This window comes from Sinorhizobium sp. 22678, from assembly GCF_052044265.1.
In the GTDB taxonomy this organism is placed as follows: Bacteria; Pseudomonadota; Alphaproteobacteria; order Rhizobiales; family Rhizobiaceae; genus Sinorhizobium; species Sinorhizobium meliloti_A.
Map to the genome: position 1 here is coordinate 361,787 of NZ_JBQEMS010000003.1, position 57,671 is coordinate 419,457.

The 57,671-nt window shown below is 63.2% G+C and carries 48 protein-coding genes (1 of these 48 cut by a window edge); 23 read left to right on the forward strand and 25 right to left on the reverse strand.

Features of this window, described 5'->3' with window-relative positions:
- The first annotated feature begins 12 nt into the window (after window positions 1–12).
- The 3 genes from lhgD (at window position 13) to ACTJKL_RS07245 (ending at window position 5,337) form a co-directional block, all read left to right on the forward strand.
- Window positions 13–1,260, forward strand: a complete 1,248-nt coding sequence (gene lhgD, locus ACTJKL_RS07235) for an L-2-hydroxyglutarate dehydrogenase (protein WP_440852555.1) — start codon at window positions 13–15, stop codon at window positions 1,258–1,260.
- An 86-nt stretch (window positions 1,261–1,346) separates the two neighbouring features.
- Window positions 1,347–3,230, forward strand: coding sequence for a sigma-54-dependent Fis family transcriptional regulator (locus ACTJKL_RS07240; protein WP_440852556.1), 1,884 nt, complete (start codon window positions 1,347–1,349; stop codon window positions 3,228–3,230).
- Between the two features lie 304 nt (window positions 3,231–3,534).
- A complete protein-coding gene (locus tag ACTJKL_RS07245) occupies window positions 3,535–5,337 on the forward strand; it encodes an NAD(P)/FAD-dependent oxidoreductase (RefSeq protein WP_440852557.1) in 1,803 nt (600 codons plus the stop codon).
- A 95-nt stretch (window positions 5,338–5,432) separates the two neighbouring features.
- Here the strand turns inward: ACTJKL_RS07245 and ACTJKL_RS07250 are convergent, their stop codons facing one another.
- Both ACTJKL_RS07250 and ACTJKL_RS07255 read right to left on the reverse strand, forming a co-directional pair.
- Entirely contained in the window at window positions 5,433–6,191 is a 759-nt protein-coding gene (locus tag ACTJKL_RS07250; protein ID WP_338284190.1) for a sulfite exporter TauE/SafE family protein, read from the reverse strand.
- Window positions 6,192–6,291: 100 nt separating this feature from the next.
- The gene (locus ACTJKL_RS07255) at window positions 6,292–6,996 is read right to left on the reverse strand and encodes a GntR family transcriptional regulator (protein WP_275599597.1); all 705 of its coding nucleotides are present in this window, start codon (window positions 6,994–6,996) and stop codon (window positions 6,292–6,294) included.
- Between the two features lie 103 nt (window positions 6,997–7,099).
- Here ACTJKL_RS07255 and ACTJKL_RS07260 point away from each other — a divergent pair, with 103 nt between their 5' ends.
- From ACTJKL_RS07260 to ACTJKL_RS07295, 8 genes are all read left to right on the forward strand, one after another.
- Window positions 7,100–7,831, forward strand: coding sequence for a FadR/GntR family transcriptional regulator (locus ACTJKL_RS07260; protein WP_018095931.1), 732 nt, complete (start codon window positions 7,100–7,102; stop codon window positions 7,829–7,831).
- 52 nt (window positions 7,832–7,883) lie between these two features.
- A complete protein-coding gene (locus ACTJKL_RS07265) occupies window positions 7,884–8,855 on the forward strand; it encodes a dihydrodipicolinate synthase family protein (RefSeq protein WP_440852558.1) in 972 nt (323 codons plus the stop codon).
- 123 nt (window positions 8,856–8,978) lie between these two features.
- Window positions 8,979–10,487, forward strand: a complete 1,509-nt coding sequence (locus ACTJKL_RS07270) for an ABC transporter substrate-binding protein (protein ID WP_440852559.1) — start codon at window positions 8,979–8,981, stop codon at window positions 10,485–10,487.
- Window positions 10,488–10,559: 72 nt separating this feature from the next.
- On the forward strand, window positions 10,560–11,483 hold the full coding sequence (locus tag ACTJKL_RS07275) for an ABC transporter permease (RefSeq protein WP_003532182.1): 924 nt from the start codon (window positions 10,560–10,562) through the stop codon (window positions 11,481–11,483).
- 11 nt (window positions 11,484–11,494) lie between these two features.
- Complete coding sequence (locus ACTJKL_RS07280; protein ID WP_026168691.1) at window positions 11,495–12,427, forward strand: ABC transporter permease; 933 nt, start codon at window positions 11,495–11,497, stop codon at window positions 12,425–12,427.
- Window positions 12,424–14,064: an ABC transporter ATP-binding protein gene (locus tag ACTJKL_RS07285; RefSeq protein ID WP_440852560.1), complete on the forward strand. Its 1,641-nt coding sequence runs from the start codon at window positions 12,424–12,426 to the stop codon at window positions 14,062–14,064. Before ACTJKL_RS07280 ends, ACTJKL_RS07285 begins: the two co-directional genes overlap by 4 nt.
- Window positions 14,061–14,948 (forward strand): DMT family transporter, encoded by an 888-nt coding sequence (locus tag ACTJKL_RS07290; protein ID WP_100670892.1) that lies wholly within the window; start codon window positions 14,061–14,063, stop codon window positions 14,946–14,948. The genes ACTJKL_RS07285 and ACTJKL_RS07290 overlap by 4 nt, the downstream gene beginning before the upstream one ends.
- 197 nt (window positions 14,949–15,145) lie before the next feature.
- On the forward strand, window positions 15,146–16,366 hold the full coding sequence (locus tag ACTJKL_RS07295; RefSeq protein ID WP_440852561.1) for an integrase core domain-containing protein: 1,221 nt from the start codon (window positions 15,146–15,148) through the stop codon (window positions 16,364–16,366).
- Between the two features lie 8 nt (window positions 16,367–16,374).
- Here the strand turns inward: ACTJKL_RS07295 and ACTJKL_RS07300 are convergent, their stop codons facing one another.
- From ACTJKL_RS07300 to ACTJKL_RS07350, 11 genes are all read right to left on the reverse strand, one after another.
- Entirely contained in the window at window positions 16,375–17,307 is a 933-nt protein-coding gene (locus ACTJKL_RS07300) for a 2-hydroxyacid dehydrogenase (protein ID WP_440852562.1), read from the reverse strand.
- A 2-nt stretch (window positions 17,308–17,309) separates the two neighbouring features.
- Window positions 17,310–18,035, reverse strand: a complete 726-nt coding sequence (locus ACTJKL_RS07305; protein WP_440852563.1) for a ribonuclease activity regulator RraA — start codon at window positions 18,033–18,035, stop codon at window positions 17,310–17,312.
- A 25-nt stretch (window positions 18,036–18,060) separates the two neighbouring features.
- Complete coding sequence (gene araD / locus ACTJKL_RS07310) at window positions 18,061–19,782, reverse strand: L-arabinonate dehydratase (protein ID WP_440852564.1); 1,722 nt, start codon at window positions 19,780–19,782, stop codon at window positions 18,061–18,063.
- 134 nt (window positions 19,783–19,916) lie between these two features.
- Window positions 19,917–22,121 (reverse strand): amylo-alpha-1,6-glucosidase, encoded by a 2,205-nt coding sequence (locus tag ACTJKL_RS07315; protein ID WP_275599604.1) that lies wholly within the window; start codon window positions 22,119–22,121, stop codon window positions 19,917–19,919.
- Between the two features lie 128 nt (window positions 22,122–22,249).
- On the reverse strand, window positions 22,250–23,350 hold the full coding sequence (locus ACTJKL_RS07320; RefSeq protein ID WP_338284182.1) for a glycosyltransferase family 4 protein: 1,101 nt from the start codon (window positions 23,348–23,350) through the stop codon (window positions 22,250–22,252).
- A 299-nt stretch (window positions 23,351–23,649) separates the two neighbouring features.
- Window positions 23,650–24,546: a LysR family transcriptional regulator gene (locus ACTJKL_RS07325; protein WP_013850166.1), complete on the reverse strand. Its 897-nt coding sequence runs from the start codon at window positions 24,544–24,546 to the stop codon at window positions 23,650–23,652.
- 121 nt (window positions 24,547–24,667) lie between these two features.
- The gene (locus ACTJKL_RS07330) at window positions 24,668–26,194 is read right to left on the reverse strand and encodes an ABC transporter ATP-binding protein (RefSeq protein ID WP_440852565.1); all 1,527 of its coding nucleotides are present in this window, start codon (window positions 26,192–26,194) and stop codon (window positions 24,668–24,670) included.
- A 9-nt stretch (window positions 26,195–26,203) separates the two neighbouring features.
- The gene (locus ACTJKL_RS07335; protein WP_440852566.1) at window positions 26,204–27,136 is read right to left on the reverse strand and encodes an ABC transporter permease; all 933 of its coding nucleotides are present in this window, start codon (window positions 27,134–27,136) and stop codon (window positions 26,204–26,206) included.
- 8 nt (window positions 27,137–27,144) lie between these two features.
- A complete protein-coding gene (locus ACTJKL_RS07340) occupies window positions 27,145–28,242 on the reverse strand; it encodes an ABC transporter permease (RefSeq protein ID WP_440852567.1) in 1,098 nt (365 codons plus the stop codon).
- Between the two features lie 149 nt (window positions 28,243–28,391).
- Window positions 28,392–29,375: a BMP family protein gene (locus ACTJKL_RS07345; protein WP_440852568.1), complete on the reverse strand. Its 984-nt coding sequence runs from the start codon at window positions 29,373–29,375 to the stop codon at window positions 28,392–28,394.
- Window positions 29,376–29,427: 52 nt separating this feature from the next.
- On the reverse strand, window positions 29,428–30,726 hold the full coding sequence (locus tag ACTJKL_RS07350; protein ID WP_440852569.1) for an amidohydrolase family protein: 1,299 nt from the start codon (window positions 30,724–30,726) through the stop codon (window positions 29,428–29,430).
- A gap of 459 nt (window positions 30,727–31,185) precedes the next feature.
- Between ACTJKL_RS07350 and ACTJKL_RS07355 the strand changes: the two genes are divergently transcribed.
- Genes ACTJKL_RS07355 through ACTJKL_RS07375 form a run of 5 tightly spaced genes read left to right on the forward strand, consistent with a single transcriptional unit; the run spans window position 31,186 to window position 36,724 of the window.
- Window positions 31,186–31,965, forward strand: a complete 780-nt coding sequence (locus ACTJKL_RS07355) for a GntR family transcriptional regulator (RefSeq protein WP_440852570.1) — start codon at window positions 31,186–31,188, stop codon at window positions 31,963–31,965.
- Between the two features lie 49 nt (window positions 31,966–32,014).
- Entirely contained in the window at window positions 32,015–32,878 is an 864-nt protein-coding gene (locus ACTJKL_RS07360; protein WP_324764357.1) for an FAD binding domain-containing protein, read from the forward strand.
- Window positions 32,875–33,360 (forward strand): (2Fe-2S)-binding protein, encoded by a 486-nt coding sequence (locus tag ACTJKL_RS07365; RefSeq protein WP_100670864.1) that lies wholly within the window; start codon window positions 32,875–32,877, stop codon window positions 33,358–33,360. The genes ACTJKL_RS07360 and ACTJKL_RS07365 overlap by 4 nt, the downstream gene beginning before the upstream one ends.
- Window positions 33,357–35,675, forward strand: a complete 2,319-nt coding sequence (locus tag ACTJKL_RS07370) for a xanthine dehydrogenase family protein molybdopterin-binding subunit (protein ID WP_440852571.1) — start codon at window positions 33,357–33,359, stop codon at window positions 35,673–35,675. The genes ACTJKL_RS07365 and ACTJKL_RS07370 overlap by 4 nt, the downstream gene beginning before the upstream one ends.
- Entirely contained in the window at window positions 35,675–36,724 is a 1,050-nt protein-coding gene (locus tag ACTJKL_RS07375) for a CobW family GTP-binding protein (RefSeq protein ID WP_440852572.1), read from the forward strand. The genes ACTJKL_RS07370 and ACTJKL_RS07375 overlap by 1 nt, the downstream gene beginning before the upstream one ends.
- A gap of 210 nt (window positions 36,725–36,934) precedes the next feature.
- On the opposite strand, the gene ACTJKL_RS07380 is transcribed toward ACTJKL_RS07375, so the two are convergent.
- The 5 genes from ACTJKL_RS07380 to ACTJKL_RS07400 form a co-directional block, all read right to left on the reverse strand.
- Complete coding sequence (locus tag ACTJKL_RS07380; protein ID WP_440852573.1) at window positions 36,935–38,326, reverse strand: nucleobase:cation symporter-2 family protein; 1,392 nt, start codon at window positions 38,324–38,326, stop codon at window positions 36,935–36,937.
- 78 nt (window positions 38,327–38,404) lie between these two features.
- Complete coding sequence (locus ACTJKL_RS07385; protein WP_440852574.1) at window positions 38,405–39,037, reverse strand: UbiX family flavin prenyltransferase; 633 nt, start codon at window positions 39,035–39,037, stop codon at window positions 38,405–38,407.
- Window positions 39,038–39,067: 30 nt separating this feature from the next.
- Window positions 39,068–40,441, reverse strand: coding sequence for a UbiD family decarboxylase (locus tag ACTJKL_RS07390; protein WP_440852575.1), 1,374 nt, complete (start codon window positions 40,439–40,441; stop codon window positions 39,068–39,070).
- A 140-nt stretch (window positions 40,442–40,581) separates the two neighbouring features.
- Window positions 40,582–41,523, reverse strand: a complete 942-nt coding sequence (locus ACTJKL_RS07395) for an amidohydrolase family protein (protein WP_440852576.1) — start codon at window positions 41,521–41,523, stop codon at window positions 40,582–40,584.
- A gap of 39 nt (window positions 41,524–41,562) precedes the next feature.
- The gene (locus ACTJKL_RS07400; protein WP_018095905.1) at window positions 41,563–42,489 is read right to left on the reverse strand and encodes an amidohydrolase family protein; all 927 of its coding nucleotides are present in this window, start codon (window positions 42,487–42,489) and stop codon (window positions 41,563–41,565) included.
- A 311-nt stretch (window positions 42,490–42,800) separates the two neighbouring features.
- Between ACTJKL_RS07400 and ACTJKL_RS07405 the strand changes: the two genes are divergently transcribed.
- Window positions 42,801–43,295 carry a DUF2243 domain-containing protein gene (locus ACTJKL_RS07405; protein ID WP_440852577.1) on the forward strand — a complete coding sequence of 165 codons (495 nt, stop codon included), beginning with the start codon at window positions 42,801–42,803 and terminating at the stop codon, window positions 43,293–43,295.
- 15 nt (window positions 43,296–43,310) lie between these two features.
- Here ACTJKL_RS07405 and ACTJKL_RS07410 read toward each other — a convergent pair whose 3' ends face one another.
- The 5 genes from ACTJKL_RS07410 to ACTJKL_RS07430 form a co-directional block, all read right to left on the reverse strand.
- The gene (locus tag ACTJKL_RS07410; RefSeq protein ID WP_440852578.1) at window positions 43,311–44,192 is read right to left on the reverse strand and encodes a dihydrodipicolinate synthase family protein; all 882 of its coding nucleotides are present in this window, start codon (window positions 44,190–44,192) and stop codon (window positions 43,311–43,313) included.
- The gene (locus tag ACTJKL_RS07415) at window positions 44,192–45,838 is read right to left on the reverse strand and encodes an ABC transporter ATP-binding protein (RefSeq protein ID WP_440852579.1); all 1,647 of its coding nucleotides are present in this window, start codon (window positions 45,836–45,838) and stop codon (window positions 44,192–44,194) included. The genes ACTJKL_RS07410 and ACTJKL_RS07415 overlap by 1 nt, the downstream gene beginning before the upstream one ends.
- Window positions 45,831–46,754: an ABC transporter permease gene (locus tag ACTJKL_RS07420; protein WP_440852580.1), complete on the reverse strand. Its 924-nt coding sequence runs from the start codon at window positions 46,752–46,754 to the stop codon at window positions 45,831–45,833. Before ACTJKL_RS07420 ends, ACTJKL_RS07415 begins: the two co-directional genes overlap by 8 nt.
- A 14-nt stretch (window positions 46,755–46,768) precedes the next feature.
- On the reverse strand, window positions 46,769–47,683 hold the full coding sequence (locus ACTJKL_RS07425; RefSeq protein ID WP_003532054.1) for an ABC transporter permease: 915 nt from the start codon (window positions 47,681–47,683) through the stop codon (window positions 46,769–46,771).
- Window positions 47,684–47,766: 83 nt separating this feature from the next.
- Entirely contained in the window at window positions 47,767–49,266 is a 1,500-nt protein-coding gene (locus ACTJKL_RS07430) for an ABC transporter substrate-binding protein (RefSeq protein WP_440852581.1), read from the reverse strand.
- A gap of 316 nt (window positions 49,267–49,582) precedes the next feature.
- On the opposite strand from ACTJKL_RS07430, the gene ACTJKL_RS07435 reads away from it, so the two are divergent.
- From ACTJKL_RS07435 to ACTJKL_RS07445, 3 genes are read left to right on the forward strand one after another with little or no spacing between them, the layout of a single operon-like run.
- On the forward strand, window positions 49,583–50,770 hold the full coding sequence (locus ACTJKL_RS07435; RefSeq protein ID WP_440852582.1) for a sialidase family protein: 1,188 nt from the start codon (window positions 49,583–49,585) through the stop codon (window positions 50,768–50,770).
- Complete coding sequence (gene pdxA, locus ACTJKL_RS07440) at window positions 50,770–51,735, forward strand: 4-hydroxythreonine-4-phosphate dehydrogenase PdxA (protein ID WP_275599622.1); 966 nt, start codon at window positions 50,770–50,772, stop codon at window positions 51,733–51,735. Before ACTJKL_RS07435 ends, pdxA begins: the two co-directional genes overlap by 1 nt.
- Window positions 51,732–52,838: an iron-containing alcohol dehydrogenase family protein gene (locus tag ACTJKL_RS07445; protein ID WP_440852583.1), complete on the forward strand. Its 1,107-nt coding sequence runs from the start codon at window positions 51,732–51,734 to the stop codon at window positions 52,836–52,838. Before pdxA ends, ACTJKL_RS07445 begins: the two co-directional genes overlap by 4 nt.
- 59 nt (window positions 52,839–52,897) lie before the next feature.
- Here the strand turns inward: ACTJKL_RS07445 and ACTJKL_RS07450 are convergent, their stop codons facing one another.
- A complete protein-coding gene (locus ACTJKL_RS07450; protein ID WP_003532059.1) occupies window positions 52,898–53,599 on the reverse strand; it encodes a FadR/GntR family transcriptional regulator in 702 nt (233 codons plus the stop codon).
- A gap of 3 nt (window positions 53,600–53,602) precedes the next feature.
- Window positions 53,603–54,634, reverse strand: coding sequence for a four-carbon acid sugar kinase family protein (locus ACTJKL_RS07455; protein WP_440852584.1), 1,032 nt, complete (start codon window positions 54,632–54,634; stop codon window positions 53,603–53,605).
- Between the two features lie 397 nt (window positions 54,635–55,031).
- Between ACTJKL_RS07455 and ACTJKL_RS07460 the strand changes: the two genes are divergently transcribed.
- The 3 genes from ACTJKL_RS07460 to ACTJKL_RS07470 all read left to right on the forward strand — a co-directional run.
- Window positions 55,032–55,871 carry an inositol monophosphatase family protein gene (locus tag ACTJKL_RS07460; RefSeq protein ID WP_275599629.1) on the forward strand — a complete coding sequence of 280 codons (840 nt, stop codon included), beginning with the start codon at window positions 55,032–55,034 and terminating at the stop codon, window positions 55,869–55,871.
- Between the two features lie 67 nt (window positions 55,872–55,938).
- The gene (locus ACTJKL_RS07465; RefSeq protein ID WP_100670826.1) at window positions 55,939–56,556 is read left to right on the forward strand and encodes a dual specificity protein phosphatase family protein; all 618 of its coding nucleotides are present in this window, start codon (window positions 55,939–55,941) and stop codon (window positions 56,554–56,556) included.
- Window positions 56,550–57,671: the 5' portion of a metallophosphoesterase family protein gene (locus tag ACTJKL_RS07470; protein WP_440852585.1), read on the forward strand. The gene runs 600 nt beyond the window's last position; 1,122 of the gene's 1,722 nt are visible here — the first part of the coding sequence; it begins with the start codon at window positions 56,550–56,552; its stop codon lies off the right edge, out of view. Before ACTJKL_RS07465 ends, ACTJKL_RS07470 begins: the two co-directional genes overlap by 7 nt.

Below are 57,671 nucleotides of genomic sequence, written 5' to 3' on the forward strand. Positions count from 1 at the left end.
AAGGTTGCGAGTTTGTACGACTATTGCATCATCGGGGGCGGCATCGTCGGCCTCGCTACGGCCATGGCGCTGCAGGAACGGGTGCCGGGCGCCAGCATCGTGCTTCTGGAAAAGGAGCGGGAGCTTGCGCGCCACCAGACGGGCCACAACAGCGGCGTGATCCACGCCGGAATTTACTATGCACCGGGATCCCTGAAAGCGAAGCTGTGCCGCGAGGGAGCGGAGGCGACCAAGGAATTCTGCACCGGGAACGGCATCCCCTTCGAGACCTGCGGCAAATTGCTGGTGGCGACCACCGAGGCCGAGGTCGAGCGCATGGAGAGCCTGGAGAAAAAAGCGCAGCAGAATGGGATCGAATACTCTCGCCTGTCGACGTCGCAACTTCGATCGGAGGAGCCTAACATCGCCGGCCTCGGCGCGCTTCTCGTCCATACGACGGGGATTGTCGATTATTCGGCAGTTTGCCGGGCAATGGCCGAGCGCATCGGAGCCCGAGGCGGCGAAATCCGCTGCGGGGTCGAGGCCACTGCCATTGCCGAAGAGGATGGCGGCGTGCGGATCGCAAGTGCATCCGGCCGCATCGAGGCGCGCAAGCTGATCGCCTGCGCCGGCCTGCAGTCCGACCGCATCGCCTTGATGGCCGGGCTTAATATTGACCACCGCATCGTGCCGTTCCGGGGCGAATATTACGTGTTGCCGCCGTCGAAGGTCGGCGTGACCCGGCGCCTCATCTACCCCATTCCCGACCCGGACCTGCCTTTCCTCGGAATTCACCTGACCCGAACGATCGACGGGGGCATGACCGTCGGCCCCAATGCGGTGCTGGGCTTTGCCCGCGAGGGCTACCCGAAGGGCAGCTTCAAAGCGACCGATGTGGCGAACATGGCGGCGTTTCCCGGCTTCTGGAAAATGGCCGCGAAGAACTGGCGGTCGGCGGTCACGGAATTCGCCAATTCGGCATCGCGGTTCCGCTATCTGCGGGAGTGCCGGAAATACTGCCCGTCGCTCACGATAGACGACCTCGCGGTCCCGCAGACGGGCATCCGGGCGCAGGCGGTCATGGCCGATGGCAGCCTCGTCCACGACTTCCTCTTCAAACAGACCGAAAGGATGCTTCACGTCTGCAACGCGCCGTCGCCCGCTGCGACCTCTGCCATTCCGATCGGCCGCATGATCGTGGACCGCCTGCTCGAGGGGGCTCCTCCCAAGACGGAACGGTCACAATCGCTTCATGGGGCTCATCCGCAACTTTATCGGTAGTGCATCGAGCCGCCGCTTCCTTTACTTTCGCCCCTGCCATGCGCAAACTCTGCCGGAGGAGCAAGCGCGGTCGTTGGGAGGCGGCGATGGTTTCACATTCCGAGCATATCCGCGAAATCGAACGCGTCAGCCGTGGTCTTCCCGTGCGCCGCGACGAGACCGTCGTGAAATCGTGGCTGCGCTGCCTGGAGCATCACCGGCTCGATCCGGCGCAGAGTTGTGAAGCCTATATCGTCCCGGAAACGCGACTTAGGGAACACCGCCAGCAATCGGAGGATCTGATCGCCATCGCCCGTTCGGGGCTCGAAAACCTGTTCCGCCAGGTGGCGGGGCAGAACTACGTGCTGCTGCTTTCCGACCGCGAAGGCGTGACGGTCGAGTTCCTCGGCGATCCCCTCTTCGGCAACAGCCTGCGCAAGGCGGGGCTCTATTTGGGTTCGGAGTGGTCCGAATGGCGCGCCGGGACCTGTGCGGTGGGCGCGTGCCTGGAAACGGGAGAGGCGCTGACGATTCACCAGACCGACCATTTCGACAACACCCACACGCCGCTCTCCTGCACGGCCGCGCCGATCTACGACATCCAGGGCGAACTCTCCGCCGTCCTCGACATCTCGCTTCTGAGTTCGCCGATCCTAAAGGCGAGCCAGAATCTTGCACTGCATCTGGTGACGGCGACCGTAAGGCGCATCGAGCTTGCCAATCTCATGGCGCAAGCGCGCAACCAATGGGTCCTGCGATTCTCGCGCTCTCCCGAATTCCTCGACGTCGATCCGGAGGCGGCGATCTCGATCGACGGTCTTGGCCGGATCGCCGGCATGACCCATGCAGGGGCGAAAGTCCTAGCGCGCTCGACAGGCCTCGACTGGCGCGATCCACGGCAACTGATCGGTGAGCCGGTGTCGCGCTTCTTGGACATCGAGATCGATGATCTGTCCGACCTTACCCGCCGGCGTCCGACCCAGGAGCGGCTCGTCTTCGCCCGGGACGGAAATGCGCTCTTCGCCCATGCGATCGAGCCGCACTCGAAGGTCCGCGCACCGCTCGCTTTGCACGAACAGATTCCACCGGCCTTGCGGCGGCTCGGCGGCGAAGCGCCCGTGATCGCGGCGCTCCAGGCAAAGGCGGCAAAGCTTGCACGGACGCGATTGCCGATCCTCATTCAGGGCGAGACCGGGACGGGCAAGGAACATCTCGCGCGCGCCATCCACGAGGGCAGCGGTCTCAAGGGCCAGTTCGTCGCCATCAATTGTGCCGCGATTCCGGAGCAGCTGATCGAAAGCGAGCTTTTCGGCTACTTGCCGGGAGCTTTCACCGGTGCGTCGGCCAAGGGCCGCAAGGGTCTGATCGAGCAGGCGGACGGCGGAACGCTCTTCCTCGACGAAATCGGCGACATGCCGCTTTCCCTGCAAAGCCGGCTGTTGCGCGTGCTTGCCGAAGGCGAGGTGCTGCCGGTGGGCGGGACGGCGCCGCGGAAGGTGCGTATCCGGGTCGTCTCGGCGTCGCATCGGCCGCTGCAGAAACTCGTCTCGCAAGGCGCATTCCGCGAGGATCTGTATTACCGGCTCAATGCCGCCACCCTCTCGCTCCCGGCCCTCAGGGACAGGCCGGACTTCGACTGGGTGCTGGAGCGGCTCCTGAAGCGGCACAGTGACGGCGAATTGATATTATCCGCGGCGGCCCTGGCTGCGCTCAAGGCTCATGATTGGCCGGGAAACATCCGCGAACTCGACAACGTCATCGCCGTCGCCGCGGCACTTGCCGAGAACGGCGTCGTGGAGCCCGGCGACCTGCCGGACCACCTCCTGGCGAATGCGGGCACTGTCGGCGGAAGCGAGGCGAGCGCTGCCTTGAGCCTGACGCTCGCCGCTTGCGACTGGAACATTTCCGAGGCTGCCCGCCGGCTGGGGCTCGATCGCTCGACGGTGCACCGGCAGATCAAGCGCTACCGCCTCAAGCCGCACCGCCATTGAGGCGCGGCGCCCCCTGCAGCCGGGATACCCCCTGGCCTGCCGGCCAGAGGCGGTCACACCTCACCGCAGTCCTCGACGCGTATATCCGTTGGGAGGCGTAATCCCGGTGGCTGCCGTGCAACAGGCGCGGCGCCACACATGTTGCAGCCGCGTCGCTTCATGCGACACCTCCACGCTCTCTGCTCCTTGAAAATACGTGGTTTTCTGCCTTGGCACGGTCATTGCAGAAGGTGGTTCGACGATTGGCGTCTGCGGGCGGTTGAGGAGCCGCCCGTGTGCTATCCAAGCGAAGAGGAGGATACCCATGCTTGAAGAAAGTCCCGGCACCCGCATCGATACCGCGCTTGCCAAACTCGGAAAAGCCCTTGAGCAGGGCGACATCGATACGGCCGTCAATCTGTTTCAAGCCGACTGCTATTGGCGCGACCTCGTTGCCTTCACCTGGAATCTCAAAACGATGGAGGGGCAGGACCAGATCCGCGACATGCTGACGACGCAGCTCGCGGCGATCAAGCCGGCGCGCCTGCGCCAGGACGAGAACGAACCGGCAAGCGCCGGCGACGGCGTCACCGAAGGGTGGTTCGAGTTCGAGACCGAGGTGGCGCGCGGCCACGGCCATATCCGCCTCAAAAACGGGCTGATCTGGACGCTCCTGACGACGATGACGGAGCTCAAGGGGCACGAGGAGCCGAAGGGGCTCAGGCGGCCGCTCGGCGCCGAACACGGTCATGACCCGAACCGCAGGACCTGGAAGGAAAAGCGCGAAGCGGAAGCAGCCGAACTCGGCTACACGACGCAGCCCTATGCCGTCATCATCGGCGGCGGCCAGGGCGGGATCGCGCTCGGCGCGCGCTTGCGGCAGCTCGGCGTGCCGACGATCATCATCGAGAAGAACGAACGACCGGGCGACAGCTGGCGCAAGCGCTACAAGTCGCTCTGCCTGCACGATCCGGTCTGGTACGACCATCTGCCCTATATCCCCTTCCCCGAAAACTGGCCGGTCTTTGCGCCGAAGGACAAGATCGGCGACTGGCTGGAGATGTATACCAGGGTGATGGAACTCAATTATTGGAGTTCCACAACCTGCAAGTCGGCCCGATACGACGAAGCGACCAGGGAATGGACGGTGGTCGTCGAGCGCAATGGCGAGGAGGTCGTCCTCAGGCCGAAGCAGCTCGTTCTCGCAACCGGCATGTCCGGCAAGCCAAACGTGCCGAAGCTCGAAGGCCAGGACATATTCAAGGGCGAGCAGCAACATTCGTCGCAGCATCCCGGTCCCGACGCCTATCGCGGCAAGAAGGTGGTGGTCATCGGCTCCAACAATTCCGCGCATGATATCTGCGCCGCACTTTGGGAAGGCGGCGCCGATGTGACCATGGTGCAGCGATCGTCGACCCACATCGTCAGATCGGACACGCTGATGGAGATCGGGCTCGGCGATCTTTATTCCGAGCGGGCGCTTGCCGCGGGCGTGGCGACGCGCAAGGCCGACCTGATCTTCGCCTCGCTGCCCTACCGAATTATGCACGAGTTCCAGATTCCGCTTTACGAGAAAATGCGCGAGCGGGACGCCAGGTTCTATGCCGATCTCGAAAAGGCCGGCTTCATGCTCGACTGGGGCGCTGACGGCTCCGGTCTGTTCATGAAATATCTGCGCCGAGGCTCCGGCTATTATATCGACGTCGGCGCCTGCGACCTCGTCATCGACGGCAGCATCAAACTGAAGTCCGGTTCCGACGTCAGCCACCTGACCGAGGATGCCGTGGTGCTGAAGGACGGCACCGTGCTTCCGGCCGAACTCGTCGTCTACGCCACAGGCTACGGTTCGATGAACGGCTGGGCAGCGGACCTCATCTCGAAGGAGGTCGCCGACAAGGTCGGCAAGGTCTGGGGCCTGGGCTCCGATACGCCGAAAGACCCGGGTCCATGGGAGGGCGAGCAGCGCAACATGTGGAAGCCGACGCAGCAGGAGGCGCTCTGGTTCCACGGCGGCAACCTGCATCAGTCGCGGCATTATTCGCAATATCTTTCGCTGCAGTTGAAAGCGCGCTGCGAAGGCATATCGACGCCGGTCTATGGCCTTCAGGAACGCCACCATCTATCCTGATCGGCAGTGCCAGCCGGAGAAGTCCGGCTGGCACCCGGCAGCCCGGTAGGCGGGCCGGATCCTGAGTGGAACCCGAGCGCACTCGATCGGCGGGATCAAGTGCTCCCCGGCAAAATCCGCAGGAGCGTCTCTCTTTGCTCCCAGATCATCAACGCTCCGCTCAGCGCCATGAAGCCGATCACGATTGCGCGGAAATTCAGCTCGCTCATGTTCGTCAGCACGCGCTTGGCGAGCCAGTTGGAGACAAGCGCACCCAGCCCGGCTGCGATGCCGAACAGCAGCAGCTTGCCTGTCAATGCTCCGAACGCCGTATAGGTGCCGATCTTGGCGAGATGCATGGGTAGGGAGATTGCTGTCTTGGTCCCCACCATCTTTTCCTTGGTGATGCCGGCATTGAGATAGAGCGTGTTGAGGATCGGCCCCATGGCTCCGATGAGGCCGGAAAGAAATCCGACGATGAATTGTGCCGGGAAAAACCACCAGGTTGCAACCGCGAAGGTCCTTTCCCGCCGGCCGAAGCCGTACTGGAATATTGTCGAGATCAGGAACAGACCGACGACGATCTGAAGCCATTCCGCCGAGGTGTTGGAGAAGGCGGCGGCGCCGAGGACGCCGCCGAGGGCCGCGCCGGGGAGACCCCACGCGACGACGCGCCATTCGATATCCCGGAAAAACACCAGGATGCGCCCGCCTCCCGCAATGACGGTGGCGACCGCGGCCACGGGAGCGACGGCCTGGGCACCGGCGATGAAGCCGATGAGCGGCACGAGAAGCATGGCTCCGCCTCCGCCGCCGATCGTCGAAACGATCCAGGCGATGAAACCCGAGGCGGCGAGGAGCAGATAATCCATCATGTCGAACTTGCCCTCAGGCGAGCCGGATCAGACAAGGAGATCCGCGGGACCGCCGTCCGCGAACCTATCGATGAGGTGGCCGCGCGTGGCTCCCGGCATGTTAGCCGAGTTCTATGTAGTCCGGATAACGCGCCGCGATGTCGTCGATCATCGACAACGTGCCGGAGAGGTGGGTCTTCATCGCCTGCGCTGCCTCGACCGGCGCACCCTTTTCGATGCTTTCGATGATCATGTCGTGCGTGTCCACCACACGTTTGGTGCCGACATTAACGAGATTGAGACGCCGCAGACGATCGATATGGCCGCTGTGGCGGCGGATGATCGGCCAGATATGCTCCAGCCCCGCTTCCTCGAAGATGATGAAGTGGAACGCACGGTCGGCCGCCAGAAACTCCGCATGTTCCTTGGAGGCGAGGGCTTTCAGCCTGGTGTTCGCCGCTCGCAGCCGGTCTGCGATCTGCCGCCTGCCGGGCTTTTCCGCCAGATTGAAGACGGCTTCCTGCTCGACGGCGCGGCGCATGAGGTGGGTCTGGCGTGCCAGATTGATATCGATTTTCGACACCAGCGTCGCATATTGCGGATAGACGGTGACGAGGCCTTCCTCCTCCAGGCGCATCAGCGCGTCACGCACCGGCGTCTGGCTGAGACCGAACTGTTTCTGCAACTCGACGCGCGAGAGCGCCGTACCGGGGGCAAGGTCGAGTGCGAGGATCCTCTCGCGCAGATATTCGACGATTTGCGGCGCGATCTGCCGGGTGCGGTCAAGGCCGCTGCGGTGTTTGGCAGCCGGAGCTTCCGATATCAAAAATCCAATCCTCCAGGACGGTTTCAGATCCTGTAATAATGCATTAATGTGTTAGTGTGAAGTGGATCTCGCCGGCCGGCCCGGCAGGACAGGAAGGATCGCCGTGCCCGCGAAGTCGCCCATCCTCGAAAGCCTAGCCGAAACCCGCCCGTCGAGCTATGCCGATCAGGTCTACGGGCGCATCCTGCACGACATATTGAACGGCATCTTTCAACCGGGCGCGCGGCTGCCGACGGAGAACGAACTTGCCGAACGCTTCGGCGTCTCGCGTCCGGTCGTCCGCGAGGCGCTTGCGCGCCTGCGGGTCGACGGCCTCGTGGAAGCGCGGCGCGGCAGCGGCACCTATGTCTTGAGCAGGCCCTCGCAAGATCTGCCGAACCTGGCCGACCTGGAAGACATTTCGCGCTTCCTGCGCTATCAGGAGCTTCGCTTCTACGTGGAAGGTCAGGCGGCAGCACTGGCAGCGGAGCGGCGCACGGAAAAGCAGCTTGCCGCCATCCTCGAAGCCCATGAGGCCTTCGCCCATGAGGTCGGCCGCGGGGCTTTCCTTCCCGAAAGCGACCGGCGTTTCCATCTTGCGATCTGCGAGGGAACAGGAAACGAGTTTTTCGCCAAGGCGCTGGAAGGTTCGGAGGTTTCGCTGACCAGCTTCATGAATGTCTCGCTTGCTCTCACCCGGTCCGGATCGCAGGCACGCGCCCGTCGGGTCATTGCCGAACATGCCGAGATCGTCGAAGCGATCCGCACGAAAGATGCCGTATGGGCGCGGGTGGCGATGGAAACGCACATCATCAAGGCGCGCCGAAGGATGACGGACGGAACGATCGACTCCTGATAGGTAAATATATTTTACAAATCATCGGGTATGTTGTAATGAAAACCGACTTATGGAGGAGGTTCTCATGCAAACTCGACTTGACGCCCGTGATTACGCAGCTTCCGTGGTGGCGGTCCCGCCCATCGCGTTGAATGCGGACCTGACGGTGAACGCCGACGCCAACGTGGCGATCATTCGCCATATCGAGGCAGGCGGGGTGCGTATTCTCCTCTATGGCGGAAATGCCAACCTTTACCATTTCGGCCTGGACGACTATCGCGCGGGGATGGAGGCGGTGATTGCGGGCGCTGCACCGCAGACCGCTCTCGTCACGTCGATCGGTCCGGACTTCGGCAAGGCCCTGGCGCAGGTGCCGATCGCCCGCGATCTGGGTTTCAAGAACTTGATGCTGCTCCCGACGCAGTTTCCGGCAGATTCCGCCGGTGTCGCCAATGGCGTGCGCCGCCTCGCGGCGGTCCTTGGCCATGGCCTGGTGCTCTATCTGAAGCGGGAGAATTATGTCGATCCGGACGAGCTTGCCCGCCTCGTCTCAGAAGGCGCGGTCGATTTCGTCAAATATGCGGTGGAGCGAGCCGATCCGGCGCAGGACGCCTATCTCGACGCCGTCATGGCGGCGATCGGGAAAGACCGGATGGCGAGCGGCATGGGCGAAACGCCGATCCACGACCATCTCGGCCGCCGCGCAATGACGACCTATACTTCGGGCGCGGTCTGCATTGCCCCTTCGGCCGCGATGGAACTCCTTACGCTCTACAAGGCCGGGCGCGGAGCCGAGGCATTGGAGCTCAGCCGGCCGTTTCTGGAGTTCGAGAGAGTTCGCACAGACCTTGGCGGTTTGCAGGTGCTTCATGACGGCATGCGGCTGGCGGGGATCGCCGACACGGGCCCGCTGATGCCGATGATCTCCAATCTGAGCGCTGCGAAGCTTGGCCCCGTCGGCGTAGCGGTTGAGAGCTTGAAGCAGGCTGAAGCCGCCTGCCTGAGGCGCTCCGGAAAGGCAGCCGCGACCGCTTCAGCCTGAGTTGACACTTTCGTGTGGACACACTAATACATTAGTGCGCTAGTGCGGATGCGGTGCCGGAGGACTACGAGGCCGAAAACGGCCCGCCGCAACGTCCTGGTCTTTATCGAGGAGGAGAAAGAAATGACCATCCGCTATTGTACCCGCGCCGTGGCGCTTTTGACCGCGACGCTCTTTTCCGGCGTCGCGATTGCCGCCGAAGGCGAGGTGAAGATCGTGTTGCCGGAGCAGCCGGCCAATCTCGATCCCTGTCGCTCCATCAGGTCGGACATCGGCCGCATCATCAATTCAAACATTACCGAGACCCTGACTGTCATCGACACGGAGAAGGGCACCGTCGGCCCCTGGCTAGCGGAAAAATGGGAGCAGGTGGACGATCTGACCTGGCGTGTGCATCTCAAGAGCGGCGTCAAGTTTCAGGACGGCGCGGCATTCGACGCCGAAGCGGTGGTCAAGTCCATCAATCGCCTGATGAACCCCGACCTCACCTGCGACAGCCGCTCGAAATTCGGCGACGTCAAACTGACGCCGAAGGCGATCGATGCGCAGACGGTGGAGATCTCCTCCGACAGCCCGGTGCCGATCATGCCGACGCTGCTCGGCACCGTGCAGATCGTCTCCCCCAACATGCCGTTCGACAAGGAAAGCAACGATCCCGTGGGCACGGGACCCTATGTCGTCGAAAGCAAGTCCAACGAACAGATCGTCCTGAAGCGTCACGATGCCTACTGGGGCGCCAAGCCGGACGTCACGCGCGCGACCTATGTCTGGCGCAGCGAGTCGGCCATCCGGGCGGCCATGGTCGAATCCGGCGAAGCGGACATGACACCATCCATCGCCGTGCAGGACGCGACCAATGCCGAGTCGGACTTTGCCTATCTGAACTCAGAGACGACGCGCATGCGCATCGATGCGCAGATTCCGCCGCTCGACGATGTCCGCATCCGCAAGGCGCTCAACATGGCCATCGACTGGGACGGCATGGGCGAAGCGCTGTTCGGCAAGGACGTTCTGCGGGCTTCGCAAATGGTCGTCCCGGGCGTTCGCGGTCATAACCCCGGTATCAAGCCATGGACCTACAATCCCGAAGAGGCGATGAAGCTGGTCGAGCAAGCCAAGGCCGAGGGTGCTCCGGTCGACAAGGAGATCGTGCTGATCGGGCGCAACGGCTTCTTCCCGAACTCGGCCGAAAGCCTCGAAGCGATGCGGTCCATGTGGCAGGAAATCGGGCTCAACGTCTCCATACGCCAGCTCGAAGCGGCCGACTGGGTGCGCTATCTCGACAAGCCCTTCCCGGAGGGACGGGGGCCGACGCTCTTCCAGCAGCAGCACGACAACAACACGGGCGACGCCGGGTTTACCGCTCCGGTCATGTATCTGAGCGAGGGACAATATTCGACGATCGCCGATCCCGACCTCGACGTCGTGCTGAAAAAGGCGATGGCCGCGACCGGCGACGAGCGTGAAAAGCTGTTTCAGGAGGTCTTCGCGAAGGTGCACGACGAGATCGTCGCAGACGTGCCGATGTACCACATGATCGGCTATGTCCGCGTCGGCTCGCGCCTCGACTGGAAGCCGGACCTCAAGACGAACAGCGAAATCGCGCTCTCCGAGATCCATTTCAAGGACTGACGAACCCGACCTGCCGCCGCGGCGTGTCTCACGTCGCGGCGCCCTCCTTGATTACGGTGGAAAGGAAACGCCGTGTTCGCTTTCATTCTCAGACGCGCCGGCCAGAGCCTGATCGCGGTGATCGGACTTCTGGTGCTCGTCTTCTTCCTCTCGAGGCTTACCGGCGATCCGGCCTATCTCTATCTGCCGCTCGATTCTTCCGAAGCGCAGCGTCAGGCCTTCTCGGAAGCGCACGGCTTCAACGATCCCCTGGTCGTGCAATTCGGCCGTTACCTCGTCGATCTCGCGCGCTTCGATTTCGGGGACGCGCTGAGCCGCAACCGGCCGGCCATGGAAGTAGCGCTCGAGGCCTTTCCGCAAACGCTGAAGCTCGCCGTGATCGCGATCGTTCTTTCTCTCTGTCTCGCCGTCGTCGTCGGGTCGCTTGCCGCGGCACGCCCGAACAGCCTGTTCGACAAGATCGCGAGCACCGCGTCGCTGGCGGGCGCCAGCGCCCCGGATTTCTGGGTTGCGATCGTGGCGATCCTTGTCTTCTCCGTCGGACTGGGCCTGCTTCCGACCTCCGGGACGGGAACGGCGCTGCATTGGATCATGCCGATCTTCGTGCTGACCCTCAGACCCTTCGGCCTGCTGGTCCAGGTCGTTCGCGGCACGATGATGGGTGCGCTTGCCTCGCCCTATGTGAAGACCGCGCGGGCCAAGGGTGTGAACCGGTCCCGGATCGTCTTCCGGCACGCCCTGCGCAACTCGCTCCTCCCGGTCATCACCGTCGCCGGCGACCTTGCCGCAAGCCTCGTCAACGGCGCCGTCGTCGTGGAAACCATCTTCGGCTGGCCGGGGATAGGCAAGCTCATGATCGACGCGATCGTACGGCGCGACTTCGCGCTCATCCAGGCGACGGTGCTGGTGACGGCGATTGCCATCTTCGTCCTGAACATCGCGATAGACCTCGTCTATGCGCGGCTCGATCCACGCATAAGGTTTGAAACGAGATGAGTGCGACGGCCATGACGACTTCCGCCGATACCCCCGAGACGAAAGTCTCGCGTTTTCAGATACTGCGTCTCGTCAGCCGGGACTGGCTTGCGCTCGCCGCCGTGATCTTCCTGCTGGTCGTGGTCGCATGCGCCGTTTTCGGTCCGTGGCTGATGGGCGACCTCATCGACAAACCGAATTTCCGCGCGCGAAACATGGCGCCGTTCAGCCTGTCTCAGGGTTGGACCTATGTGCTCGGCGCCGACACGCTCGGCCGCAGCCTGCTCGCGCGCCTCGTGGTGGGTGCGCAGAACACGATCGGCATTGCGTTCTTTGCGGTGCTCTGCTCGGTCGTCATCGGCGGCATGCTCGGCTTGATTGCCGGCTATTCGCGAGGCGCCGCCGGCACGATGATCATGCGGGGTGCTGACATCGTGATGAGCTTTCCTTCGCTGCTGCTGGCGCTGATCGTCCTCTTCAGCCTGGGCCCTTCCGTCACCAACCTCATTCTGGTGCTGGCGATCACCCGCGTGCCGATCTATCTGCGCACCACGCGTGCGGAAGTGCTCGAGGTGAGAGAGCGGATGTTCGTCAGCGCCGCCGTCGCGCTCGGCGCCAACCACACACGCATCCTTTTCCGTCACATCGCCCCGATCGTGCTGCCGACGCTGGTCACGATCGGAGCCATCGACTTCGCGACCGTCGTTCTCGCCGAGTCGTCGCTGAGCTTCCTCGGCCTCGGCATCCAGGCGCCTGAATTCACCTGGGGAGCCATGGTCGCGACCGGCCGCGGCTATCTCTCGACCGCCTGGTGGATCGCCTTCTGGCCGGGCCTGGCGATCCTTTTGACGACGCTTTCGCTCAATATCCTGTCGAGTTGGTGGCGCACCTATGCCGATCCGCAGCAGCGGTGGCGGATCGAACTCGCCCGCTCGAAGAAGGGCATTCCGGAGAAACGCAAATGACCGGCCCACACCTCCTCGAGGTCAAGGATTTGACCGTGGATTTCCTGTCGCTCGGAGGTGCCTTCCGTGCGACGAGCGGGGTCAGCTTTCATGTCGACGCCGGCGAGACGCTCGTGATCCTGGGCGAGTCCGGCTCCGGCAAGTCGGTCAGCGCGAGTGCGATCATGGGGCTCATCGACACGCCTCCGGGCGATATCTGCGCGGGTTCGGTCGCCTATCGCGGGCGCGATCTCTCCTCGTTTTCGGAGGGTGAGCGGCGGGACCTCAACGGCCGGAGGATCGCGATGATCTTCCAGGACCCGCTCTCCCATCTGAACCCCGTCTATACGATCGGCTGGCAGCTGGAGGAGGTGTTCAGTGTCCACGGAGTTGCGACCGGTGCCGAGGCTCGGCAAAGGGCGGTCGACATATTGAGGCGCGTGGGCATCCCGGAGCCGGAGAAGCGCATCGACCAGTATCCGCACCAGTTTTCCGGCGGCCAGCGCCAGCGCATCATGATCGGCATGGCGATCGCGCTCAAGCCGGAAATCCTGATTGCCGACGAGCCGACGACGGCACTCGACGTGAGCGTGCAGGCGCAGATCCTCGAGCTTCTGAAGAAACTGCAGGCCGAAGAGGGCCTTGCCATCATCATGATCACACATGACCTCGAGGTCGCCGCCAATATGGCCGACCGGGTGATCGTCATGAAGGCCGGCCGCATCGTGGAGGAGGGCGAAGCCCGCGCCGTCTTCGAAAATCCCGCCCACAGCTACACGCGGACGCTGATCAATGCCCTCCCGCATGCCGACGATGGAGCGCCGGCGAGGCCGCCGCGGCCGGCCGGGAAACCGATCCTGGAAGTGAAGAACATCGACAAGTTCTACACGCTCTCGTCCGGGTTTTTTGCGAAGCCGGCGCGCTTGCATGCAGTCAAGAATCTGAGCTTCGACGTCGCAGCCGGCGAGACGATCGGGATCGTCGGCGAGAGCGGCTCCGGCAAATCGACCGTCGCGCGCGTGCTTCTGGGCCTGAACGAGGCTTCCGGCGGCCAGGCGCTGTTTCACGGACGCGACGTGCTGAAGATGGACCGCAAGCAACTGCTGGCCTTCCGCCGGAAGGTGCAGATGGTGTTCCAGGACCCCTACAGTTCGATGAACCCGCGCATGACGGTGTTCGACATCGTCTCGGAGCCGTGGCGCATCCACAAGGACATTCTGGAGAAGGCGCGCTGGCGCGACCGGGTCACCGAATTGCTGGGGCTCGTCGGCTTGAACCCCGAGCACGCCAAACGCTATCCGCACCAGTTCTCAGGCGGCCAGCGGCAGCGCATCGCCATTGCCCGAGCGCTTGCCTGCGATCCGGAGCTCGTCGTCTGCGACGAAGCCGTCTCGGCGCTCGACGTCTCGGTGCAGGTGCAGGTCATCGACCTTCTGGCGGAATTGCGTGACCGGCTGGGCCTTGCCTACATCTTCATAACCCATGACCTGCCGATCGTTCGTCACTTTGCCGATCGCATCATCGTCATGAAGAGCGGCGAGATCGTCGAGCACGCGACGACGGAAGAGATCTTCCGCAACCCGCAACATGCCTATACGCGCCAGCTCATCAATGCGACTCCGAAGCCGAAGTGGCAGACAGCCGCCGACGCGGCATGAAGAAGATCGCCCTGCCTGCGGCCGTCGCCGGAGCCCTGCTGATGGGGGCAAATTCCCTGGTCGCGGCGATGGACGGCGTCATCGTGCGCTTCGTGGCCGGGGAGGTCCACCCGATCGGCATCGTCTTCTTCCGTAACCTTGCCAGCCTGATCGCGCTCTATCTGATGCTGTGCCGCCGCGGATTTCCGCTCGGCATCGCGCAATTCAGCGGCCGGTCGATGCATTTCTCCGTCCATGCGATCAGGGCCGTCGTCAAGCTTCTGGCGCTCGTCGCGGCCTTCATTGCCGTCACCGAGATACCTTTGGCCTCCGCGACCGCGATCGCGTTCACCATGCCGCTCTTCGTCGCGCTCGGGTCGGTACTTTTCCTCGGGGAGCGGTTTGCCTTCGCCCGGGTCCTCAGCCTCATTGCCGGCTTCGCCGGTATTCTGATCGTCGTCAGGCCGGGCGCCGCAACCTTCCAGTCAGGCGCGGCCTGGGCGCTGGCGTCAGCGGTCGGTCTCGCCATCGTCGCGCTGTTGATGAAGGTTTCGGCCGAGCGCGAGGACCCGCTCAGCATCGCCTGGCTGAACCTGCTCGTGACGGTGCCCGTGGCTTTCGTCATGGCTCTGCCCTTCTGGCAGACGCCTTCGCTGTTCAGCCTCGCCCTCATGGCGCTGCAGGGTATCGGCGGCCTTTTCGCCCAGCTCTCCTTCGCGAGGGCAATGAAGCTCGCCGACGCTTCGCTGCTGGTTATCGTGGACTTCATCCGGCTGCCGATCGCCCTCGTTCTTGGCCTGGTGCTTTTCGGCGAGCCGATCCGGCTGGAGGTCGTGATCGGCGGAGCGATCATCCTTGGGGCGATCGCGTTGCTCTTTCACCGCGAGGGGAGGAGGCGAGGATAGGGACGGGGCCGCGAGCGTGCAATGCAAGGAACGAACCCCTCCCCAACCCCATTCACAGGTGGGGCGGGGGTGGGGAGGGGTTCTTGCGAACGGTTCAGACCGGGTAGATTGTCGACAGATTAGACCGGGATGATTGTCGACAGGTTAGATTGGCATCTGAGGGGGACCTTTTGATGCCGTTTAACGAGACTTGTCGGATGGAAGAGCGGGTTCGGATGCTTTCGGATTATGACAGCGGGAACTGGAGCGTTTCGGAGCTTTGCCGTCGATACGGTGTTTGCCGCGATACGTTTTACGCGTGGCGCAGTCGGCGCGACAGCGGGGTTTCGGACTGGTTTGTGGATCGCTCGCACGCCCCGCAGCACTGCCCGCACCGAACCGCGGAGGGCCTGAAGGAAGAGATCGTCGCAATGCGGCAACGTTTTCCCGATCTGGGGCCGCGCAAGCTGTTGGCAAAGCTTTCGCGTCAGGCGCCGGAGATAGTCTGGCCGGCGGCGTCGACGATTGGAGACATTCTCAAGGGGGCCGGACTGGTTTCGCCGGTGAAGCGCCGCCGCCGGCCGATCGACCAGCGGCGGCCGTATGCAGCGGTAACGGCTGTGAACGACGAATGGAGTACCGACTTCAAGGGCTGGTTTCGCACCACGGATCAGCAACGGATCGACCCGTTGACGATCACAGACGGCCACAGCCGCTTTCTGATCGATGTCCGGATCGTTGCGCCGACGATCGAAGGGGCCATCCCGGTCTTCACCGAGGCTTTTCGGGTTTACGGCCTGCCGCTGGCTATCCGCTGTGACAATGGTGCGCCGTTCGGATCACGCGGGGCCGGCGGACTGACACGGCTTTCGGCTTGGTGGCTGAAGCTGGGCGTGGAGCCGCATTTCATCAATCCGGCTTCACCGCAGGAGAATGGTCGGCACGAACGGATGCACCGCACGCTCAAAGCTCACACGTCGCGCCCGCCAGCCGCGAGTGCGGCAGAGCAGCAGGACCGTTTCGATGCCTTCCGCTGGTACTACAATCACGAGCGCCCGCATGAAGCGCTCGAGCAACAGCTGCCGGTCGAGTTCTACGAGCCCTCGCAGCGGCCGATGCCGGTTCAGGCGGAAGACCCCTGGTATGACGCCGATCACCAGGTCCGGCGCATTCGCAACTCCGGCGAGATCAAGTGGAAGGGCGGACTCGTCTTCATCAGCGAGGCGTTGATCGGCGAGCTCGTCGGCATCGCCGAACTTGAGACCGGCGACTACGTCGTGCGCTTCTGCGACCTCGATATCGGCCTTATCGATCGCCGCGGCAGGTTCAGCCGGTTCGCTCCGCCCCGTCCGGGGCTTCGCGAACCCGCTGAACCTGCCGCAACCCAAAATCTGTCGACAATCATCCCGGTCCAAAATGTCGACCATCAACCCGGTTGAACAAACGATCACGCGTGGCGGCTCTCGAAATGCTCCACCAATGCGGCAACCATGCTGTCGCCCATCTGCTGCCGCGTCTCGCGCGTACCGCTGCCCATGTGCGGCGAGAGGACGACGCGCGGATCGGCGCGGAGCGCTTCCGGGACGAAGGGCTCCTTTTCGAAGACGTCGAGTGCCGCTCCGGCGATCCCGTTTCCGGCGAGCGCCGTGATGAGCGCCTGTTCGTCGACGATCGTGCCGCGCGAGACGTTTACCAGATAGCCTTCCGGGCCGAGGCTTGCGAGCACGGCGCCGTCGACGAGGCCGATCGTCTCGGGAGTGGCGGGACAGGTGACGATCAGAAGATCGGCCCAGGCCGCGAGCGCCTCGATGCCGTCGAAATAGGGAAGGTCGACAGGCTTTCGTCTCGGGCCGTAATAGGCGGTCGGCGCTCCCATCACGCTCAGCCGGGCGGCGACCGCCGAGCCGATATGTCCAAGCCCGACGATCCCCGTCTTCATCGATCTCAGCGAGCGGCCGAGCGGGAAGGCGCTCTCGCCCCACTTGCCCTCGCGCACGAAATCGTGGCCGCGCATGAGGCCGCGCGTGGCCGAAATGCTTAGTGCAAGCGCAAGATCGGCGACATCCTCGGCAAGGATCTTCGAGGTATTGCGGACGACGACGCCACGGGCATGCGCGGTCTCGACGTCGATGCCGTCGAGACCGGCACTGTAGCTGGAGATGATCTCCAGCGCCGGCAGGCGGTCGAGCATGGCCGCATCGATATGGGCGTGCCTGACGGCGATGCCGCGAATCCGCGCTCCGTATTCGGAAAGAAACGGCCCGATCGCCGAGGCATCCTTCGGCAGCCGGACGGTATTGAAGATTTCCTTCAGTTCCAGATCGGTCTTTTCCGGCAGTTCGGCGGCCTGAAGGATGGTGATGTCCCTAAGCATCGTCATGCCTAGCGTCCCTTGGCCCGGCGCCAGGCGGCAAATTCCGTCTTCGTCTCATCCTTGGTGGCGGGATAGAGGCCGATGATGGAGCGGCCCTTCAGGACCTCCTCGGTGACGAAATCTTCGAAGGCCGTCATCTCGACGGCTTCGGCGGCGATCTCATCGGCGAGATGGGCGGGGACGATGACCACGCCTTCGCGATCCCCGACGACGACGTCTCCCGGCCAGACGGCGACGTCGCCGCAGCCGATCGGAACGTTGATGTCGAGCGCCTGGTGCAGCGTCAGGTTCGTCGGCGCGGAAGGACGGCTGTGATAGGCGGGGATGTCGAGTTCGCCGATTTCCGGGCTGTCCCGGAAGCCGCCGTCGGTGACGACACCCGCGACGCCGCGCACCATCAGCCGCGAAACCAGGATCGAGCCCGCGGAAGCCGCCCGCGGATCCTTCCGGCTATCCATCACCATGACGAAACCGTGTGGGCACTTCTCCACGGCCGCGCGTTGCGGGTGTTCGGGATATTGAAAGACGGAAAGCTGGTTCAGGTCCTCGCGGGCCGGAATGTATCGAAGGGTAAAGGCCTGGCCGACCATGTTCTTCGCCTTCGGCGAGACCGGACGAACGTCCTGGATGAACTGGTTGCGCAGGCCGCGCTTGAAGAGGGCGGTGCATAAGGTGGCGCAGCTTACGCCTTCGAATTTCCTGCGTGTTTCGTCGGACAGAACATAGGTGGTCATGTTTCCTCCCTGGAATTTCGTGAAATCAGAAAATGTCGGGCTCGCCCACAGCGGCGCCGAAGGCAGTCTCGAGAAAGTCGAAATCGCAGCCCTCATTGGCCTGCTTGATGTGCTTCGAGAACATCCAGCCATAGCCGCGCTCGTATCTGTCGGCGGGCCGCGTCCACTCGGCGCGGCGTTTCGCCAAGGTCACTTCGTCGACCAGCATGTCGATCGTCCGGTTGGGGACGTCGACGCGGATGATGTCTCCGGTCCTGACGAGCGAAAGGGGGCCGCCGACATGGGACTCCGGCGCCACGTGCAGGATGCAGGCGCCGTAGCTCGTCCCGCTCATGCGGGCGTCGGAGATGCGCAGCATATCGCGGTAGCCCTGCTTCAGGATTTTTTTCGGGATCGGCAGCATGCCCCATTCGGGCATGCCGGGCCCGCCCTTGGGCCCCGCATTTCTGAGGATGAGCACGTGGTCGGGCGTGACGTCGAGATCCTCGTCGTCGATGGCGGCCTTCATCTCCGGATAGCTGTCGAAGACGAGCGCCGGCCCCTCATGGACCCGCAGCCGCTCCTCGCAGGCGGACGGCTTCACAACGCAGCCATCCGGCGCCAGATTGCCCTTCAGGACGGCGAGCGAGCCTTCATGGTAGATCGGGTTCGAAAGTGGCCGGATGACGTCGGAATTGTACACCTCCGCCCCTTCCAGCGTCGCCCCCAGGGGAAATCCGCTCACCGTCATCGCGTCGAGATGCAGGAGCTCCTTCATTTCGGCCATCAGTGCACGAAGCCCGCCGGCATAGTAGAAGTCCTCCATCAGGTACTGCTTGCCGGAGGGCCTGATATTGGCGATCACCGGCGTCGTACGGCTGACCCGGTCTAGATCTTCGAGCGTCAGCGGCACCCCGGCGCGTCGCGCCATGGCGATGAGATGCACCACGGCATTGGTCGAACAGCCCGTCGCCATCGCCACTGCACTCGCATTTGCGACCGATTTTTCAGTGATGATCTGCTCAGGTCCCAGCTTCTCGTGCACCATCTCGACGATCCGCCTGCCGCATCGCGTGCTCATGCGGATGTGGTTGGCGTCGGCGGCGGGGATGGAGCTTGCGCCGGGAAGCGTCAAACCGAGCGACTCGGCGATCGCCGTCATCGTGCTTGCCGTTCCGAAGGTCATGCAGTGGCCGTAGGAGCGGGCGATCCCCTCCTCCACGCCGACCCATTGCTCATCCGTTATCGTTCCCGCACGGCGCTCGTCCCAGTACTTCCACGCATCCGAGCCGGAGCCGAGATGCTCGCCCTTGTAGTGCCCGCGCAGCATCGGGCCGGCCGGCAGGAAGATCATCGGGAGGCCGGCACTGATGGCCCCCATGACGAGGGCAGGCGTGGTCTTGTCGCACCCGCCCATCAGCACGGCGCCGTCGATCGGATGGCCGCGCAGCAATTCCTCGGCCTCCATGGCGAGGAAATTCCGATAGAGCATCGTCGTTGGCTTGAGCGAGCTTTCCGAGAGCGACTGCACCGGCAGTTCGACGGGAAAGCCGCCGGCCTGCAGCACGCCGCGTTTCACGTCCTCGATCCGGTGCTTGAAATGAGCGTGGCACGGATTGAGATCCGACCATGTGTTCAGGATGGCTATGATCGGCTTCTCGCCCCAGTCCTTGGCGTCATAGCCCATCTGCATCAGGCGGGAGCGGTGACCGGAAGAGCGCAGATCATCGGGGGCAAACCACCGTGCGCTTCGAAGTGTGGATGTCATTGGCTTGGATATTCCCGACAGGTGGATCTTCCACGCCGATGTAGCATGCCGGGAAACATGGCGCAATACACTAATGCATTAGTGTAGATCGGGTGGGCCGGGAGCAGCCTGCGGTGCTCCCGCAACGTTCCAACTCAATGCGTCGTCAGCACCTTCACTCCGCCTCTCCGGTCCAGGACGTCGACCACGACCTGGGATCTCGACCGCCTCAGGGCTATGTCAACCATCCCCGAACCGACCCGCAGCCGTTTCAGCACGACCTCGTCCAGGAAGGGCGGGAGCGTCGGTTCGTGCAAGGTCACATGCATCCTCCCGGCATCGAAGCCGAGGCCGATCATCGACTGGAGCAGATAGAGGGGCGCCGCCGCCGCCCAGGCCTGCGGCACGCAGGAAACCGGATAGAAGGTGGGCCCGCGGGCGCGCTGGCGCGCGAAGCCGCAAAATAGCTCCGGCAGACGTCTGAGGTCGGTGTAGGTGGAGGCCGCGAACAGCCCTTCGAAGATGCTCGCCGCCTCTGCTTGAAAGCCGTAGCGCACGAAGCCTGCCGCGATCAGCGCATTGTCGTGTGGCCAGACGGAGCCGTTGTGGTAGCTCATCGGATTGTAGCGCGCTTCCGAGGCGGCGATCGTGCGCACGCCCCAGCCGCAGAAGGAGGATTGCGCCATCAGCGTCGACACCACCCTGCCGGCGCGCTCCGGCAGGGCGATGCCGGTGAAGAGGGCATGGCCCGCATTGGAAGAGCGGACGCGGCAGGGATTCTTGTCCCCGTCGAGGGCCAGCGAATAGGTTCCAAGCTCATCATCATAGAAGGCCGTGTCGAACCGGATGCGCAGGTCTTCGGCCCGTCGTTCGAGCCTCAGCGCATCCTCGGCATGGCCGAGCTTGCGCGACAATCGGGCGGCCGCCTGCCAGGCGCCGAAGACATAGGCCTGTACTTCGGCGGCCGCGATCGGCCCCGAGGCCAGATTGCCCCCTGCATGGAAGATCGAATCGTGGCTGTCCTTCCAGCACTGGTTCACCAGGCCCTTTGCGGTGCGGCTTCCATATTCGACGAAGCCGTCGCCGTCGCGGTCGCCGAAACGGTCGATCCAGTCAAGTGCCGCCACCACGTTCGGCCAGAGGCTCCGCACGGTATCGAGATCGCCGGTGCGATCGAGATAGGCGCCGGCAAGCATGATGAAGAGAGGGGTCGAGTCGATGCTGCCGTAATAGCGCCGGAAGGGCACCTCGCCGAGTTCCGCCATTTCGCCGTAGCGCATCTCATGCAGGATCTTGCCCGGCTCCGCATCGGCGGCGGGGTCGAAATCGGTCGCCTGGTTGGCGGCCAGATGCCTGAGCACGCCTTTCGCGATTGCCGGGTCGAGCCACAGTGTTTCGAGCGCGGTGATGAGCGCGTCGCGGCCGAAGACGGTGCTGAACCAGGGAATTCCGGCGTAAGGGTAGGGACCTTCGGGGGTTTCCGTGAGCAGCATGTAGAGATCGGCGACGCTGCGCCTGACGGCTTCGTTGAAGACGGCGTTGGAGGTGACCACCGCAGCGGCGCGCGAGGCCGAGTAGCGCAGCGCCCTCCTGGCATCCCGCAACGCCAGAAAGAAGTTGAAGGACGGCGGGTGCGGGTTGTCCCGGACACTGTTGCAGACGATCTCGATGAAGATCGATTGCGCCTGGTGCGGCGCGAGCTCGACGACAAAGCTCGCCTCCTGTCCGGTGAGCCTCTCCGGTTCCGGATCGAAGCGGAGCGTCGTGCTGCGGGTCTGGCCGTCGAGGCCGTCATAGGCCAGAACGACCCGGGCGTTGCCGACCAGCGCGCTGTGATGGGTGCCGCGGCGCCGCCTGGGGGTGCCCCGCACCTCGAAAAGGTCGGCGAAGTCGGCGGCGAAGGACAATTCGACCTGCAGCCTTCTCGGCACTTCATCGAAGTTTCGGAAGACCAGGCGCTCGTAGCAGGCCTCCTGCCAGAGGAACCGGGTACGGCGCACGTGAATGAGGTCATGCTTCAACACCTCGCCACCGGGATCGAGCACGAGAGCCGGATTGGTGAGATCGCAGTCGAGCGTGGCATTGTCGTCCCTGAGCGTGGAACTCAGCAACAGCGACCGGGCGCCGTTCAACGTCAGCACGAACTGCGACAGATGGCGGGTGTCGCGGTGGAAGATCCCCTCCGGATTGGAAGGAGAGGAAAAAGCGTCGCCGTTGTGATCGAACACGGCGAAGGTATCGCCGTGCTTCAGGGATCTGGAGCTTCGCTCGTAACGCGAAACCGCTGCAGGCCCCAGGTCGTCCGCAGATGTCACGTCGGGAGCGGCTTGGGCCGGCCCCCCGGAGAGATTGCTTCCCATCGGATCGGTCTCCGTTGCGTGCGAGCAGAATGAGGGAGGTGCGTGCCGTTTTCCACGCGCATCCCGCTTCGCTCCTCGAGTAGATCACGATGCGTTCAGGTCGATCAGAACTCATCCGTGATCCGGTATCAGGCGACCCTGGTAGAGCCGGGGCCCGCCCCGCTTTCGTTCGCCGCATGGATCGGCAGGACCCTTTGAGCGCCGCCTGCCAGGGCGCGATAGAGATCCAGATAGTCATCTGCCATGCGTCGGGCGGTGAAGCGTCTGTCGAAGGTCGCCCGGACCGTGTGGCGATCGAGCCAGTCGAGATCGTGGACCGCCTTCACGGCCTCCTCCATGCTGTCGACGATGAAGCCCGACACGCCGTGGTCGATGACCTCCGGCACCGAGCCGCAGCGGAAGGCGACCACCGGCGTGCCGCAGGCCATCGCCTCGATCATCACCAGCCCGAACGGTTCGGGCCAGTCGATCGGGAAGAGAAGGGCACGTGCATTGCCAAGGAATTCGCCCTTCTGACCTTCGTCTATTTCGCCGATGAATTCGACGTTCGGATAGCGCCGGACAAGCGGCTCGATCTCGTTCAGCCAATAGGCCGCGTCCGCTTTGTCGACCTTGGCGGCGATCTTCAGCGGCATGCCGACCCGGGCAGCGATTTCGATCGCGCGGTCGGGCCGCTTTTCGGGCGAGATGCGGCCAAGGAAGGCGAGATAGTCGCCCCTCGGCTGGCCGGTGAAGGGAAGGACGTCCGGAGCCAGACCATGATGGACCGTGGCGACCCAATTGACCGGCGGCATCGGCTTTCGCTGGTCGTCGGAGATCGAAATCAGGGGAACATCCGGGAATGCGGCATAGAAGGGCTGGAGGTCGGGCAGATCGAGGCGGCCGTGCAGCGTCGTCACCGTCTTTCCGGCGAGGCTGCGAACGAGGGGAAAATGCAGGAGATCGATGTGGAAGTGCAGGACGTCGAAGCCATTCGCCTGCCGGCGCACTTCCTCCAGCATCAGCATGTGATAGGGAATCGGGTCCAGAACCGCAGGGTTCAGTCTCAGCGCCATATCCGAGCAGGGAACGAGCTTTGCCGAGGTCATCGAGTCGCCGCTCGCAAAGAGGGTGACCTCATGGCCCTGCCGGACGAGCTCTTCCGTCAGGTGGTGAACGACGCGCTCGGTCCCGCCGTAGAGCTTCGGCGGTACACGTTCGAACAGCGGTGCGATCTGGGCTATCTTCATGAGCGACGCTCCTTGGATCGGGAAGTCATGAAGCGTTGTGAGCCTCCGTTGGGAACCTCCGGGGCGGACAACATCTATGATCTAGTCGATGCGCCGGGCGCTTCAAGAGCAACGGCGAACCGACGCGGCCGGATGACGCCGATCTGTTCTTTATGGACGTGGGGCTCAGGCCGGCGCCCGGCCGGGCTCGTCATGCCGACCTTCGACGAGGTCTTCGCCCCGCACCGGTCGGCAGTTGACCTCACACACGCACGTCCGGTCGGAAGGTCGCTCAGCACTTTTCCTGGAAGTGGCCTGCATCACGAGAGTTTGCGGCTCGCTCCCATGAGAAATTCCTTCATTTTCGCCGCCGCCGGCGAGAGCATCGGTTGGCGGTATTGCAGAATGGAGATGTTGCGGCTGATGACCGGATCCACCAGCTCGACGATCCGGACGTCGACATTGGTCGTGAGCTGGCGGGAGTTTTCCGGAAGGATCGCTATACCCAGGCCTTCCGCCACCATGCTGATCGCCGTCGTCGAGAACCGCACCTCGTATCTCGTCTTGACCTCGACACCGGAGGCGATCAGCGCGCGATCGACGAGCCCGCGCAGGGGGTTGTCCTTTGCCAGTCCGATCAGGCCTTCGCCTGCGAGGCTTGCCCAGCTCACCTGCCGCGCCTTCGCGAACCTGTGGTCGGAGCGGCAGATCAAGGTGAGCTGGTCACGCATCAGCACGCTGGCCTGAATCTCCGGATCGTCGGCGGAAACGGTGCCGATGCCGAGATCCGCCTCGTTCCGCTTCAATGCGGAGCGGATCTCCTCCTCCGGCATGTCCCGCACCTGTACCGATATGTCGGGATAACGCTTGACGAAGCGCGCGATGACCGGCGGCAGCAAGGTCGCGGCCAGCACGATTGCCGCCGCGATCGTGACCCGGCCGCGCTGCAGGCTTGCCAGTTCGTGCACATTCGCAACCGCGATCTCGAGATCCGACATGACCTTGCGGGCCTGGGGTAAAAATTCCGCTCCGGCCGTCGTAAGGCTGACCATGCGTGTGTGCCGGTCGAAGAGCCGGTGCTTGAGGGCAACCTCCAGATCCTTGATCAGGATGCTGATCGCCGACTGCGTCAGTCCGAGGTGGTCGGCCGCCAGATGGAAACGCCCGAGTTCGGCCACGGCAATGAAGGCCTGCAACTGGCGAAGTGTCACATTCATCGGTACTTCTCTGTCTCGCGCCAGGCAGCAGCGCTGCCTGTTCCCGTTCCGCTTGAGCCAAGTTCCCTTTTTTCTGGCGCAAAAACAATGGATGTACCCGCGATCGCCTTGGACCGGTTCGTCAAGCTGCCGACAGCGGAGATTTGCCGGCCATCAGCAACCCGATCTCTTCCAGGCGGCTGCGGTCGGGCGGAATTTCGCCGACGAGGCGGCCTTCATACATGACGAGGATGCGGTCTGAGAGCGTGAACAGTTCCTCGAGCTCCGTGGATATCAGCAGAATGGCCTTGCCGGCGCTGCGCTGCTCGAGAATCTTGTGCATCACCAGCTCGGTCGCGCCGATGTCGATGCCGCGCGTAAGCTGATTGATCAGCAGGAAATCGAACCGGCGGTCCAGCTCCCGCCCGACGACGAGCTTCTGCTGATTGCCGCCCGACAAGTTCCGGATGCGGTCCCCCGGTCCCGACGCCTTGACCTTAAAGCGCCGCATGAGATCACGGGTCTGCTTCGTGATCTCGTTCAGGTCGAGCAATCCACGAGAGGAGAAGGGCGCCTTGTCGAACCGCTGGAGGATCAGATTCTCCGTCAGTGGCAGCGGCAACACGATGCCCATCCTGTGGCGGTCCTCGGGGATATGCGCCATGGGCAATTGATTTATCTCGTGGGACGACAGGCCCGCCAGTTGGATCCCGTCGAGCGTGACGCTGCCGGACCCCACCGGAAGGAGCCCCGTCAGGGCCAGCGCCAGCTCGCTCTGGCCATTGCCGGAGACGCCCGCGATCCCGACGATTTCATTGGCTCTGACCTCGAAAGATACGTCTCGCACTGCCGGAAGCCCGGCTTCGCCATCGCAGCTGAGATGCTCGACGGACAGCACGATACGACCGGGCTCGAGAGGTGCGCGCGGCAAATCCATCAGGACGTCTCTGCCGACCATCATGCGCGCCAGTTCGCGCGCGTTCGTCTCGGACGTTTTCACGGTACGAACCACCTTGGCATCGCGCATGACGCTGACGCGATCGCTGACGCGCATCACCTCGTCCAGCTTGTGCGAAATGAAGATGACCGTCTTTCCGTCCGCGACGAGTTGGCGAAGCAGATGCAGCAGGCGGTCGGTTTCCTGAGGCGTCAGGACCGCGGTCGGCTCGTCCAGGATCAACAGTTCGATGCCGTGGTAGAGCACCTTGAGGATCTCGACCCGCTGCTGTTCGCCAACCGACAGGCTGGAGACGAGCGCGTCGGGCGCCACGTCGAGACCGTAGCGGTCGCTGAGCTCCAGAATACGCGCATGGACCGCCTTCATGTCGCGGATCATCCTGAAAGGCGAGCCCTGGCCCAGCACGTAGTTTTCAGCGACCGTAAGGTTGGGGACCAGCATGAAGTGCTGGTGCACCATGCCGATGCGATGTTTGATCGCTTCGCGGGGAGAGCCCAGCTTGAGCGGCCGGCCCTTGAAGACGATCTGCCCTTCATTGGGTGAGAGAACGCCGCAAAGAATGCTCATCAGAACGGTCTTGCCGGCGCCGTTTTCGCCGAGCAGCGCGTGAATCTCGTTCTCCTCGACGTCGAGGGTCACGCCGGCGCTGACGATGAGCGGTCCGAACCGTTTATGGATGCCATCCATCAAAAGCAGTTGTTTGCCGGTCATTTTTCCCCCTCAGCTTTTCTTGTAGGCGACGCCGAGCATGCTCGGTGTGTCGACCCGGTTTCGGACGAATATCAGCGCCGCGATCGTCATGACGTAGGGCAGAGCCTGGAAGAGCTGATAGGGGAGGAAGAGCACCGGCTGCGCCTGCAATTGCAGCTGCAGCGCATAGAACACCCCGAAGAGCAGCGAGACGATGAAGGCGCCGATGGGCGACCATCTCGCAAAGACCACCACCGCAAGGGCGATGAAGCCGCGGCCCGAGGAAATGCCTTCGACGAACTGGTTGGAGTGGGCGAGCGTCAGAAAGGCGCCGCCGAGCGCCGCGAGCACCGAGCAGATGAGCACCGCGCCGTAGCGGTAGAGAGCTACGCTGCGCCCCGAAACGTCGACAGCCCTGGGATGCTCGCCGACGGCGCGAAGCGTCAGGCCGAACGACGTCCTGTAGAGCACGAAGACGGCAAGCGCGGCCACCGGAAGCGTGCTGTAGACAAAGGCGTTCTGCCGGAAGAACGCTTCGCCGAAGAACGGCAGATCGCTCAGCCACGGCAGATTGATTGGCCTGGCGATCTCGATGCCCTTGCCGGCCGAGGAAAAATAGGCGCGGAACAGAAAAGCCGTCAGGCCGAGGCCGAGCAGGTTGATGGCAGCGCCCACCACGATCTGGTCCGCCTTGATCGTGATGGTGAAGAACGCAAACAACAGGCCGACGAGAACACCCGCCGCGATCGCCGCGGCGACTCCGAGCAGGATGCTTCCGCTGGTGAAGGCGGCGGCGAAACCGGCAAAGGCACCCGCCAGCATCACGCCTTCGAGGCCGATATTGAGGACGCCGGCGCGCTCGGAAAACACTTCGCCGATTGATGCGAACATCAGCGGCGCTGCCAGCCGCCATGAGGCTGCAATGGTCGCGGCGAGAAAGCTCAGGCTTGCTACATCTTCCATGGGTCCACCTATTCGGAAGGGCGCATCGACGGGATCCGCAACACGGCAAATCCCACGACCGAGAGAATGACGATGCCCTGGACCACGAGCACGAGAACCTGAGGCACCTGCGCCGTGATCTGCATGAGCTCGGAGCCGCTTCGCAGGATTGCAAACAGGAGCCCCGAGAAGACCGCCCCGATCGGATTGTTGTTTGCGAGAAGAGCGACGGCGATGCCTTCGAAGCCGTAGCCCGGAGAGATCGACTGAAAGAGCCGCCGCGTGACGCCGGCAATCTCGAAGGCACCTGCGAGCCCGGCCATGCTGCCGCTCAGGCAGATCGACAGCATGATGTTCCTGGGAACGCTGATCCCGGCATAGCGCGCGGCGTCCGGGCTGATGCCGACCACCCTCAGCGCATAGCCTCGAGTGCTGCGAAACAGGAAAACATACATCACGACGGCAAGCGCGAGGGCGACGAGGATGCCGATGTGGAGGCGGGTCGGCGGCAGGATGCGCGGCATCCACGCCTCCTGGACCAGCCGGGCGGATTGCGGATAGGCCGCAGCCGCATCCCGCAACGGGCCGGTCACGAGATAGCTCGTCATGATGATGGCGATGTAATTCAGCATGATCGTCGTCACGATCTCGCTCGCCCGGAAATAGACCTTCAGAAGTCCGGCGATCGCCGCCCATGCCGCACCGGCAAGAGCGCCTGCGAGCATGACCAGCGGCACATAGGCCCATGCGCTCAACCCGTCGAAGGAAACGCCTACGGCGGTTGCGGCGATGGCGCCGGCATAGAATTGCCCCTCGGCGCCGATGTTCCAGATGCTGCAGCGGAAGGCGACGCAAAGGCCGACGCCGATCAGGATCAGGGGCGTCGCCTTCAGGAGAATTTCGGCGATCGAGCGGGTGTCCTGGAAGACGCCAAGTACCATCACGTCGATCACGGCGCGTGCTTCGTAGCCGTTCAAGGCAAGAAGCGCCGCCCCGCATGCGAGAGCCACAACGACAGCGGCGACCGGCTGGATGATCGTGCGTAAAGGACCGAGCAGGCCTCGCCAGAGGGCGCCATAGGCCTGGGGGACAACCGCCAGCGGCTGTCCGCTTTCACTGTTTGCCATGAGTTTGCTGCCTTCGGATTAGGAAAAGCCTGAAGCTTTCCATCGAACGATCGATCGAAGCGGTTATCGTGGCCGGATGGGGCGCATGCGAACGGCCGGGCCGACCCGATCCTTCGGGCAGTACCCCATCCTTCTTGTACCTGCGGGCGTTATTTCTGCCGGGTCTTGATTTCACCGGCTGCGATCTTGCCCTTCACCTCATCGACGTATTTGCGTACGTCCTCCGTCACCGGATTTGCAGCCTGCTCATTATAGGTGAAGCTCATGACGTCGGCATCTTTCAGGCCGAATTCGACATTGGTCGTCGGCATTTTGCCGTTCTTGATGTCCCCGACGATGCGGATGACGCCCCGGGCATAGTCGGCGACGTAAAGCCCGAGAATGTTCTTGGGAGCGACCGAGGTGTAGTCGCTGAAGATGCTGAACGTCTTGACGTCGGCACCGGATTCCGCGGCTGCCTGGAATCCCCCCACCGTCGCCCCTGAAGCATTCGGCAGCACGAAGTCGGCCCCTTGCGAAATCAGGCTGAGGCTTGCCTCCTTGGTCGCGGTCGCGTCGGTGAAGTTGCCGATATAGACTTCACTGACGGGGAAGTCCGGCGCGACGCTTCGCACGCCGTTGGTGAAACCCTCGAAGGCCTCCTTTATCGGCGGGATCTCCATCCCTCCGACGAGACCCGCCTTCTTCCCCGTCTTGGCCGCGATCACGCCCATCAGGTAGAAAGGTTGGCTCGTATCCGTGTTGAGGCCGATGACATTTCCCTCGGATATGTAGCTCGAAGAAATGAGAAAGACCGTATCGGGATATTCCGGCGCGACCTCGAGAGCGGCATCCTGAAACTCGAAGCCGTGCCCGAGAATGACGTTGTAGCCCTGGCTGGCGAAGTCGCGGAAGGCTTTCTCGAAGGATGCAGGGTTCTGCTGCAGCTCGACATAGCTGACCTCGGCACCAAGTTCCTTCTCCACGCCCTTGAGCGCGTTGAAGCCTATCCTGTTCCATCCTTCTTCCGAAATGCTGCCGGGAAGCAGCAGTCCCATCTTGAACGATGCGCCCCCGGCGAAAGCCGGCCCGGCGGCAATGAGCGCGGCCATTGCGACCGCCGACGCCAAACAGCCTCTTCTGGTAATCATCATGATGCTCCTCCCTTCCTCTCCTCATCATGCCCGTCCGACGGCGTGTTGCCGTTCAGGGGACATCTTCCAATGCGCGTATGGCCTCCATGGCAGGCGATGCGGGTGCTGCAACCGGCCGGCCTTTCGCGAGGACCTGCATGCAGTCGGGACCCCCGCTGACGAGCGCGCTGACATCCTCGCAATCGGTGACGACGAGGTCCGCCCAGGCGCCCTCGCGGATGCCGTAATCGGCGCCGAGATTCATCATGCGTGCCGGTATTGCGGTGATCATGTCATAGGCGGTGGCAAGCTCGTCGCCCCGCAGATGCCCGGCAAGCAGCGTCCAGCGCGCGATCTCGAGCATGTCGCCCGAGCCGGTCGGCACGAACGGATCCTGGATATTGTCGGATGCGGTCGCGATGGCGACCCCCGAACGGATCAGTTCGGCGACGCGCGTCAGACCGCGGGGCGGCAACATGTCGTGGCTGCGGCCCTGCAGGTAGAGATTGGCCGCAGGCAGTGTCACGACGGCGATGTCGAGATCGACCAACTGGTCGCGTATGCGCTCGAACTCCTTCCTCGGCAGCGCGCTCAGGACGGATGCGTGCCCGAGGAGGGTGCGACCCTGCAGGCCAAATCTCCGGACCCGCTCGAACACGGCGTCGAAAAGCGGCCGTTCGGGGTTCAGGTGTTCGTCAAGGTGCAGATCGACCGGCCGGCCATGCCGCTCGGCCGCGGCGAAGAGGATGTCGAGATACCGCATCGGGTCCTCGGCGACCGCCGGGGTGCCTCCGACCGCGTCGGCCTGTTCGACTGCGGCATCGATGTTCTTCTCCAGCCATTCGATATCCTGGTTGGGATGCGGCGTCATGAACGCGACGAGTTGCAGCGTCAGCCGGTCCGCCCATTCCGATCTCAGCCGTGCCAAGGCATTGATGCCATTGAAGCCGGCATCCTTGTCGACATTGATGTGGCTGCGGATCGCCGTGGTGCCGCGGGCAAGGCAGCGTTCCATGGTTCGTGCCGCACGTCGCGTCACGTCTTCTTCCGGCGCCTGGCGGGCATATCTGGCGAATGCCTCCCGCGCTCCCTGCAAGGTTCCCGAGGGATTGGGCGTGAACTTGAGGACGCTAGTCTTGTCCAGATGCTGGTGGACGTCGACGAAGCCCGGCGAGACGAGCGCGCCGCAGAGATCGACGCCGATCACATCCGGGCCTGCTTCCAGGCGATGGCCGATGCTGGCGATGCGCCCGTCTTCCCCTATGAGGATATCGCGCTCAGCGCCTGCCGCGGCTTCACCGGCAATCCGGCAGCCACGCAGGAGAAGTGCACGGCGAGCGCCGCCATGACGGGTTCCGAGAACCGTATGCATCAGTGACTCCATTCCGTCTGGCCCATTCCGTCTGGCCCATTCGATCTGTATGGAGACTAAGAAGCGGCGATTATTGAGGCAATTTCATAGTAAATATATATTGTTTCGATTTGCTTATGAATTATCCGGCAGCGCCGCATCGCTCAGTGCAGCGTACGGCTTCGCAAGAAAAAAAATAAGATAACGGCATGTAAGCGCCATTATATCCCCCAAAAGTCAGTTGCAATCGGATAAAACAGGTTTTTCTCCGGAGCAGGAACCGATGAAATTCCGAAAGTGATTTCATTGAGCCGAATTTATGCGTGGTAAGCCGGCGGAAATGGCGGGAAACCCGCAATGTATGCGCTGCAAATACGCCAAAGTTATGGATATTAGCGCCGATATGGCCGAATGATACATAACGTTGACATCCGGTCATCCAAGTATAGATTGTTGACAATCTAATCTGGAGTGTTTCGGATGGCCGCGTCGCCCTTTCTCAGGAGTGCAAGATACCGTCCCCCTGCCGGGGCCGCGATGAGCGGGCCTGAGGCCGAGCAGCGTGTCGTCCAGGTCATCGTCGAGGCGATCATGCATCATCGGGTGGCCCCCGGCGCCAGGCTGATCGAGCGCGAGCTGGCCATCGCCTCGGGCGCCAACAGGTCGGCCATACGCAACGGGCTCATGCGCCTGGCGCATGCCGGGCTGGTGGAACTCAGTCCCAACAAGGGAGCGTCCATCGCCATGTGCTCGCCCGACGAAGCGCGGCAGATATTCGACGCGCGCATCGTGATCGAGACAGCGACGGTCGAGAAGCTCGCCGGCACGATCGGCGAGGCGGAGCGTGCGCGCCTGCGGTCGTTCGTGGAGGACGAACGCAACGCCTATGAAGAGGGCCGCATGGAAGAAGCCCGGCATCTGTCCCGGCGGTTCCATCTGCTTCTGGCGGAAATGGCCGGCAACGACGTGCTGACCGGGGTGATACGTGACCTCATCAACCGCCAGCCGCTGCTCTCCTGGTCAAGGCCGGACACCGAGCCGCGCTTCTGCGGCAATCACGCGCATTCCGAGATCGTCGAAGCGATAGCAAGCGGAGATGGCGAAACGGCCGCCCGCCTCAACACGGAGCACCTGCGGGCCCTGGAACGTGAACTGGTGGCCGATCGAGCAGCGGCCATGCAGGCGTTTCGCTCCGTTCAGGCTAACGCCGGGTCCAGCGAAAGCGCACGAGGGGAGGATGGCGACCCCGGTTTCGACTGAATCAGTGCGGCACGCGGCGGCGACCGCTGTTTTTTGGGAGGAGGAATGCATGAAACCGTTCGAATATTACGAGCCGGCGAGCCTGGCGGAGGCCAGCGATCTGCTGAGGCGGCTGGGCAAGGATGCCAGCATCATCGCGGGCGGCACCGATCTGCTGGTCGAGATGAAGGAGGAGCTTCGCAGCGTCCTTCACGTCGTCAACATCAAGAAGATCCAGAACCTGAGGGATTTTACCTATGATCCGGCCGCCGGGCTTCGCTTTGGCGCGCTGGTGACGGTCCGGGAGATAGAGACCTCGCCGCATGTCATCGGCAACTATCCGAACCTCGCCAAGGCGGTAAGCCTCCTCGGCTCGGTTCAGGTGCGCAACCGGGCGACCGTGGTCGGCAACATCTGTCGCGCCTCGCCCTCAGCGGATACGATCCCGCCCCTGATCGCCGACGGTGCCAGCCTGACCGTCTATAATGGAGGCACCGAGCGGACCGTTCTGCTGGAGGACTTCTTCACCGGTCCCGGCCGGACTGTTCTTTCGCCCGGAGATATCGTCACCGGCATATCCCTGCCGGCGCCCCGCCCGACGAGCGGCCGCGCCTACATCAAGCACGGCCGCCGCAAGGCGATGGAACTCGCGACCGTCGGCGTTGCCGTCAGTATCGAACACGCGGCCGGGCACTGCTCGGACATCCGCATCGCGCTCGGCGCCGTCGCGCCGACGGTGATCCGCGCCCGCAGGACCGAGGACCTTCTCAGGGGACGGACGATCGACGCGGCGCTGCTGGCCGAGGCTGCGGAAAGCGCAATGCAGGAAGCCACTCCCATCGGCAATGTGCGCGCAAGCGCGGCCTACCGCCGCGACATGGTCGGCGTGCTTACGCGCCGGGCGATCGGCTACGCCATGGGAGGTGCACAATGAACCGGCTCGTTTCGATGACGGTCAACGGCGAGGCCCGTGAACTCGCGGTTGCTCCCAACCGCACGCTGCTCGATGCGCTGCGCAACGAAGGCAGTCTCACCGGAACCAAGAAAGGCTGCGACGTCGGAGACTGCGGTGCCTGTACGGTGATCATGGACGGAAGGCCGGTCAATGCCTGTCTGGTGCTCGCCGTCGAGGCCGAAGGCGCGACGATCGAGACCATCGAAGGCCTGCAGCCGGCTTACGACCGGCCGCACCTGCTGCAGCAGAAATTCATGGAGCACGGCGGTGCCCAGTGCGGCTTCTGCACACCGGGCATCATCATGATGGCCAAGGCGCTGCTCGACGAAAACCCGGACCCGAGCGAGGACGAAATCCGCTTCGCTCTAGCCGGCAATATCTGCCGATGCACCGGCTACACCAAGATCATCGACGCTGTTCGGGCCACGGCCGAGGAACTGAGAAAGGCGGAGACACTATGAACACCTATGAAAGGATCGACAGAGACCTGTCCGACCGGGACTTCACCGTCGTGGGCAAGAGCGTCAAGCGGTCCGATACGCTGGAGAAGGTCACGGGTACGGCCAGATATGCAGGCGACGTCGCCTTGCCCGGCATGCTCCATGCCAAGATGAAGCGCAGCAATGTCGCGCATGCGCGCATCGGGAGCATCGACACGAGCAAGGCGCTGGCGCTCGAGGGGGTCAAGGCGGTGCTGACGCACCAGGACGTCCCACGCGTCCTGCATGCGGGCTCGCCGCATCCGCGCTCGGCATCCGTTACCAAGGACCAGTATATTCTCGATGACAGGGTGCGATATTGGGGCGAGGGCGTCGCCGCCGTCGCCGCCGTCAGCGAGGAAATCGCCGAACGCGCGGTCGCGCTCATCGAGATCGAGTACGAGCCCTTGCCTGGCCTTTTCACCATCGAAGCCGCATCTGAGCCCGGCGCTCCGCCGATCCATGAGAACGGTCTCGACCGGAACCATGTGCTGCCGCCGGTCTTCGTCACCCGCGGCGACGTCGACAAGGGTTTCGCCGAGGCGGATCTTATCCTCGAGCGCGAATACGATCTCGGCCGCCCGACACCGGCCTATATGGAGCCCAATGTCTGTGTGAGCCAGTGGGACGGCAACGGCAAACTCACCATGTGGACCTCGACCCAGAGCGCATTCATGGTCCGCGGCACGCTTGCCGAAGTGCTCGGCGTACCGCTGAACAAGGTACGCGTTATCGTCGATCACATGGGCGGCGGCTTCGGCGCGAAGCAGGATCTTTTCCAGAACGAATTCCTCTGCGCCCTGCTTGCGCGGCAGACGGGGCGTCCGGTCAGGATGGAGTTCAGCCGCAAGGAAACCTTCCTCGGCGGCCGCTCGCGTCACCCCGGCAAGATATGGCTGAAGCAGGGCTTCACCAAAGACGGCCGGATCGTCGCACGCGAAGCCAGGGTCACCTTCAACTCCGGCGCCTACGGCTCGCACGGTCCCGGCGTCACCAATGTCGGCACTGCAGCGCTGACCTCGCTCTACCGCTGCGAGAATGTGCGGCTGGAAGGCCGCTGCATCTATACCAATTCGCCGATTGCCGGCGCCTTTCGCGGCTACGGCGTCGTTCAGACATATTATGCGCTCGACCTCATGATGGACGAGGCGGCCGAGAAGCTCGGCTTCGATCCGGCCGAGTTCAAGCTGATGAACGCCGTACGCGAGGGCGACATGGCACCCTCTGGGCACCCGATCGTCGGACATGGCCTCGGGGATTGCATCCGCCGCGTCATGCAGGAGACGAACTGGCACGACTTGCGCATGCGAGAGAAGCCGGAAAGCGTCAGGCGCCGCGGGATCGGGATCGGCTGCGAAATGCACGGATCCAGTGCCTATCCGGGTATCAAGGAACAGGGCAACGCGATCGTGAAGATGAACGAGGACGGAACGGTGACGCTGATCACCGGCACCGCCGGCCTCGGCACCGGCGCGCATACGGCGCTGTCGCAGATCGTCGCCGAGGAACTCGGCGTGCCCTTCGAAGCCGTCTCGGTCGTCCAAGGGGACACCGATATCGTCCCCTGGGATATCGGCGCCTTCGCCAGCCACACGACCTATCTCGGCGGGCGGGCGGCTCAGCTCGCAGCCGCCGACGTGCGCAGACAAGTGCTCGAACACGCCGCGCCCCTGCTCAAGGCCGAGCCCGAGGATCTCGCGATCCGGGACGGTTTCGTGGTCGTCACCAACGGCTCGAACCGCAGCATCCGGCTTTGCGAGGCCGTCGGGCCGCAACGGGGAATGCCGGCGGTGCAACTGGTCGGCGTAGGCACCTACATGCCGACCAAGTCCTACTCCTTCGCCGCCCATTTCGCCGAAGTCGAGGTGGATACCGAAACCGGCGAGGTCGCCGTTATCGAGGTCGTGCCGGTACACGAGATCGGCAGGGTCATCCATCCGATCGCCGCGGCCGGACAGATCGAGGGCGGCATTCAGCAGGGCATCGGCCACACCCTCAGCGAGGATTATGTCATCGACCTTACCGATGGCCGTTCCCTCAATCCGAGCTTCGTCGATTACAAAATGCCCTTGTCGATGGACATGCCGTCGATCCGCACCATCATCCTCGAAACGGCGCCGGACCCCGGCGGTCCCTACGGTGCCAAGGGCGTCGGGGAGGATCCGATCATCGCGATCGGACCGGCCATCGCCAACGCCATCCACGACGCCATCGGCGTCCGCTTCCACCACTACCCGATTACGCCGGAACAAGTGTTGAACGCCCTCAAGTCCAAAGCCAACGAAACGAGGCAGTGATGCAGACCAAACATCCTCAGGACAGCAAAATTCCCGTTACCATCCTAACCGGCTTCCTCGGTGCCGGAAAGACGACGCTTTTGAACCACATATTGACGGAACGGCACGGTCACCGCATCGCGGTGATCGAGAACGAGTTCGGCGAGGTGGATGTGGACTCGGATCTCGTGCTCGCCTCCGAGGAAGAGATCTACCAGATGAAGAACGGCTGCATCTGCTGCTTCGTCGATGTGCGCAACGATTTGATAGAGGTGCTGCAGAAGCTGCTTGCCCGAAAGGACAAGTTCGACCACATCCTGGTCGAGACCAGCGGACTTGCCGATCCGACCCCCGTCGCGACGGCTTTCTTCATCGATGATGAAATCGGCAAGCATGTAACGTTGGACGGCATCGTGACGCTGGTCGATGCCAAGCACATAGGGCAGCATATCGACGATCCCGTCCTGGACGGACGCGACAACCAGGCCGTCGACCAGATCGTCGCCGCCGACCGCATCATCATCAACAAGATCGACCTCGTATCGGAAGGAGAGATCGCTCCGCTCGAGCGCGGCATGCGCAAGCTCAACCAGACGGCCGAAATCGTACGCTCGAGCTACGGCAAGGTGGAGCTGTCGAGCATTCTCGGCATTTCCGGCTTCGCGCCGTCCTACGTCGCCGAACGCGCAAAGCTGCTCGACCTCGATCACCATCACCACCACGATCATCACCACCATAACCATCATCTGCATGACGCGACGGTCAGCTCGGAATCCTTCGTCTTCGACCGGCCTTTCGACCAGCGCCGCCTGACGGACTATCTCTCGGGCCTGCTTCGGGAGGAAGGCGACGACATCTTCCGGACCAAAGGCATCATAGCGATTGCCGGCGATCCTCGTTTCTTCGTGCTGCAGGCGGTGCACAAGCTGATGGACTTCCGTCCGGACCATGTCTGGGGGAAGGACATGCCCTACACGAAGCTGGTCTTCATCGGCCGCAACCTCGACCGGGCGGCGCTGGAAAAAGGACTGGAGCTTTGCCTTGCCTCGGCGGGCAATACGGATAATTGATCCGGGGGAATGACGCCAATCCGCCGAGGCCGGGAGGCTTCGGCGGATTTGTCATGTTTGAGCGGGAACAGCGGATCCCACTTGCCGCAACCGGCCGGAAAAGGCGAGGGCAGAAGGGGGTAACCTCACCCGCCGTTGATTGCATAAAACCGCACTGCCCCCGGCCATGGCCGGGGGCAGTGCATGCCGTGCATTCGCTTGCGGGTGCGCCTAGCCGGGATGCCGCATGGCCCCCTCACCGAGCAAATCCGGCTGCACCTCCTCGCGCGCAGGAACGCCGTTGAAGAGCAGGTTGAGCAGCACCGCCGAGAAGGTTCCGACGAGAACGCCGCTGTGGAAGAACCGGTCGATGAACTCCGGCAGCTGGGCAAAGATCTTGTCGGCGACGACCGGGATCATCGCGAGGCCGACGCTGACGGCGACGATGTAGAGGTTGCGGCGGTTGTCCACGAAGTTGACGCGGGCGAGAATCTTGACGCCCGTCGCCGAGACCATGCCGAACATCACGATCGCGGCGCCCCCGACGACATAGCTCGGTATCGACGCGGTGATGAATGCGATCTTCGGCAGGCAGCCGAGAAGGATCAGGACCACGCCGCCCGCTGCAACCGCCCAGCGGCTCATCACACCGGTGATCTGGAGCAGGCCCACATTCTGGGCATATGTGGTATATGTGAAGGTGTTGAATATCCCGCCGATAATGTTGCCGAGACCATCCGTGCGCAGCCCGCGCGCCAGGTCGGCTTCGCTGATCGTGCGGCCTGCCATGTCGCCGACGGCCAGAATCTGGCCGGTCGCTTCGATCATCATGACGATCATGACCGTGCAGAGCGCAGCCGTCGCCCACAGGTCGAATATCGGCATGCCGAAGGCGAACGGCGTCACGACCGTGATCCAGCTCGCATCGGCAACCCCTTGGAAATCCACCTTTCCGAAAGCCACAGCGATGGCAAATCCGATCCCTATGCCGAACAGGACGGCCAGGTTCGCGAGAAATCCCTTGAGAAAGCGGGTCATCAGGAGAATGGAAACCAGCACGATGGCAGCGACCGCAAGAGCGAAGGGCTGACCGTAGGCCGGATTGGGAATGAGCCCGTCCGGGCCTTTTATCATGGGTTGACCACCCGCCGCCCAGTTTACTCCGACCCGCATCAGGGACAGGCCGATGACCAGCATCACCGTGCCGGTGACCACCGCCGGGAAGAAGCGAACCCAGCGGCTGAAATAGGGGGCGGCCAGAAGCGTGAACACGCCGGATGCGATGACCGCACCGAGAACGCCGGGCATTCCGAGGTCCGGATCCGTGCCCGTGGCGATGATCGGGGGAACCGCGGTAAAGCCGATGCCCATCATGATCGGCAGACGCGCGCCGACGTTCCAGATGCCGAGACACTGGATGAGGGTGACGATGCCGCAGCAGAAAAGATCCGCGCTGATCAGCATGGCGATCTGATCCTTGGAGAGATTCAGCGCGCTGCCGATGATCAGGGGAACCGCGATGGCACCGGCATACATCACAAGGACATGCTGCAGGCCGAGCGCCGCCAGTTTCGGCACGGGAAACATTTCTTCGATAGCATCGCACTTCGAGTCCGTATTCATTTCGCTCCTCCCATTATTTTTCCAAGAGCCTGACGCCGAACCCCGACCCTCCTCCGGCCGGCGAACGGGCGGTATTCCTCACCTCATCTTCACCTCGATATCTTCACGTGGGCGGGAAGGGACGGCAGCGCGCCGCCCGCTCCAGCGATGTGCGAGCCCGGTATCGATATCGAACAGATCAAGGACGCGTGCCACGGTATGATTGACCATCTCGTCCAGCGTCTGCGGACGGGCATAGAAGGCCGGGACGGGGGGACAGATGATCGCCCCCGCCTCCGTCGCCTGGGCCATCGAACGAATATGGCCGATGTGCAATGGCGTTTCGCGCAGCATGAGAACCAGCCGGCGGCGTTCCTTCAGCGTTACATCCGCCGACCGGGACAGTAAGCCGGAAGTTACGCCGGTCGCGATTTCCGACAGGGTCTTGATCGAGCAGGGTGCAACGATCATCCCCAGCGTGCGGAAAGAACCGCTGGAGCACGAGGCGCCGATGTCCTTGTTGGAATGGACGCAGCAGGCGAGGGCTTCGACGTCGGCGACCTTGAAGTCGGTTTCCATCGCCAGCGTGATCTGGGCGGCACGGCTCATCACGAGGTGCGTCTCAATGTCCAGATCCCGCAGGATCTCCAGGAGCCGGATGCCGTATATCACGCCGGAGGCGCCGCTGATGCCGACGATGATCCGCTTCCTCTGTTCCCGGTCCGCCTTCATCGCTCTCACCTCCAAGCGTCGCCAATTTCTCTAAGGACGGCCGAATTTCGCGAGAATCGCCGAAGCGCGGTCGAAGGCAGCCTCGTCGATCCTGGCGAGCACGCCGTGAAAATCAGGCCCGCGGGTTGCGTCGAGGCCCATGCGGGACGTCGTACCGATACCGGATGCCGAAGGGTCGAGCGCGTTGCCGGGCAGCCCTTCGATGATGACGACATCCTTGTGCGGCTGGAAATGGGCAGACATGGCCCAAAGCACGTCGGAATCCCGCGTTATGTCCACGTCGGCATCGACGGCGATCACGGTCTTCAGATAAGCATCCCAGCCGAGCAGTCCGAGCATGATCTGGCGGGCCTCGCCGGGTCTCGTCTGGTTGAGGGCGACATAGGCGTGAAAATGCGTGCCGGATGCCGGATAGTGGACTGCCGTCACGCTGGGGAAGCGCTGCTTCAGCTTTTCCACCATCTCCGCCTCGCGCGGAACACGGCCGAGATTGAGATGTTCGGACGAGTTGCCGCCGGCGACGCTGACAAGGATGGCGTCCTTGCGGCGCAGCAACGTCTCGACGCGAAACAGATTGTTCGTCGATCGGTCGGACGAGTAGCCCGTGAACTCTCCGAAAGGCCCTTCGGCAACCTGCGTTTCGGGCTCGATCACCCCTTCCAGTACGATTTCGGCATAGGCCGGAACCCGGATGCCGTATTTCGGCGTCCGAACCACTTCGAGCGGCTCGCCGATGAGGCCGCCGGCGACGTCGCGCTCGTCCTCACCGAACGCAAGGCGCGCCGAGGCTGCGATCATGAAGAGAGGATGCGCGCCGATGACCATGGCCACCTTCAGATTCTCGCCGCGGTCCTTGGCCATGTTGAGCAGCCGCCACAGATGTCCGCGCGAATGCAGGCTCGTCGCCAGCTCGTTCTTCGAATGGATCATGGCGCGGTGATAGCTGAGATTGCCGGCGCCGGTGTCGGGGTGCTCGGCGATGATTATGCCGCTGGTGATGTATTTCGCCCTGTCAGTCGCGAAGTGCTTCAGCATCGGCAGCGTGCCTAGATCGATGTCGTGCTCCTCCACGCATTCGGTCACCGGTCCGCTGTCGACCAGCCGCGGCGGCAGGGCTTGCCGCGAGCGTGCCTGATAGGCTTCGTGCAGCCGGTCCTGGGAGGTCCCGAACATCCGGGCGATCCGCTCGCGTGATCCGAAGGTGTTGGCGATCACTTCGCCGCCGACGCCCTCGACGTTGCGGAAATGCAGGAGCGGCGCCCGGCCTTGCTGGTTGAGCTTCCAGATGAACGCCGATGCGTCCTGGTCGTCCGTGATACGGTCTTCGATGGTGAGTACGTCTTCGGGATACGCCCTCCGGTATTCCCGGAGAAAGTAGCGGACGTCCTGGCTGCCGAACTCCATAATACTGCCCTTCGCGGTGTCGTTACTTCACATGAGCGGGCAGCGGCCTTGGAGGGAGCCGCTGCCCTGGAGCGGGATGAGGAAAATGCGAGCGATGTTCCGCCCGAATCCCGCTCTGACTGGGGATCGACCGGGGCCGATCAGGCAGGAGTAGGCTGGCGCTCCTCTCGCCTCAGACCCGCATAGGTATCGGTCAGGCGCGCCTGAGCTTCCTCGAGATTGTGTGGCGGAGGGGTCGGGTCGATGCCGACGAGCTTGGCGATGTTGTTGCCGAGATAGCCCTCGAGATCGTCCTCGGAAAGCCCGAGGCCGTGGGGCGGTTCGTGGCAGAGAACCTCGAGCTCGCGCAGCCACATGCCGGGTTCGTTTGGCGGCGAGTCCGTACCGAAGACGATCTTGTGTTTCGGCAGCTCTTTCGCGAATTCGACGATTCGGGATTGGAAGCACCAACCGGACTCGCAGTAGACGTTGGGTGTATCCATCGCCATCCAGAAAGACTCGAACGAGTAGTTGCCCCCGGTCTGGATCCCGAAATGCCCGATGATGAAATTGACCATCGGGAACTCGCGAATGATCGGATAGAACATCGTCGGAATGGTGTAGGGCCCGTCACCGGTGTGGATGAGCACGACCACTCCGAGTTCCGCGCACTTCTTCATCGCTGGGCGAAGCCAATCGAGGGCCCGGTCGGGCCGGTAACCATGCATGTTGGCATGCAGCTTCAGCATCTTGAAGCCGTATTCCTTGACATGGAATTCGAGCTCGGCCGCGCCGTTCTCCGGCCCCCAGCGGGGATTGTAGTTGAAGTTGCCGATGAAGCGGTCCGGGTATTTTTGGCAAAGTTCGGCGATATACGCCATGTAATCGCGGATGCCTTCGCGGCCCATGCGGTTGCCGTCGCGATAGCCTGTATTGCCGGGCGGCGGCTGGATGAAGCCCATGTCGATCCGGCGAGGCTTGCCGTTGATCATATAGGGTCCGTCCATCAGTTTCAGCATGCGCTCGCCGTTGAAGGGCGTGCCGGTGTGGCGCCATGCCTCGTCGACCAGATTGGTCGGGTGGAGGTGGGTATCGATGATCATGCTATTTCTCCGATTTCATGAAACGCGCGTGCGGAAGGCTCATGCCGGCTGAAGGCTGGCATGGGTGCCCTTGAGGCGGGCCTGTGCCTCCTCCAGGCTGCGCGGCGGCGGCGTCGGATCGAGACCGATCATCCGGGCGATGTTGTTGCCGAGGTAGTCCTCGAGCGTATCCTCGTCGAGGTTCAGCCCCTGGGGCGGCTCGTGGCACAGCACCTCGAGAAGGCGCAGCCACATTCCCGGCTCGTTCGGGGGCGTGTCGGTGCCGAACAGGATCTTGTGCTTCGGCAGCTCCTTGGCGAATTCGACGATGCGCGACTGCAGGCACCAGCCGGATTCGACATAGATGTTCGGCGCATCCATCGCCATCTGGAACGGCTCGAAGACATAGACGCCCCCCGTCTGCACGCCGAAGTGCCCGAGGACGAAATTGACCGACGGAAACTCTCGAATGATCGGATAGAATTCGGTCGGGATGCTGTAGGGGCCGTCGCCGGTATGCACCTTTACGATGAGGCCGAGATCGGCGCATTTCCGCATCGCGGGTCGCAGCCAGTCGAGCGCCCGGTCGGGGCGGTAGGCGTGCATGTTCGCCTGAAGCTGCACCATCTTGAAGCCGTATTCCTTGGCGTGGTGCTCGATTTCTTCGGCGCCGTTCTGGGTGCCGTAGCGCGGATTGTAGACGAAACAGCCGAGGAAGCGGTCCGGATATTTCTGAACGAGCTCGACGGTGTAGGACATGTAGTCCCGGATCGCCGCCTTGCCGGTCAGATCGCCGTAGCCGTCGGTGTAAATGGTGTTGCCCTGCGGGGGCTGGATGAAAGCTTTGTCGATGCGGCGCGGCTTCCCGTTCACATAATAAGGGCCGTCCATCATCTTGAGGAGGCGCTCACCTGTAAAAGGCTCGCCATCGTGCCGCCAGGCCAGATCCACAATCTTGGTCGGGTAGCAGCTAATGTCGATAATCATCAGTCTCTCCAAAGTTGCCGTCAATCCAATTCACGGATTGTCCGTGAGCGAAGCGCCCCGGAGTTCGACGTCAACTTTGCTGAAGGCGAGGTCAGAAAGATCCGTCGGGCTGCGGTCTGCGCGATCGCATGCCAGCAATTCCCGACCGGATGTTGTATCGTGAGATACTAACGCGGCTGACCGCTTCTACTGACGTGGAGAATATTAAGACAGCTTAGGCGGAATGAAAAGTACATTTCATCAAACTGATCAATTAATAAATATTTCGAAAGAATGCATTCTGTGAGTGGTTGCTGAGCGGAGTACAGATATTGGACGACACCGCAAAAGAAAACGGAGAATTTCCCGCTGCGGCCGGGATACTCCTGGGGCTGGGGCTCGGGGGCTTCTTCGACGGCATCGTTCTGCATCAGGTGCTGCAGTGGCATCACATGCTGAGCAGCGCAGGCTTTCCCCCCGACAGCCTCGAAAATCTGAGATTGAATACGTTCTTCGACGGCCTCTTCCATGTGGCCACATACGTCTTCGTCGTGCTGGGCCTGATCGTCCTGTGGCGCCGTGGGCGGAGAAGCCATCGGTTCTGGTCGGCCAGGCTTATGGGTGGCAGCTTTCTGATCGGTTTCGGCGCCCTCAACCTGATCGAGGGCACCGTCAACCACCAGATTCTCGGCCTGCATCACGTCAACGAGACCGTGCCGCGCGACCAATGGGTCTACTGGGACACAGGCTTTCTGCTCTGGGGAGCCTCGATGCTGATTGCCGGATGGGTCCTGTACAGGTCCGGTAAACGAGAGCGTTCGAGATGAACGGCTCGGGGCGCCTCACAACAGCCGGTGTCGCACCAGAATCTCCCGAATGCTTGCGTCCTGCTCCTCGCTCGGAAGCAGCGCCGGCTGGCGGGAGGCCCCGACGGAGGGATCCTGCAGGTAAAGCGAGCGCTTGACCAGGGCCGGCGGGAAGCCGAGGGCGTAAAGTTCGGTGCGGAAGGCGGTGTAGAGTGCCTGCTGGCGTTCCGCCTCGGCAATGTTCCCGTTGTTGAACGCGCTGAGAATGCCGGCGAGGACCTCCGGCATTGCATTGCCGAGGCCGGAAATACAGCCGGCCGCACCGTTCTGCAGCGACCAGAGAACCAGATGGTCGGGCCCGGAATAGACTTCGAAGCCCGGCACGTCGTGCGCCACCTGCAGATAGGCCTCGAGCGTATCCTGCGCACCGCCGGAATCCTTGATCCCGGCGATATTGCCGTGCGAGGCAAGCTTCAGAGCCGTCTCCGGCTCGATATGGTTCTGGGTGCGGGAGGGAATGTCATAGAGATAGACGGGGGTCTCGACGGCATCGGCGACCGTCGAGAAGTGCCGGATCAGGCCGTCCTGCGTACAGGCGATGAAGAAGGGCGTGATGACGGCGATGCCGCTGACGCCGATGCGGTCGAAGGCGCGCGCGAGCTGCAGTGTCTCGAAGGTCGCGGGCATGCCGGCATTGACGATGACATCGACGCGGCCGCCGACCTCGTCGACCACTTCCTCGGTGAGCCGGATCTTCTCCTCGTGCGTGAGCGCAGTGAAATCGCCATTGGTGCCGGCGCACATGATATTGTTGCCGGCGGCGACCTGACGGCGCACCTGGGCGCGGGTCGCCTCGTAATTGATGGTCTCGTCCTCGTTGAAGCAGGTGACGAGGGCGACGAAGGCTTTCTTGGACATCAGTGACTCCGCTTTGGGATGGGAATGTCGGCAGCCTCGGCCGGCACCGATGCGAGGTGGCCGGCCTTTGCATCCGGATCGGGATCGAGGCTGGCCGCGAGAAGGGCGCGGGTATAGGCCTGCCGCGGGGTATCGAAGACCTCGCGGACGGTGCCGAGCTCGACGACCTCTCCCTGCTGCATGACCATGACGTAATCGGCGAAATCGCGAACGACCGGCAGGTCATGGGCGATGAAGATGAAGGCGATCCCCATCTCGCGGCGCAGCCTGTCGAGAAGCTCGATCACCTGCGCCTGGACGGAGACGTCGAGCGCGGAAACGGCCTCGTCGCAGATGATCAGCTGCGGCTCGAGCGCAAGCGCCCGGGCAATGGCGATTCGCTGGCGCTGGCCGCCTGAAAACTGGTGCGGATAGCGGCTCATGTGTTCGGCCGAAAGGCCGACCTGCACCAGGAGCTCCGCGACGCGTTCACGCCATTTCGCCTTGGGCAGGATGTCCGGATGGATGACCCAGGCCTCGGAGATCAGCTGGGAGACCGTCATGCGCGGGTTGAGCGATTGGGTCGGGTCCTGGAACACCATCTGGAGGTCGCGCCTGAGCTTGTAGAGCTCAGCCGGCGAAAGCGCGAACAGGTCGCGGCCCTTCCAGAGCGCCGTGCCGCCATCCGGCTCGTCGAGACGCAAGAGGGCCCGGGCAAGCGTCGATTTGCCGGAGCCGCTTTCTCCGACGACAGCCATTGTCTCGCCGGGCATGAGATCGAACGAGATGCCCTTCAGCGCTTCGAAGGAGCCGTAGGTCTTGCGCACGTCGCGCACGCTGAGCAGGGGTTCGGCGCGCGCGCCGGGTTCGTGCATCGCGCCCTTGCCGGGGGCGGCGGCGATGAGCTTCTGCGTGTACGGATGCTGCGGGTTCTTGTAGATCTCGCGCACGGTTCCCGCTTCGACGATGGCGCCCTTTTCCATCACGACGACCCGGTCGGCGATCTCGGAGACGACGCCGAGATCGTGGGTGATGATCAGCACCGCCATGCCCGTTTCGCGCTGCAGCTCCTTCAGAAGCTTCAGCACTTCCGCCTGCACGGTCACGTCGAGCGCGGTGGTCGGTTCGTCGGCGATCAGGAGGTCCGGCCGGAGCGCCAGCGCCATGGCGATCATGACGCGCTGGCGCTGACCGCCGGAGAATTCGTGCGGATATTTGCGCATTGCCCGCTCGGGCTCGGGAATCCCGACGCGGCGAAGGAGCCGCAGCGCCTCTTCGCGCGCCTTGCTGCCGGCGAGCCCGTGCGTGGTCATGGCTTCCGAGATCTGCCAGCCGACGCTGTAGACCGGATTGAGATGGCTGAGCGGATCCTGAAAGATCATGGCGACCCGGCGGCCGTTGACCTCGCGCCGTTCCTCGGCAGGCATTGTCAGCAGGTCCCTGCCGTCGAGCAGGATTTCGCCGGCGCTGATGCGGCCAGGCGGCATGTCGATGAGGTTCATAATCGCCGAGGAGGAGACGGACTTGCCGGAACCGCTTTCGCCGAGGATCGCGAGGGTCTCTCCCTTGTCGAGGTGATAGGAGATAGACTTCACCGCATGGACCACGCCGGTCGCGGTGTGGAACTCGACGGAGAGGTTACGGACCTCGAGCAGATGTTCAGCCATTTTTGCCGCCCTTCATTTCGAGACGCCAGCGCTGTACCGGATCGAGCGCGATCCGCATCCAGTTGGACAGCAGGTTGAGCGACATGGTGGTGAGAATGATGGCAAGGCCGGGCCAGAAGGAGAGCCACCAGGCATTGGTGAGATATTGCCGGCCCTGCGAGATCATCAGGCCCCAGGTGATTTCCGGCGGCTGAATGCCGATGCCGAGGAAGGACAGCGCGCTTTCCGCCAGCATGACATAGGCGAAATCGAGGGTGGCGAGCGTCGTCAGCGTCGGCAGCACGACCGGCAGGATGTGGCGGAAGAGGATGCGCTTGCTGGAGGCGCCCATGACCCGGGCCGCCTGCACGAACATGCGTTCGCGGATCTCCAGCACTTCGGCCCGCGTGGTGCGCAGATAGACCGGAATGCGGGTGATGGCGAGCACCAGCATGAGGTTGAGGATCGAGGAGCCGAGCACATAGAGCACGATCACCGCGATCAGCAGAGACGGGAAGGACATGATCACGTCGGCGAGACGCATGATGATCTGGCTCATGCGCGGCGAGGAAAAGCCGGCGATGAGGCCGAGAACTGTGCCGATCACCGAGGACAGGATCACGGCGCCGGCGGCGACCATCAGGGTGTTCTGGGCCGCAACGATGATGCGGGCGAAGAGCGGACGGCCGAGCGCGTCGGCGCCCATCCACCAGACCCAGGCGCGTGTCCAGTCGAATGGCGGCAGATTGCGGCCGCGCAGGTTCTGCTTCGTCGCCAGGTCGCCCAGCCAGGCCGGGCCGATGACGGCTATGACGAGGATGACGAGAAGGAAGATCGCGGCGCAAAGCGCGAACTTGTCCGCCAGCAGCATGCGCAACATGCGTATCGGAAAGGACGGCTCTGCGGCGATGACATTGTCGGTGGTTGCCAGGGCCATGGTCCGTCGCCTCCTCAGTGCCGGATGCGAGGATCGAGCAGCGCATAGGCGAGATCGATCAGCACGTTCATGAGGAAGATCGCAATGGCCGTGACGAGGATCGCCGCCAGCACCACGTTGAAATCGCGCTGCAGGATGGAATCGATCATGAGCTTGCCGACGCCGGGAAAGCCGAAGATCGTCTCGACCACGACCGCGCCGTTAAGCAAGCTTGCCGCCTGGTCTCCGACCACGGTGATGACGGGCAGCATCGCATTGCGCAGAGCGTGGATGAAGATGATCGGCCCGGACTTCACGCCCTTTGCCCGTGCGGTCTTCACATAGGCCGAGGACAGCGCGCTGACCATGGAGCCGCGCACCACCTGGACGATGATGCCGAAGGGGCGGACGAAGAGAACCGCGATCGGCAGGATCCAGTGCACGACCGATCCGGTGCCGGATGTCGGCAGGATCGCGAAGTTGATCGAGAAGATGACGATGGCGACGATCGCCAGCCAGAAATCCGGAACCGACGCGCCGATGAGCGAGACCATCGACGACAGCCGGTCGAAGAAACCGCCGGAGCGGAAGGCACCCAGCGAGCCGACGACGATCGCCGCTCCCGTGACGAGCGTCATCGTGATGACGGCAAGCCAGAGCGTCCAGGTGAAGGCTTCGAGGACGACATCGAGCGCAGGGCGGGCCTTGCGCAGGGATTCGCCGAGATCGCCGGTGACGACATCGCCCACATAACGGGCGAACTGGACGAGGATCGGATCGTTCAGTCCGTGCAGCTCGCGGAACTGCTCCTTCATCTCGGCGGATGCTTCGACGGGCAGAAACAGGGCTGCCGGGTCGCCGGTCATCCGGGACAGGAAGAATACCATGACGATCAGGCCGATGAGCGAGATCAGGCTTGCGAGCGCACGTTGGCGGATGAATCTGAGCATGGCAGCCCTCGATTTTGCATGAGGCGGCGGGGGTCCCGCCGCCGGAAGTTTCATTTCGAATGGCCGCTCGTCCGCGGTTCAGATCATTTGATCTTGATCTCGGAGAGCTGCAGCATGGAATTCGTCGCCATCGTGGGCTTGAAGTCCAGTCGCTCGGACACCCGCGAGAAACCGACCATGTGGAACAACAGCACATCCGCCACCACGTCGTCATGGACGTAGGCGATGAGCTCGGACCAGAGCTTGGCGCGTTCGTCTCCGACGGCGGCCGAGGCACGCGCGATCAGGTCGTCGACCTTCGGATCGGAAAAGCCCGACTGCGTGCCTTCGGAGTCGTATTTGAAGAACATCGAGAAGGAGGGGTCGCCCTTCGAGTTGTCGTGCATCGCGGCAACCAGCTGCGGACCGCGTCCTTCCTTGAAGGGCTTCGAATAATAGACTTCGTGCTCGGCGACTTCTACGAATTTGAGCTCGACCTTGAGCCCGACCTCCTGCAGCTGCGCCTGGATGGCCTCCATGATCTCGGTCACGTTCGGGAAGTTCGCGGTACGCGCGATGATGGTGATCGGCGTGTCTACCTTGACGCCATCGGCCTTGGCCTCTTCGATGAGCTTCTTGGCCTGCTCCGGATCGTAGGGGAAGACCTTCACGTCGGGGTTCCAGCCGAGCGTCGGCGGCGGAACGATCGCGGTGGCGAGGACGGCGCTGTCGGGCACCAGCGTACCGAGGAAGGCTTCGCGGTCGATTGCAAGGTTCAGAGCGCGACGGATGCGGACGTCGTTCAACGGCTCGATATTATGGTCGATGCGCAGATAGACGGTCTCGCTGTCGAGATAGGAGAAGTCGGTGGCCGGGTTGGTCGCCTCGGTCTGCGAGATGGACGGCGACAGATCGGCCTCACCGGTCTGGACCATGGCGGCGCGGACCGCAGGATCGGCGCGGAACAGATAGGTCGCCTCGGTGACCTCGGGCTTTTCGCCCCAGTAGTCGTCGCGGGCGGAAAGCACGATCTGCTGTCCGGGCGTCCAGTCGGTCAGCTTGTATGGGCCGGTGCCCACGGGTTCGCGCACGAATTCCATCGGCGTCTCTTCCGGCACGATCGTCAGCAGCGACAGGAGCAGCGGCAGGATCGGCTGAACCGGATCGACCGTGAAATCGACGGTCGTGTCGTCGACGACGTCGATCTTGATGTTCATGCCGCCGAAATAGCGGCGCGACTCACAGGCATTCTTGTCGCTCATCACGCGGTCGAAGCTGTACTTGACGTCCTTGGCGTTGAAGTCGGTGCCGTCGGAGAACTTCACGCCCTTGCGCAGGTGAAAGCGCCAGCTGCCATCCTCCTTCTGCTCCCAGCTCTCGGCAAGGCGTGGCATCAGGCCCTTGCCCTCGCGAAGGTCGAGCTCGGTCAGGGTCTCGCTGACGTTTTGCATGATGATGCGGCCGATATTGGAGCGCGTGGCCATGCAGGGCTCGAGCAGGTCCGCCTCTTCCGGCAGAACGATCTTGATCGGCCCGGATGCCGCGAAGGCCGGGGCGAGCGCGGAGCCCAGCATCAGGGCTCCCATAATCAGTGTTCTTTTCATTTGCATTCTCCTCCCTCTAGGATCTCGTGTGTGGCGCGGCGACTTCGTTCGCCTCTCTCCATGCGGGCTGCGGCAATCAGCCTCCTCGCCGCTAAGCGCCCTTCTGCCGCCGAATTGCCCAGACCATCCGATTTCTTATCAAGTTTGTCAAATTGTTTTCGCCGTCATTCTGGAATGAAAAATTTTGAAAAAGAAAAAATAGCGTAAAAACAGTAGCATGTAGACATTCGAACGCGGGTAAGAATGCGCCGTCTAAAAATAGAAAACTTGACAACTTTCGAAATTTCGCGATTGTCCGATGTATGAGGAGGCTTTCATGACGCCTGACGAAATCGCAAACGCAATGACCGGCAAGCTCCGGGAGACCGGGGGAGGGCGATTGGAATCGCTCCTGCCCTCGCCCATGGTGCAGAACCACGCAGCCTTTCTGCACAGGCTCGAGGACGGAAGTCTCGTCTGTGCCTGGTTCGGTGGGACGCTCGAGGGAAAATCCGACATTTCGATCTTCGCGTCGGTGCTCGCCCCCGGCGCCGCGCACTGGGGCGAGCCGCAGCGGCTGAGTTTCGATGCCGAGCACTCCGAGCAGAATCCGGTGCTGTTCACGGCGCCCGACGGGCGGCTCTGGCTTTTCCACACGTCGCAGCCCTCGGGCAACCAGGACGAATGCCGCATCCGCATGGCCGCAATCGAGAGGGATGCCGCTGATCCGACCAGGCTTGCCGCTTCCGAGGGGCGCTATCTCGACCTGCCGCGCGGCTGCTTCATCCGCGCGCCGCTCGTCATCAGAGATGACGGGGCATGGCTGCTGCCGATCTTTCGCTGCATCCAGCGCCCCGGTCAGAAGTGGAACGGCAGTCACGACAATGCGGCCGTCGGCATTTCGACCGATGGCGGCCGAAGCTGGCAGCTCGCCGACCTCGCCGGTTCGATCGGTTGCGTGCACATGAGCCCGGTGGCTGTCGGCGACACCCGCTACGCGGCTTTCTTCCGCCGCCGCCAGGCGGACCAGGTCTACCGAGTCGAGAGCATCGACGGCGGGCGGACATGGAGCCTCCCGGCGCCGACCGACGTGCCCAACAACAATTCCTCGATCGCCGTCGTCAGGCTCGGGGACGGCCGGTTGGCGATGATCTGCAATCCGGTGAATGCGGCCCTTTCGGCCGACCGGCGCGCATCGCTTTACGACGAGCTCGGAGACGACGACGGCCGGCCCGACGCCGATCCTTCAGGCGGATGCGTGCCGATCTGGGGCGTGCCGCGGGCGCCGGTGAGCGTCTGCCTGTCGGCCGACGGCGGGCGCACCTTCCCCGACCGTATCGTAATCGAGGACGGTCCGGGGAGCTGCCTTTCCAACAATTCGACCGACGGACACAACAAGGAAATGTCCTATCCGTGGCTCCTGGAAGGGGACGACGGCAGTCTGCACGTCGCCTACACCTACCATCGGCGCGCAATCAAATATGTCCGTCTGCCGCCCGGGTGGGCCGACGAGGGGAGAAACTGATGAGCAAGATTATCGGCATCACCATGGGCGATCCCTGTGGCGTCGGACCGGAAATCACGGTCCGGTCGCTTGCTGAGATGTCGGCTGCGGACCGGGAGGCGACCCGCATCTACGGCAACCTCGCGACGCTTGAGGCTGCCAGGGAGGCGCTTGGCCTCTCGGTCGAGCTTCAGCCCTATGTCGTCGACCTTCCGGTCGAGGGCGCGCCGCTCGCATGGGGAAGCCTTTCGGCAGTGGCAGGCGACGCAGCCTTCCGGTTCATCGAGCGCGCGGTCCGCGATGCCCAGGCAGGCGACATCGGCTGCATCGTCACGGCGCCGATCAACAAGGAAGCACTCAACAGGGCGGGCCATCATTACGACGGCCATACCGGCATGCTGCGCAGCCTGACCGGATCGAGCGCCGCCTATATGCTGCTTGCCTCCGAGCGACTAAAGGTCATTCACGTCTCCACCCATGTGTCGCTCAAGGAGGCGATCGGCCGCGCCACCACCGAGCGGGTTCTTGCCACGATCCGCGCCGGCAACGCGCATCTGAAGCGCATCGGCTACGAGCACCCGCGCATCGCGGTCGCCGGCATCAATCCCCATTGCGGCGAGAACGGCTTGTTCGGCACGGAAGACGATGATCAGATCGGGCCTGCGGTGGCGGCCGCGCGTGAAGAAGGCATCGATGTGCAGGGCCCGATCTCCGCCGATACCGTGTTCCATCGCGCCTATTCGGGAGGCTTCGATCTGGTCGTCGCGCAATATCACGACCAGGGTCATATCCCGATCAAACTGGTCGCCTTCGATACGGCGGTCAATGTTTCCGTAGATCTTCCGATCGACCGCACCTCCGTCGATCACGGGACTGCCTTCGATATTGCCGGAAAGGGTATCGCCAATCACGGCAACCTGAATTCCGCGATCGCCTATGCGCGCAAACTCGTGGCCGGCAAGGCAAGCAGAAAGGCAGCGTCATGATCACGATCCATCAGCCGCGCCGACTCGTCGTCGGCGCCGGAAGCATCGGGGAAGTCGGCGCCTGGGCCGGTCAGGTCGGCTCCACCCTGGTGATCGCGACGCCGGTCACGTCCGGATTTGCCGACAGCCTGAAGCTCTCGGGCAAAGTCGATTTATTCGACGCGATCCCCGGCGAACCGGATATCGCGACACTCGAGGCGGCGCTGGATGCCGCGCGGAAAGCGCGCCCGGACCTGATCGTGGGTCTTGGCGGCGGCTCGGTGATGGATGTCGCCAAGCTGGTCGCGTCGCTCTGGGACTCCGAGCAATCGCTCGCCGATGTCGCCGGGCCCAATCGCGTGGCCGGCCGCAACACGCGCCTTGCGCAGGTCGCGACGACCGCCGGGACGGGTTCTGAGGCCGGGATCCGTTCGCTGATCACCGACCCGGACAAGGGCATCAAGATCGCGGTCGAAAGTCCGCACATGATCGCAGATCTCGCCGTGCTCGATCCGCAACTCACCTACAGCGTGCCGCCTGCCGTCACCGCGGCGACCGGCGTGGATGCCATGGCCCACTGCGTCGAGGCCTTCACCAACCGCAAGGCCCATACGATGATCGACGGCTTCGCCCGCATGGGGTTCAACCTCGTCGGCAAATATCTCGCCCGTGCCGTGCGCGACGGCGAAGATACCGAAGCGCGCGAGGGGATGATGCTGGCATCCTATTACGGCGGCATATGCCTCGGTCCCGTCAACACGGCGGCCGGGCACGCCATATCCTATCCGCTCGGCACGCTGATGCATCTGCCGCACGGCCTCGCCAATGCGATCATCTTTCCGCATGTGCTCGCCTTCAACCAGCCGGCCGTCGCGGCAAAGACGGCGGAAGTCGCGGATGCCCTGGGGCTTGGCAAAGATCTCTCGCAACGTGATCTGCTGTCGGCCGCGAAAGGTTTCTGCGCCAGCCTCGGCATAGAGATGTCTCTGGCCGCCAATGGCGCGAAGGAGGCCGACCTGCCGCGCTTTGCCGCCGATGCGCATGCGATCCGGCGGCTGATGGACAACAATCCGGTCGACATGAGCGAGGCGGATGTGCTGGAGATCTATCGGGCGGCGTTCTAAGGCCTGTTGCGATTGGGGAGATGCTTCTCTCCCTTCGCCTTCCCCGGCTGGTTCTGCCTCTACTGTGAAGCCAGGAACAGGCGGTCGCGCGATCCGGTCAGATGCTTCAGCATCAGCATGCGGGCCTCTTCGGCACTGCCGGCGGCGATGGCATCGGCAATCGCCTCATGCTCGGCGAAAACCCTGGAGAGGCCGCTGGCCTCTCGCTTCACCGAGATGCCATGGAACTTCATGCCCACGGCGATGTGCTCTTTCAGCGCCTCCATGGCGGTCGAAAAGTAGCTGTTCTGGGCCGCACGGGCGATCGCAAGATGGAACTGGAAGTCGGCATCCTCCCGGTGGGATTGCCGGTTGGTGGCGTCGCGCAGCAGTTCGAGTGCCCGGCGGATGGATGCGAGGCTCGTCTCGTCGTGCCGGAGCGCTGCCGCCGCCGCCGCCGCAGGCTCCAGCGTCAGCCGGAATTCATAGCAGTTCAGGAGATCGGCGACGTTTTCGAGCTGGCCGAAACCGAGCGGCTCGCGAAGGCCCACGGCTCTCACGAAACTGCCCGCGCCACGCCGGGAATAGATGAGCCCCTGGTCCCTGAGGCGCTTCAGCGCCTCCCGGACGATCGGCCGGGATACCTCGAACTCCGTCGCCAGCTCATGCTCCGTCGGCAGACGCTCGTCCGGCTTATAGGCGCCGGACTTGATCGCGCGGTGCATTCTTTCGAACACGATGTCGGGCAGGCCCTTGCGGGGGGTCCCTTCCTGCAGTCCCATCGTCTATCTCGCCTCCCCCGTGATTTGCCTTGCGATGTGGCTCAGCGTATCCGGCCCGCCGAAGCCGCCGGACTTGGTGATGATATAGCGGCCGTCGGCGAAGGCCAGCGCCATTCCGGGCATGCATTCGCCGAGGAGGCGGAAACGGGAAACGCCCATTCTTGCCAGCACGGCCTCGGCCGTTGCGCCACCGGTAAGAAGCAGGGTCGTGGCCGCGCCGGTGAAGGCCGGAACGACGCTGTCGGCCAGGTTGGCGGAGACCTCGGCCGGGCTGAGCGGCGTCTCGCCTTCGACCGCCTGAATGATCGTCACCGCCCCGGTCGCCGGGGTGCCAGGCTTCAGCACCCTGCCTCCGACCGCAGGGATATACTCGGCGGGGCGGTTACCGCGCAGCACGTCGACCTGCTCGACGGTGATCGGGTCGCGCGATCCGACGACGATCAATATAGGCTTGCGGGGCAGCGGTATCAGCGGCAGCGTTTCGCTATCCGTCATCCGGTGGGCAAGTGCATCGGCAAGACCTCTCGCGCCGATCATGAGATCGCAGCCGGCCGTCTCGGCGCTCGCCAATGCGGCGAGCATGTCCTTGCGCGACATGGTATCGGGGACCAATGCCCGAGCCGCATGCCGGCCGAGCCTTTGGGCGACCGGGATAGGCGCCTCCACACCGAACCCCCGGACCTGGCCGTCGACCACGATACGGCCGAAATCGGGGATGGCCGGCGCGACAAGAGCGCGCGAAAAAGGAGTAGCGTCGAGTTCTGCCTCGATACTGCCCTTCAGTCGCGAGTCGACCTTCTTGAAAATCCGCGCATCTTCGGGGACGTGCTTCAGGACGTCAGATGTTGCCTTGCGCGCCTCATCCGGGGAAACCTCGCGCGACTTCACGTTGACGACGAGGATGTCCGGTCCGTCCGCCAGTGCAGCATTCACGGAGTCCAGGGCGAGAGCGACTTCCGTATGAAGGCCGCGGCCCGCAAACGGGGCAGCTGAATCAAGGGCACCCGTCAGATCATCGGCGAGAATGACAAGCATGGGGAGACGCTGCAAATCCGATTGTTGTTATCTTACGTGCCGTATTTTCTACATGTATTGCAAGGATTTGCAAATTTAAATTTACAAATATGCCGCAAAACGCACCTCGTCTCCCGCGCTGGCGGCACCATTCTAGTCGGACTTGGAACAGAGCTTGCTTTGCGGGAAAACGTCCAACAATGATCCGTTGCGTGAGCTGCTGATTGCCTTCGGGGATGCAGGCTAGGTGGTCCGGAGGCCTACGGCCACGCCTTCCACGTCGGTAATGGGCTTGTTGGGTCCAGTAGGCCGCAAAAAGGCAGGCCGAGATCCCGAGCGCGAACTTTGGCCGATCGGGCTTGAACGCGATGAACACGTGTGCAATATTGCGCGCGTGTGCAATGAAGTGGAAGCGCCGGTGAGTCGACAGCCTTATTCCGATGACCTCGATAGTCGTGCAGAACTTTGTCGCGAGATCATTCGCTCAGCCGGCGCATTGACCCTCAAAGGGTTTCATGGCGAGGCCAGGCAGAACGTTTCGATGAAAGGGCCTCAGGACTTCCTGACCGAAGTGGATGCCGCCTCCGAGGCCTATATCCGCCACGCGCTTGCCGCGCATTTTCCGGGCGACAGCTTCTTTGGCGAAGAGGGTGGGGGAGCGATAAGCGACCGGGTCTGGGTGGTCGATCCCATCGACGGCACCGCGAATTTCGCGCGGGGCATCCCGCATTTCTGCATCTCGATCGCCTTTGTCCAAAACGGGGCGACCGAGATCGCCGCGATCTACAATCCGGCGCTGGACGAGCTCTACTTCGCGCGCCGAGGGGCGGGCGCGACGCGGAACGGCGTTCCCATCCGGGTCGCCCAAACCGCCCGCTTCGACGCTGCGTCGCTGGAAATGGGTTGGTCGATGCGCGTGCCGAACACGGCCTATCTCGGCGTCATGGAAGCGCTGCTCGGGATGGGCGCCAATGTTCGCCGCGCCGGTTCCGGCGCATTGGCGCTCGCTTACGTCGCTGATGGCCGCTCGGACGGCTATATTGAACTGCACATGAATTCCTGGGATTGCCTTGCCGGCCTTCTGCTCGTGAGCGAGGCGGGCGGAGTCGTCTGCCCATACCTCGAGATCGGCAGCCTGGATGCCGGTGGCCCGGCTCTTGCCGTGGCGCCCGGCCTCGCATCGGACACGAGCCGCGCCTCGAACATACCCCTGGCCGCATATGCGATGCCGACGGACCGGCAGACGGCTCCGGCCTGAGCAGCGCGCGGACCGGCCGATTGGCGTATTGGAGGCTGACGCGGCGTGGCCGCGAAGAGGAGACTGCATGGATGCACCTGTCCATACCCGACCGGCCATCAGCCTGATTGCCGAGGGACTGGGGCCGCACGGCTCCGCTCTCTACATCGGCGGCAGCGAAGGCGCGCGCGACCTGGGGCTTCTGCGACAAAACGGCATCACGGCCGTCGTCAATTGTGCCATCAACCTCGACATCAACTATGTCGAGGGGCCTTCCGACGAGGCCGATGGCGAGCGCAGGGCGTCCGGCTTCGCGGCAATACGCTACTACAAGATCGGCATGATCGATGACGAGGGCAGCCCCGAAACCATGATGCTGGGAGCCTATTACATACTCGACGGTGCGCTTCGCCAGTCGATGCCGAAGCGGCCCACCTATCCGTTCCGGGACGGCGGAAACATTCTCGTCAACTGCCGCGGCGGACGAAGCCGTTCCGTCTCGCTCGTCGCGCTTTTCCTCCACAAGCAGCAACCGAACCTTTACCCGACGCTTGAAGATGCCGTGGCGGCGATCCGCACGCGCAGGCAATTGATGCCGGATGAATGGTTCGAGACGCCGAAGCCGATGCTCTACGAGGCAGCAAGGAGGGCCTCCGCCTGGATCGACATGATCGAGCGCGAACGGCAGAAGGAGAGGCCATGCTGAAGCGTACCCTGCCGGCCGTCGCCGTAATCGCCGATGCCCATTTCCACGATGTCGAAACGGATTTCGGCTTTGCGAGAGTGGCCGTCGAGGGTCGGGAAATCACCATGCGCAGCTGGGCGGACACCCGGCAATCCACACGCGTCTTCAATGAAAGTGCGGAGGCGTTTCTGGCGGCCCTTGCCGAGGTACGCCGGCGCGGCATCCGTCACGTCGTGCTGCTCGGGGACTATACGGACGACGGCCAACGCGCGACCACGAGCGCTCTGCGGGACATTCTCCATGAGCACGCCGATGGGTTCGACATCTCGTTCTATGCGCTTCCCGGCAATCACGACATCTTCGGACCGCGGGGCAGGCATCACACAAAGCAATTCCTCGGCCGCGACGGCCGGGGCATTCTCGTCACCAGCGATGCGAACGGCGTGGCCAGCGGCGTCACCGTCAGTGACCGCATGTATTGCGAAGGCTATCCGGCGGGCCTCGATCCGATGGCGGCCTTCGGCTATTTCCGCAGGCCTGAATATCTCCATTGGGAGACCCCGTTCGGCTCCTCCGATGCGGTCGAAGACCGCCGATACGGGGTGGCCTCACCGGACGGCAGCAATCGCTACGAGTTGATGGACGCGTCCTATCTGGTCGAACCCGAGCCCAGTCTCTGGCTGCTGATGATCGATGCCAATGTCTTCGAACCCGTAAACGGGACGTTTGAATGGGGTGAGGAAGCGGCTTTCATCGACAGCACCTCGGGCGGCTGGAACGCGATGATCCGCTGCAAGCCTTTTGTCGTCTCCTGGATCGCCGACGTCTGCGCACGGGCACGGAGGCTCGGGAAGACTCTGCTTGCCTTTTCGCACTATCCGGTGCTCGACCCTTTCGATGGCGCGACCGGCGCCGAGGCAGCGCTGTTCGGCGAGACCAACATCGCCCGGCGCACACCCCGAAAGGATGTCGAGCGGGCGCTGCTTGCGGCCGGGCTGTCGCTCCATTTCAGCGGGCACCTTCATGTGGAGGGCGTCACGCGCCGCGGCAGCGGCGACCGGTCGCTCACCAATATTGCGGTCCCGTCGCTCGTAGCCTTTCCGCCGGCCTTCAAGATCGCCCATCCGGGAGAGGGG

Coding starts and splice junctions, on each gene's coding strand:
- ACTJKL_RS07240 (WP_440852556.1), top strand. CDS start 1,347: ATGGTTTCACATTCCGAGCATATCCGCGAAATCGAACGCGTCAGCCGT.
- ACTJKL_RS07245 (WP_440852557.1), top strand. CDS start 3,535: ATGCTTGAAGAAAGTCCCGGCACCCGCATCGATACCGCGCTTGCCAAA.
- ACTJKL_RS07250 (WP_338284190.1), bottom strand. CDS start 6,191: ATGATGGATTATCTGCTCCTCGCCGCCTCGGGTTTCATCGCCTGGATC.
- ACTJKL_RS07265 (WP_440852558.1), top strand. CDS start 7,884: ATGGAGGAGGTTCTCATGCAAACTCGACTTGACGCCCGTGATTACGCA.
- ACTJKL_RS07270 (WP_440852559.1), top strand. CDS start 8,979: ATGACCATCCGCTATTGTACCCGCGCCGTGGCGCTTTTGACCGCGACG.
- ACTJKL_RS07280 (WP_026168691.1), top strand. CDS start 11,495: ATGACGACTTCCGCCGATACCCCCGAGACGAAAGTCTCGCGTTTTCAG.
- ACTJKL_RS07285 (WP_440852560.1), top strand. CDS start 12,424: ATGACCGGCCCACACCTCCTCGAGGTCAAGGATTTGACCGTGGATTTC.
- ACTJKL_RS07290 (WP_100670892.1), top strand. CDS start 14,061: ATGAAGAAGATCGCCCTGCCTGCGGCCGTCGCCGGAGCCCTGCTGATG.
- ACTJKL_RS07295 (WP_440852561.1), top strand. CDS start 15,146: ATGGAAGAGCGGGTTCGGATGCTTTCGGATTATGACAGCGGGAACTGG.
- ACTJKL_RS07300 (WP_440852562.1), bottom strand. CDS start 17,307: ATGACGATGCTTAGGGACATCACCATCCTTCAGGCCGCCGAACTGCCG.
- ACTJKL_RS07305 (WP_440852563.1), bottom strand. CDS start 18,035: ATGACCACCTATGTTCTGTCCGACGAAACACGCAGGAAATTCGAAGGC.
- araD (WP_440852564.1), bottom strand. CDS start 19,782: ATGACATCCACACTTCGAAGCGCACGGTGGTTTGCCCCCGATGATCTG.
- ACTJKL_RS07315 (WP_275599604.1), bottom strand. CDS start 22,121: ATGGGAAGCAATCTCTCCGGGGGGCCGGCCCAAGCCGCTCCCGACGTG.
- ACTJKL_RS07320 (WP_338284182.1), bottom strand. CDS start 23,350: ATGAAGATAGCCCAGATCGCACCGCTGTTCGAACGTGTACCGCCGAAG.
- ACTJKL_RS07325 (WP_013850166.1), bottom strand. CDS start 24,546: ATGAATGTGACACTTCGCCAGTTGCAGGCCTTCATTGCCGTGGCCGAA.
- ACTJKL_RS07330 (WP_440852565.1), bottom strand. CDS start 26,194: ATGACCGGCAAACAACTGCTTTTGATGGATGGCATCCATAAACGGTTC.
- ACTJKL_RS07335 (WP_440852566.1), bottom strand. CDS start 27,136: ATGGAAGATGTAGCAAGCCTGAGCTTTCTCGCCGCGACCATTGCAGCC.
- ACTJKL_RS07340 (WP_440852567.1), bottom strand. CDS start 28,242: ATGGCAAACAGTGAAAGCGGACAGCCGCTGGCGGTTGTCCCCCAGGCC.
- ACTJKL_RS07345 (WP_440852568.1), bottom strand. CDS start 29,375: ATGATGATTACCAGAAGAGGCTGTTTGGCGTCGGCGGTCGCAATGGCC.
- ACTJKL_RS07350 (WP_440852569.1), bottom strand. CDS start 30,726: ATGCATACGGTTCTCGGAACCCGTCATGGCGGCGCTCGCCGTGCACTT.
- ACTJKL_RS07355 (WP_440852570.1), top strand. CDS start 31,186: ATGGCCGCGTCGCCCTTTCTCAGGAGTGCAAGATACCGTCCCCCTGCC.
- ACTJKL_RS07360 (WP_324764357.1), top strand. CDS start 32,015: ATGAAACCGTTCGAATATTACGAGCCGGCGAGCCTGGCGGAGGCCAGC.
- ACTJKL_RS07365 (WP_100670864.1), top strand. CDS start 32,875: ATGAACCGGCTCGTTTCGATGACGGTCAACGGCGAGGCCCGTGAACTC.
- ACTJKL_RS07370 (WP_440852571.1), top strand. CDS start 33,357: ATGAACACCTATGAAAGGATCGACAGAGACCTGTCCGACCGGGACTTC.
- ACTJKL_RS07375 (WP_440852572.1), top strand. CDS start 35,675: ATGCAGACCAAACATCCTCAGGACAGCAAAATTCCCGTTACCATCCTA.
- ACTJKL_RS07380 (WP_440852573.1), bottom strand. CDS start 38,326: ATGAATACGGACTCGAAGTGCGATGCTATCGAAGAAATGTTTCCCGTG.
- ACTJKL_RS07385 (WP_440852574.1), bottom strand. CDS start 39,037: ATGAAGGCGGACCGGGAACAGAGGAAGCGGATCATCGTCGGCATCAGC.
- ACTJKL_RS07390 (WP_440852575.1), bottom strand. CDS start 40,441: ATGGAGTTCGGCAGCCAGGACGTCCGCTACTTTCTCCGGGAATACCGG.
- ACTJKL_RS07395 (WP_440852576.1), bottom strand. CDS start 41,523: ATGATCATCGATACCCACCTCCACCCGACCAATCTGGTCGACGAGGCA.
- ACTJKL_RS07400 (WP_018095905.1), bottom strand. CDS start 42,489: ATGATTATCGACATTAGCTGCTACCCGACCAAGATTGTGGATCTGGCC.
- ACTJKL_RS07410 (WP_440852578.1), bottom strand. CDS start 44,192: ATGTCCAAGAAAGCCTTCGTCGCCCTCGTCACCTGCTTCAACGAGGAC.
- ACTJKL_RS07415 (WP_440852579.1), bottom strand. CDS start 45,838: ATGGCTGAACATCTGCTCGAGGTCCGTAACCTCTCCGTCGAGTTCCAC.
- ACTJKL_RS07420 (WP_440852580.1), bottom strand. CDS start 46,754: ATGGCCCTGGCAACCACCGACAATGTCATCGCCGCAGAGCCGTCCTTT.
- ACTJKL_RS07425 (WP_003532054.1), bottom strand. CDS start 47,683: ATGCTCAGATTCATCCGCCAACGTGCGCTCGCAAGCCTGATCTCGCTC.
- ACTJKL_RS07430 (WP_440852581.1), bottom strand. CDS start 49,266: ATGAAAAGAACACTGATTATGGGAGCCCTGATGCTGGGCTCCGCGCTC.
- ACTJKL_RS07435 (WP_440852582.1), top strand. CDS start 49,583: ATGACGCCTGACGAAATCGCAAACGCAATGACCGGCAAGCTCCGGGAG.
- pdxA (WP_275599622.1), top strand. CDS start 50,770: ATGAGCAAGATTATCGGCATCACCATGGGCGATCCCTGTGGCGTCGGA.
- ACTJKL_RS07445 (WP_440852583.1), top strand. CDS start 51,732: ATGATCACGATCCATCAGCCGCGCCGACTCGTCGTCGGCGCCGGAAGC.
- ACTJKL_RS07450 (WP_003532059.1), bottom strand. CDS start 53,599: ATGGGACTGCAGGAAGGGACCCCCCGCAAGGGCCTGCCCGACATCGTG.
- ACTJKL_RS07455 (WP_440852584.1), bottom strand. CDS start 54,634: ATGCTTGTCATTCTCGCCGATGATCTGACGGGTGCCCTTGATTCAGCT.
- ACTJKL_RS07465 (WP_100670826.1), top strand. CDS start 55,939: ATGGATGCACCTGTCCATACCCGACCGGCCATCAGCCTGATTGCCGAG.